The organism is Pseudoalteromonas sp. UBA6610, from assembly GCF_002433295.1.
Taxonomy (GTDB): domain Bacteria; phylum Pseudomonadota; class Gammaproteobacteria; order Enterobacterales; family Alteromonadaceae; genus Pseudoalteromonas; species Pseudoalteromonas atlantica.
In genome coordinates, this window is record NZ_DJHW01000115.1 from 1 (window position 1) to 57,671 (window position 57,671).

Here is a 57,671-nt window from a genome sequence, read left to right on the forward strand (position 1 = left end):
ATTTATGGGGAATAACCACACTACATAGGCTCTGCCTTGCCTAAAAACCAAACACGCTGCTGCAAATTCAAACATCAAAGATCAACACGCCCTACTAATACGCGATTTAGAAAGCTGACTATTAGGGATAATAATCATATTATTTGGCAGCATTTTAACCCACGTAGAGCGCCAACCAATTTTCTCTACAAAGCCTTGCTCCTTTGACTCAAGCTCAATAAAATCCCCCACTCGTATGGGTTTATCTATAACAAGTTGTACGCCCGAAAAAAAGTTTTCAAGGGTGGGTTGCAGAGCAAGCGCCACCGCTAATGATGTAATACCTAACGAGGCAATTATAGGCGTAATAGAAATACCCAAGGTGCCTAACAGCACTAAAGCCCCGACCGATAAAACGCTAACCCTAATAATGCCTTTAATAATACTTTGCGAATTAAAAATTACCGCCGACTCTTTGCTGTAGTAATTAATGGTGCCCACAAAAAAGCGGTCAAAAAATAAAATAATAGCCACTAAGCCCAAAATAATATTAATGGTCGAAAACGAAATATAGCTCGCAACCGGCTCGCCTTGTATTAACAACCCTTGCTCTATAATGGTGAGTAGCACAATAATTGTGCAAAGGGTGAGCGGTTTAGAGATAGAGGCGATAAGTAAGCTATCGAATATAAATTTAGTGTGAGAGGTCCACTTTTTAAGCCAGTACATTATAAAAAAGCGGATACAAAACAAAGCTATAGTTATAGAAACTAAACAAATAGCAATAACAACCCAAGGTTGCTCTGTTAGGTTGTAAAAAGTAGTAGCAGACATTACTTACCTCTCTTTTATAAACTTAAAAGAGTAAACAGCAAGTTATGTACCTATATGAGTAGAGGGGCTGTATTTATAAAGTAACTCAGGTTATTAAAAGGTAATATAACTGGCAGCCAGAGCGTGCCAGTTATATTTTTAGTATGGCTTAATTTAGCTTTAGGTTACATAGACTCAAGTGTTTTACCACGGGTTTCTGTAATGTATTTGGCCACAAAAAATATGCTAATAAGTGCAGATAAAGCATAAAAGCCGTACGCACCTGCAAGGCCAATGTTAGCCAGCATAATAGGGAAGGTCATGGTAATGGCAAAGTTAGCAATCCACTGCGCGCTTGCAGCAACAGCAAGCGCTGCACCGCGAATACGGTTATTAAACATTTCGCCTAATAACACCCACACAACGGGGCCCCAACTTAAACCAAAAAATACCACAAATAAGTTAGCCATAATAAGCGCAAACGTACCCATGTTATCGCTAAGGGCAAGTTTGCCTGCTTCATCAAGGCCTGCGCTGCCAAATATATAAGTAAGCGCGCTTAAGCTGATAAACATACCAATACTGCCTACTAATAGCAGTGGCTTACGGCCAATTTTGTCAACAAGGGCAATAGCAATAAAGGTCGATACAATATTAGTCGTCCCCGCTAATACATTTATAAATAACGATTGCGACTCGTCAAACCCTGCGGCTTGCCAAAGCTCAGAGCCGTAATAAAACACCACGTTAATACCTACAAATTGCTGAAACACACTCAGCGCAACACCTGCCCATACAATCGGGTGTACTTTTTTACTGCCATCAATAAATAAGTCGCGAATACTTGGCTTTTTATCGCTACGTAAGGAGCTTTTTACATCGCTTATTTGCGCAGCAACGTTGTCGTTCGAAATTTTACTAAATACTGTTTTTGCATCGTCTACTTTACCTTGTGCCACTAAATAACGAGGCGACTCAGGAATAAACAACACACCCACTAAAAACAGTATTGCAGGCACCAGCTCAGCCCAAAACATCCAGCGCCAAGCGGCTGTATCAAGCATTAAAATATTTTGCGCGCTGCCTGCTGCATCAGCAATTAAATAGTTACTTAAAAACGCAGCAAATAAACCCAATACAATAGCGAGTTGTTGAAGTGTAGCTAAACGACCACGAAGGGCTGCTGGCGCAACCTCCGCAATATAAGCCGGCGCCAATACCGATGCAGCACCAATACCTAAGCCACCAAATAAGCGGTAAAAAATAAACTCGGCCGAGCTTTCGCTAATGCCTGAGCCAAACGCACTAATGGCAAAAATAATCGCGGTGATGATCATAATTGCACGGCGACCAAACTTATCAGCCAGCGGGCCCGCAGCAAGTGCCCCCACGGCGCAGCCTAATAATACCGAGGCTACGTTAAACCCCGTAGCCACACTGCTTGAATTAAACGCATTACCGAGTGCAGACACCGTGCCGTTAATAACGCCCGAGTCAAAACCAAATAAAAAGCCACCAATAGCAGCCACGGCAGAGATAAAAATTACGTAAACAAGAGAGGTGTTTTCAGCTGTGTTGGCTGAGTGGGAAGGCGGTGTGTGCGTTGTCATTATATGCCCTGAAAGTTAATTTAAATTTAAAAGAGCATGATATCGTAAAGCGCTATGGCTGAATACGCTTGTGCGGGTGTAAATTGAGCCATTTTTAAAGGCTTTAAAATTAAGTAACCGCCTTTTTTGAATAACACCGATTGATTTTCAAAAAAATAATATGTTTTGTATGGGGAGTATTTGTTGGACCAATATTACTGTTCTCACCCATTTGGGTGTGTTTTTGCAATTGCGTAGCCTGTTCTGAAGTTAGGTAATTGTTTACAAGTGATTATTTGGTGGTTAAGGTAAATGCATTGAATATAGGAACATTGTCGGTTTACAAAACGACAAATGTCGTCGATTAAATTGTCATATTTATAGAGATACCATGTCTGTAATTCGTAGCTCAGTTTTTCAAATCATTTTTAAATCAATTTTTTTACTATCATTTAACTGTATCGGATTCTTTGCAATATATGCTGGCGCTATTTTATTTCTTAGCGAGAGCAATACTTCGTTATCGCCAAATGAACAACTTTTGGCGTTAATTCTCGCTTTGGTTACAACATCTATTTTTGCTTGGTGGATGGTACTCAGCTTTCGGCAATACGAAATCAAAATAGACAGTGAAGTAATCCTACTTAAAGGATTATCTGGCTGGAAAAAAATTGACAAAACTTTTCCACTCTCCGATCTTGATGGTGCAGAATTAGGAACGGATTTAGCTCTATTTAAGGGGGAAAAATTGGTGGCGAAACTTTCAATGGTTTCTATAGCATTTGACAATCATTCGCTAAATAAAAGTATTACAAAAACTTTACCCGCTCCTGAATTGGTTAAATAAATATAACAAGCCAATCCAGCAGCGGCTGATTGAGGCATTATACAACCGAGTGTTATGTACTTATGAAATTTTCATTAGTTGACGGATTTAAGCAAGCTCCTCTGCCTAAGATGAAAGGAGTTTGTATATATTGTGGTAGCCCAACCGTAGCAAAGTGTGGTTCAAAAATTAGATGGCATTGGGCGCACAAGGTAAAATGTAGTTGTGATCCTTGGTGGGATAATGAATCCCAATGGCATCGAGATTGGAAAAATCATTGGGAAGATCATAATCAAGAAATAGTATACTTTGATAAAAGTGGTGAAAAGCATATTGCAGATGTTGTTAATGAGCAGAATATTGTAATTGAATTTCAAAACTCCCCAATGTCTGAAGCTGAGTTGAAATCAAGAGAGGATTTCTACGGAGATATGATTTGGGTAATAAATGGTCGTAATCTAGCGAAAAACATAAAATTAAGTGCGATGCTTCCTGATCCTCTGCATGAATCAATGGAAGATATATCTATTCATTCAAGTAATCATAAAACTCATTTCGTTTATTCTTTTATTTCTGAGTATCGAGGTCCGAATGAGTTAGTAGAAATACATAGCTCAGATAAAATAGATGGAATAATTAAATCCACGCATGTAGGACACTTCCTCTTTGAGTGGAAAAGGCCTAGATATGTTTGGTTTAAAGCAACAAAACCAGTTTATTTGGACTTTGGACAAGGTGTCATCTGGCAATTAATGCGTTTTAACAATTATAGTAGTTTCTGTATTAAGGCATGTATTAAAAATGATTTCTTGGCAAAGTTTAAATGAGTTGCATAACAAGTGATCAATCTTATCAGTGCTAATTCATTACAGGCTATAAATAGAATTATTGGCACTATTTATAGTGCTAAATCCTCCCCAATTTCTGTCTTACACCTCAAAATTCTCAAAGTACTCTTTTTGCAATTCTATAGTGAGTGCTTTAGGGCGAATGCCTTGTACTAGGCTGTATACTTCTTCTTTTGTGTAACCTGCCGAATTTAAAATAAGCGCAGCGACCAACCCTGTGCGGCCAGTGCCGCCTTTACAATGTATGGCAATGGTTTGTTTGTGTTGTATGGCCTGTAATATGTCGGTTTTGTGGGTGTTCCAGCTTGATGTAAAAGGCTGTTTTGGTGCTTCGTCGTCATTTATAGGTAAATGAAACCAGGTTATATCGTGCTTATTGCACTCACTATTAATTGTTTGTACGTTGTTTTTTTCAAGCTCCTTTTGCGGCATAAGCGATAACAGCATGTGAGTGCCAGCGGCTTTTAATGTAGCGATTGAATCCGCTAGGTTTTGCGTTTTTGTACTGGGGCAAGGCGTAAAAATAATATTTGCGCCGTTATTGAGTGATAAAACATCGTATGGGTGCGCGCTCATGGTAAGTCCTTTATTTTTAATAAATTTACTTTTATACGCTCACTATAGCGTGTTTTAGTTACAAGTTTAAGATTGAATAATAAGCACAAATACTAGATACTGTTTTTATATACAGTTTTGGCGATGTTATGAAAAAAGAATTACCAGCAAAATACTATTTAGCGCATTTTAGAGAGCTTATTGAGTTTGTAACAAGTAAATGTATGCATTTACTTGAGCCTAAACATAGTGAATTTATTAGTAAAATTAACCAACTAGATGAGCAAAGCCAATGCATGTTGGCGCGTGTGTATTCGCGCAAACCTTATTTAGTGCAGGCGCAATCGCTTAATTATGAAGAAATAACTTCGCCGCATCAGGCTATTTATACGCTAAAAACAGCGGGTATTTTATATGAGCCAAACGCACAGCATTACAAGCAGCTTATAGCGCATTTAACTAAGCCCATGCTGGTGGAGTTACTCAGTAATTACAGTGAGCAAGTAAGCTTTAAGAAAAGCGCAGCTAAAGGGGAGTTGGTCACTATTGCGAGCCAATTTTTTAGTGAGCGCACAGATGATTTAGCCCCTTTATATAGCCAATATGTGATAAATAACCGTGAAGATTATTACGAGTATTTTGAGTTTTTATTTGCAGGGCGCTTAAGTAGTGGCGATGTAAACCATCAAAACCGCTTTGTTATGCGCGATTTAGGGTTAACCGCTACCCGCGAAGGGCACAGCGAGAGCTTGTCGCGCTTTAATACACTCGCTGAGGCGCAATCTAATTACGTTTTAAATCGTTACCGTTTAGCATTTAAAAACATTGGCAAAACAGCCGGTAATACAAAAGATGAAACCTTGGATGACAAAGCCCCTTACACCGAGCTTGCGCATTTAGTATTAGCGCAACCGGCGCATGGCGCACAAGCGCACGACATTAAAAACAAACTGCTGGTTAGGCTGTACAAACAACTTAAAAATACCGATAGCGAACTTGCCTTTAGCCTACTTGAAGGCTGCACCGATTACGCCGAAGCACAAGAAATTCAAATAAGAGAGCAATACCGCCTAGGTAATAAAGCGTGGGTAAAAGCGCAGCTAGAGCAAATTATAGAAAACCCGCTCACCGACGATTTACTGTACTTTGCTGATGACTTTTTAATGCGTAAGTATAATAAACAAACGCGTTCGCGCTTAAGCACTATGCTAGCCGATACCCAATGTGTGCTTGAAATTGACGAAATTTACCGAGGCGATGTAGAGCAAGGCGTAAATGAGCATTACAGTGCAAAAGGGTTAACGGTTTTTAATACCGAAAACACCTTATGGCAAAGCTTGTTTGGCTTAGTATTTTGGCACGAGTTATTTATAGAGTCGCCTTACCCGCCGTGTAATGAATTTGATATTTATCCGCAAGTTTTACAGCTTGGTAATTTTTATGAAGCACAAAGCACGCAAATTGACGCACGTTTAAAAAGCTGTAGCACTAATCATGCGCTGCTTAATTTGGTATGTAAGCATGCCGCGCAGTATTTTGAGCAGCCCAATGGTTTATTTAGATGGCGCAGCAATTTATTAGAGCCACTAGAGGCACTTATTTTAAACAGCCCGCTTGAAGCGTTAATTGCGCACTTAACGGCTATGAGCAAACACTATTTACAGTTAAAAGATGGTTACCCCGACTTAATGGTTATTAATAATGGCCAAGTACATTTTGAAGAGGTAAAAGCCCCAGGCGATAAACTTAGGCGCAACCAATTAACCACCATTGATAATTTAAAAAATGTAGGTTTTACAGTACATATTGCTGCAGTTAAGTGGTTTGTAGACCCTAACCGTATTTACAGCGTGGTTGATATAGAAACCACGGGTGGCTTAAAAGGCGGTAACCGTATTACCGAAATAGGCGTAGTTAAAGTGCAGCACGGTAAAGTGATTGATACCTGGACGACTCTTATTAATCCGCAGCGCCATATCCCAAGCTTTATTACTAAATTGACCGGCATAAGCGATGGTATGGTTTACAACGCGCCTGTATTTGCCGATATAGCACAGCCACTACTAGATAAACTTGCAGGCAGTATTTTTGTAGCCCATAACGTAAACTTTGATTACGGTTTTATAAAAAAAGAATGCGAGGTTGCAGGGCACTTTTTTAAAATGCCAAAAATGTGCACCGTGGTTGAATCGCGCAGAGCGTTTAAAGGGCTAAAGTCGTATTCGCTTGGTAACCTTAGCGCGCATTTTAATTTAAACTTAACCAGCCATCACCGCGCATTGGCCGATGCTACCGCCACTGCCGAGCTGTTATTGCTGATCCAAAACAGTGAAACGCTAACGCAGTAAACGAGTAATTTATATTTAAGGGTATGAAACTTAAGTAATTAAGTAACGTTATTATAATTTTTTATTTATTTTTGGAATAAAGTGTTTTTGTAAATCGTCTTCTTTATGTCAATCCGACAAACTAGAGGACAAAACAATGACTAAATTAAATAAAATTGTAAGCGTAATGATGTTAAGCGGTGTGTGTACTTTTACAGGTGCAGTGCATGCCGCTGATATTAAACTATCTCAGTCAACGTCGGCGCAGCAACAAACATCTACATCTATTACGCTTTCACAAAATGGTTTAACAGCCCGTGGTAGCAACGAGTCAAACGTATCTAACGATACACAAGTAACGGCTGATGACTCGCAAAACACAGATTCAACGGCAAATAATACACAAACTCCAGCGCAAGAAAGCAGTGAGGCCGCAGAGCCTGCAAATACATTAGTTGCATCTGCCAGATCATCTTTAAATAATGCATTAAATGCATCGGCCTCGTCTTTAAATAACTCAAGCAATACCACAGTCAATACAGCGCTTGATGCAACAACGCAGTTAACCTCATCGGCGGGTAATTTAACAACCGCTGTGAGCCAGTCGTCATTACTTTCTGTTACCTCTGAACAAGGCGCTCAGCCAGACACCACAGATACACCAGCCGATGCCTCTTTACTTTCAAATGTGGGCAGCGCTACCGATTTGGTTACACAAGCTGATGCAACAAATGCGCTTAATGTCGGTGAGCTTACAAACCAATTAGCAATTACTAATACGGCTGCAAACTCAGTGAGCTCTGCACTGCAAATGGGTGATGCAATTAATACCAGTAATGAAGTAGTAAGCAGTGTTCAGCAATCTTTAATTGCCAGTGTGCAAGACAGTACGGTTAGTAGTTTACAAAGCACGGTACAGCAAAGTGTTAGCGGGCAGGTGAGTGCAGCGGTTACTGATCAAATTAGTAACGATGTAGCACTTAGCACCGCAAGTGAAGTAGTAACCAACATTACTAACGATTTAGACCTAGGCCTTTAATACGCCAAGTGCTTGCACAAATGCCGAATGGGGAAACCTATTCGGCCTGTTGGAGAATAAATATGAAAGCAGTTATAACCGCCACATTGTGTGTTTTTAGTGCCCAAGCGGTGCTTGCACAAACCAACCACGTTAAAACAGCTGAGCAAAATAAGCCCTTTAAAAGTAGCTTTGAGCTAAATGCAGATGCTGAAGTTGGGATATTAAGTAACTCGGCGCTCTCTGTTCAAGAGCTCGACGATATTTCGTCGCAAAGCGACAGCGGCATAAAAACCGCAGCCGGTGTTAATGCAAAATGGCAAGTAACCAAAAGCGCTAAATTAACCTCAAGCTATAAGTTTGAACAACAAGACTACGATGAGTTTGATCAATACGATTTAGACCTGCATCAATATGGTTTAGATGGCAGCTACAGCTTTAATAGCCATGAGGTAGGGGTTCGTTACGATGGTGCAAAAGCAAATGTAGATGGCGATACATTTTTACATTTTAATCAAGCCAGCGCCTACTATGGCCATTTTTTAAACCCGCATACGTATTTGCGTATGAGTGTAAAAACCAAAGCTAAACGTTTTGCTACTGCAAAAGCACGTAATGCCGACGGCGTAGGTGGCGATGTAGCGCTTTATCATTTTATAAATAACGGCCAAACCATGCTAATGGCAGCGCTAAGTGCTGATAAAGAAAATGCCGACGACAACCAATACGACTTTAACGGCTACGGTTTTACTACTAAAGTTACGCACAAATTTACGTCCTTTAATTTAGCGAATAAAGTGGGCGCAGGCTGGCGTTATCAAAATAAAGATTACGATGAGCAAACAACGGATGATTTTTTTGAGCAAATACCGTCGCGAGATGAGCACCGAAATGTCGTTAATGCGTTTTATAATCTAGCTGTGTTTGAGCACGTAACATTTATAGCCGAGGCTGAATATGGCGATTATCAATCAATGCTTAGTAGCAATACCTATACGCAATCGGTTTTATCGGCGTCAGTTAAAGTGCACTTTTAGGTGGGTAAATGGCGCCATAACCAAAGGTGGTGTCTTTGCCTTGCTCGCCTAAGTCGATGGCAAGCGATGTAAGCTCGTTAAGTGCTTTGGTTTTATTATTACCATGCTTTAACAATAAACAACTTAATGCCGCGCTTACCTGCGGCGCCGCCATTGACGTACCCGACTCCCTCCCAAATTTTCCATTGCCTTGGCTTGTAACAACATTTACACCAAGGGCTGCAAAGTCTATGTAATCGCCTTTATTTGACCATCTATAAATTTGGTTATTTGCATCAATAGCACTTACCGCTATCACGCCTTTATACGCACCTGGGAATAACGGCTGCGACGCCGGCCCTTGGTTACCTGCAGCAGCTACAATTAACACGTTTTGTTTTATTGCGGCAGTAATACTTGCTTCTAAAACTGCGTTATTTGGCCCTGTTAGGCTCATATTAATTACGGGTATTTTATTACTAACTAGCCAGTTAAGTGCTTCTACTATGGCAAATAATGTAGCCCCTTGTGCATATTCAGATTGCCTATAAAACACCTCTGCACTGTAAAGCTTGGCACTGCCTAAAAGCGGGCTAAGTTTTACGCCTTTACCTGTAATTAGCCCTGCAATGGCGGTGCCGTGTAAATTTGGCGAGCTTAACCCTTGTGGTAAAAAGCTTTGCGTAGTGATATTTGCACCTTCAAAAGCACTGTGTTTGGTATTAATGGCGCTGTCGATCATGCCAATTTTTACGCTTTGTGTGCAGTAGGGGGCAATAGAGTTATTTGGTGTTACTTTTTCGGTAGGCTCGCCAATTTGCGCCTGGTATATGTGGTTTCGGTCAAGTATTGCAGACTCATCTAAGTTAAGTGCTTTTAATAACTCACTTTTAGAATTAACACCTTGGGGCACGTTAAAGCGCACTAAGCTCATGTTAAGTGCGTTGTAATTTTTTACCGATACAATGGTTACATTTTGCTGTTTTAGGGTATTAAGTTGTTGGCTATTTGCCATTAATAACCATTGGCGCTCTATTGCTCTAAAGCCGTTTTCTAGCTCTACTTCAACAAATGCGGTGTTTTGGCTATTTATATTAATGTTAAGCACATTGGGTAAGCTGCTAATTGGCTCACTCATTTGCGCTTTTAGTTCATCAATCGAAACTTGTGGTACAGGCACCGGAAGCGGCAGGCGTTGTGCGCGCTCTATAGTTTGCTCAATACGCTGCTCTATTGGGTTAAGCTGCCCAAGCACTTGATCGACTCTCACTATATTGGCTGAGCTCGTTGCGCTAAATATGCAAAGCGAAGTGGCTATTATGTGTTTAACGCGTGTGTTTTTAATATTCATAGTGGGTTACTTCTATTAAATTTATCATGCTTGTAGTTAACGTTTAACACATAGAAATATTTCATTATTCAAATTATTTTGATTATTTGGGAATAAATGTTTTTTTGAATCGTCTTCTTTATAAAAGGGGTAAAAATCAATGAACGAAACTCTAAAAACCTTATTGCCCATGCTTAGGCGTTTTGCCTATTCGCTAACGGGTAGTAAAGCAGATGCAGACGATGTAGTGCAAATAACAATTGAAAAACTATTAGTAAAAGGCATTCCGGATGACGTTGAGCCTGCTAAATGGGCGTTTAAAATTTGCCGCAATGTGTGGATAGACGAATACCGCTCACGCAAGGTAAGGCAAAATACGGCCCAGGCCGATGTTTTACCAGAGCCAATTACAAGTAATGAGCACCAAACACTCGAAAACAAACAAATGCTTAAAAATGTAAATACAGCACTTGGGCAATTACCCGAAGAGCAACGCGCCATTGTATCGCTGGTGGCAGTGCAGGGCATGGCCTATAAAGAAGTAGCACATACACTCGATATACCTATAGGCAGTGTAATGAGTAAATTATCGCGAGCACGCAGTACACTTTATAATTTAATAAAACCCGACTTTAAAAAGGAGCAAGTATGAACATTAACGACGAAACACTTAGCGCCTTTTTAGACTCAGAGCTAAGCGAGCACGAAATGGAGCAAGTGCGCAAAGCCCTTGAAACCGATGATGAACTAGTAATGCGACTTGCAGAGCTAAGCGAAGTAGACATGCGAGTAAAAGAGCACGCAACAAGTATTGATGACGCACCCCTTAGTGACTCATTAGCTAAAACGGTTGCAAAGCTTGATACAGCAACGGCAAAAAATACGTTAAATAGCAATGTAGTAACGTTAACGCCTTGGCAAAGGGTTAAGCAGTCGGCTAATAAAAGCTTAGCAATAGCTGCAAGCGTTGCCGTGGTATTTGGTATTGCAATGACTAGTTATTTACAACCCAATGAGTCGCAAAATTTAGTAGCCAGTAACATAGCAGCAGCACTTAATACACAGCTAAGTAGTGGTGAGTATAAGCAAAGTGATGGCTCAGTATTTAGCGCGCAGCTTAGTTTTAAAAATCAGCAAGGTGAGCTTTGTAGGCAGTATGCGCTAAGCTCAAACAATACCACGCAAACAAGCATTGCTTGTAAAGCGCAAAGCGGTTGGCAAATTAAAGCGCAAACAGCCGCGCAGCAAAGTGATAATGGCGCGCAATATCAAACGGCGTCTAGTAACAGTGAGTTAGATGCTGTTATAGATAGCATGATCAACGGCGCACCACTAGATAGAGCGCAAGAGCAGCAAGCAATTAGTGCAAAGTGGCAGTTAAACCAATAATAGTTTTTATAAAACGAGGTGAATGATGAAAACATCTATTTTAATTATCAGTATTTTACTTATGGCGGGTTGCGCATCTAAACCCGACTACCGCCCAGCTAATAATGGCTCACAAGGTTATAGCGAGCAAAAAATTAGCGACGATCAATACCGCGTCGAGTTTAAAAGCGTGTCAAACAACGTAGCCGATGCAGGTGACTATGCATTGTTACGCGCGGCTGAGCTTACCCAAGCGCAAGGCTACGACTGGTTTGTTGTAACAAATAAAGAAACCTTTGTTGAGTCTAAATCGCAAGCGCCCGCGTCATCTATTAGTGCATCACACAGCCAACAATATGAGCGAAACTGCGGTTTATTAACCTGCGAAACACGCGTACGCCCGAGCAATAGCGTAGGCGTACAAGTGAGCAACAATGATAAACGCAAAGAAGTACACACCCTGATTGACATTAAAATGGGCAAAGGCATTAAACCCAGCGACAACAGCTATAGCGCACAAGACTTAATTGAAAACTTAAGCAAAAAGACACAAAACTAATTATGAGAATAGTTATTAGCTGTTGCTATTTTACATGTAATTATATTTCAGCCATACGCTTTAACTTTTAGTGACAGTGGGCACTTAATTATTAGTCGGTTAGGTGCCTACTTTAAATGTGATTACCCCTCCTTGGACTTCGAAGTCTTTTAATCTGTATTTTCTCTACCATACTTCTTTCTTTGGTTGTTATTGTTAAATTAAACAGATCAAACCAGTGCTTTAAAGAATAAACTTGTAAAATAACTTTATAATTTTAAAGGGTTTATTTTTGTTTAAATACGCTGCTTCGTTTTTAGTGTTATGAACATGTAAAACTTTTACATAATCTTTATTGCATTCGAATGCAAAAAGCGATAGTTTTTATAAGTCGAAAAAATAGGCATTTAAATCGCGCTTTTAATCATTATAAATACTTAAAATTCGGTTGCGGGTTATTTAGCCCTTAAATGCTTAATAAAATAACTTATATCAACAGGTGGAGAATTAATCTCATGGCCGCACATATTTTACGTAAAACACTTATTTTTGCTGCAGTAAACACGGCGATATTGGGCTCAGCCTCGGTATACTCGCAAGAGGCAAAGTTAAACCCTAACAAAGAGTTGGAGGTTATTTCGGTTACCTCTACCAAGCGTGTTAAAAGTATTCAATCAGTGCCGTTGGCTGTGACCGCTGTATCTGCTAAAGATTTACTAGAAAATGGCGTTACTGATATCTTAAACCTTGATAGCTTAGCGCCAGGGTTAAAGTCGGGTGTGTCGGGCAGTGATGCTCGCCCTGCTATGCGCGGTGCTAGAACAGAGCAAGTAGAGGCTAACGATGTTGCCATCGCGTTTTATTCTAACGGTGTTTATCGTCCTCGTCACGGGCAGGCGCTTGCTGGGTTTGTTGATTTAGAGCGTGTTGAAGTATTACGCGGGCCACAAGGTACATTGTTTGGTCGTAACTCATTTGGTGGTGCGATTGATGTTATAGCTAAAAAACCAGAGCTAGATATTACCGAAGGCGGTATGGCCGTTACATTTGGTAATTATGGTCATTTACGTGGTGAGGGCTTTTTTAATGCAGCGCTTACTGATGACACTGCGGTGCGATTTACTGGCGTTCGAGAAATAAGAGATCCCTACGTTGAAAATACATTTAATGAAGATGCAGGCTTAAAAGATGCTGATATGTATTTTTTACGTGGCCAAGTTTTTACTGAAATTAACGACGATATAAATTTAAATGTAAAAATAGAAACGTGGCAGGATGAATCAAATGGCGGCGGTGCTTTTGGCTACCATATTTTAGGCGTTCCTATAAACCCTGCAACGGGTAAAACAAGTTTGTCGGCACCATTAACTGAGCGAATTGGTCGTGACGATGTGTGTGGCAGTAATTGTGGCCGCTTTGGTGCAGGTTTAGATAACGCTGCAACACCAGGGCTTGATACAGCACAGGCGGTATCGTCAGACCCATTTACTCAGCAGTTTGACTATAAACCATCGCGTGATGTAAGTGATGTAAGCATTAGTGCAGAGCTTAACTGGTCATTAGAGTCGGTAGATTTGAAAGTGATTGCAGCCTCAATGGATTACGAAGAAACGCGCCTTACTGATGGTGATTTTTCGACTTATGCAACCACGGTTGATGGCAATGCGATTGAATCAAAAACAAACTCGTTAGAAGTGCAGGTTAGCTCAACGTATGAAAGCGACTTTGAATGGGTAGCGGGTATTTATTTGCTCTCAGAAGATTTAGACAACGCATTTTTAAATGGCAGTTATGGCGCTGTGGTTGATAATGTGCCAGATACAACGCAACCCCAAGAATTTCAGTACGCGTCGTGGTTAAATCAAATTCAGTTAGAAACAAGATCAGCTGCGGCCTACTTTCAAGGTAATTACACATTTAATGATGATACACGCGGTATAGCCGGCATTAGGTATACAAATGACAGCCGTGAGTGGGATATTTACGGCCAAAACCCAGATAACTTAAGCACACTCGATTTTTCTGTACTTGAGGTTGATAACGCAGACGATGATTGGAGTAAAGTAACGTGGAAGCTAGGTCTTGAGCACGATTTAGCAAGTTCTCAACTGCTTTATGCTACCGTTTCTACGGGCTTTTTAGCGGGTAACGCACAGGGCGCTTTTAATGGCGAAGATAGCTACGATGAGCAAACAGTAACGGCTTACGAGCTTGGTTTTAAAAGCATGCTGCTTGATAATTCATTAAGATTTAACGCTTCTTTATATTACAACCAGTACGAGGACCTACTTTCTACTCGTTTTCAAAACGTGGGTGGTACGGCGGTGTCGTTTTTTGGTAATGCCGGGGAAATTGATGCTGCAGGTCTTGAGTTAGAAATTGATTGGCAGGCAAGTGATGCATTGCGCCTAGGGGCACGCGCCGCGTTTACAGATTCAACGTATGGCGACTTTGTTACGCCAAATGTATTTGAAGAGGGTGGAGAGACCATTAATGGCGTAGATAACTTACTGCAACTAGATGGTAATGACGTGCAGCTAAGCCCTAAATACAATATTACACTATTGGCCAGTTATGAGTTTGATTTAGGTGATAAAGGCCGCGTTGTGCCTGCTACCAGTATTCAATTATCGGATTCGTATACAACCAACGATTTGCCTTTTTCATTTGGTACTCAAGAAAGTTACCAAAAGTACGATGCTAGCCTTGCATGGTATTCGGCAGATAATGAGTGGTCTGTACGTGCGTATGTTCAAAACGCAGGAGATGAGCTTATACTACTTAGGACAGTCCGCTTTGGTGGTAATGTGGCTGCGGCCGATTATGCTAATCCTCGCACTTATGGTGTAAGGGTAGGCTATAACTTTTAGGCATTTTTCAATAATGTATTTTAAGGGTTAAGTAAAAGTGTAAGTTTGTGCATTTTGCTAAAATATAGCATTGAAATTTTAAATTAAACAATCGCTTACATAGAGCCAGTAATAAATTATTACTGGCTTTTTTGTGTTTCGAAATCACTTTATTTTCATTTTAATATATTGTTTTATTTAGGTTAATTTCGATAAGGTTATTATTCGAGCAAAAAGTTGTTGATCTTTTTGACTTCGAAGTCTATTTTAGATCCATGCATTTTCAATTGATACAACTTGTTTACTGTAATAATTGAAAATGTAGGTTTGGGGAGAACTAAATACGTTTTATACTGGGGAGAATAACTATAATGAAAGCTAAATTTACACGGACTCTCGTTCACTTTGCTGTAACCACCGCTATTGCAGCAACCACAATGAACGCACACGCTGCGCAAGAGCCAGAACAAGCACAAGCGCAAGAACAAACCGCAGAGCCCGCGATAGAGCGTATAGCGGTAACGGCAAACCGTCGCTCACAAGACCTACAGGAAGTATCATCATCAATAACAGCATTAGGGGAAGGGGACATTGCCCGTGCTGGTATTATTGATGTTACGGGTCTTGAACAAGTGGTACCAGGCTTACGTATGGGCTCTTCGGGTGGTGAAGTTAGACCCGCTATGCGCGGCGCTCGCACCAACGAAGTAGGTGTAGCAGGCACCGGTATTGCTGAGCAAATTGTAGGTATATTTCAAGATGGTATTTATGTGCCGACTACCTCATCGGGCTTAGGCGCGCTGGTGGATGTTCAACGCATTGAGGTATTACGCGGGCCGCAAGGTACGTTATATGGCCGAAACACGTTTGCGGGCAGTATTAATATTATTACTAATCAACCTGTTTTTGACGATTTACTGGGGAGTATAAAAGTTGAAACAGGCAGCTATAACCGCAGCGCTTATGAAGGAATTATAAATATTCCAGTAAGCGACACCGTGGCAACCCGTTTTGTAGTGGCCTCTGATCGTCACGATGGTTATATCAATAATTTAGTTGTTCCAGGCCCTTCAGATGACTTGCGCGAGAAAAACCAGTTTTATATGCGTAACGTTACTAAGTGGGAGCCAAACGAAAAGTTTAATGCCACAGTACGCTTTGATTACTCGCGTAAAGACTCAAACTCAGAAGCTATTTGGGGTTACCAACAAATAGCGGGCTACCAAATTGAAGAAACCTCGCCGGGGTCGGGTGTATTTAACACTACGCCTACAATAACCGAGGGGCATATTTATCAGCCAAGTGATGCGCAGCACGAAGACCTTGGCCCGTACGATGTTTACCGCAATGGTTTTTCACTTGATAAGCAAGAAAGCTTTTCGACCACATTAGCACTTGAATGGTATACCGACTTTGCTGATATTAAATGGACCACGAACTACTCAACGCTTAGTGGTAAGCAATATTACGATAACGACTACAGCGACGGCGGTATTGATTTTGTAGGTGGTTTTGGCCGTGAGGATGACCAAAAAACACTCTCATCTGAGCTGCAGTTTTCATCTAACGATGAGGGTGATTTTTCGTGGATTGGTGGCCTTTACTACTTTGACCAAGAAGCAGATTGGAGCTGGTTATCGCATGCAGATACCACAGGCGATGGTGTGTCAGATTCTGTTGTAGTGCCTTCATGGGGGAACCCGGATTACGACCCGCATACGGCAAAATCTATTGCGGCGTATGGGCAATTACGCTACCAAGTAACAGAAGATTTGCGCGTGGTAGGTGGGTTGCGTGTAAACCAAGACGACAAAACATTTACCGGCGATACAATTCCTGATTGGGATGACTCAGCGCTACTTTATAAAGCGGCTGCCGAATACGACATTAATAACGATATTATGGTGTATGCAAGTGTAGCGACAGGCTACAGAACCGGTGGCGCAAACGACTCGCGCGTTGTAGCCCGCGGTGCTGACCCACTTTACGATAACGAAGATGTTATCTCTTATGAAATGGGTATGAAAAGCTATTTGCTTGATGGCGCAATGCGTTTAAATCTTTCGGTATTTATGAACGAATACGAAGATGTAAAAGCACAGTTATTTGCAACCTCATGTAACGATACGACCACTGGCGATACTGTTTTAGAGTGTGTTGCAGCAGGCACTGCTACCACCTTTGAATACTACGAAAACGGCGGCGATGTAGAAACTGTGGGCCTAGAAGCTGATATTCAATGGGTGCCAATTGATAACCTAACACTAACCGGTACTTTATCTCTGCTTGATAGCGAATTTGCTGATGGTTATGCGGTAGGTAATGAGCAGCTTCGCCCATTATTAGCATTAGGTAACTTAGAAGGTCGCCAAGATATAAACGACAGCTCTAGTCAGTTTAGTTTTGAAGGCTGGAGCCCCGCTATGGCGCCTGAGTACAGTGTTGGTTTTTCAGCTCGTTATGAGTTTAGCTTAGGGGGGGATTCGTACTTAGTACCGTACATTCAACTAAATTACTTAGACGATTACTACGCGTTTGATACGAACATTCCAGAGGTGCAAGTAGATGCGCACTTAATGGCTGATGCACGTTTAACTTGGTACATTAACGACAGTGTGCAAGTAGAAGCGTACGTTAAAAACATTGGTGATAAAGCGATTTTAACTCGTGGTGTAGTGCACTCACAAATTGTTGATGGCTTACCTGCAAACTCAGTACAAGCTAACTGGAACAATCCGCGTACGTGGGGCGCAAGCTTAAAATATCAGTTTTAAAATTTCCTAAAATGGCCACTACGGTCATTACTTTCAGCCAGCTATTTATTAGCTGGCTTTTTTTATTTTGAGCTTGTTAATTAGCTCCAGTTAGCTGCTATTTAACCTTACTATTGTATTTAACCCACCTTTACAGGTATTTATTAAGTGCGCTTTTATTGGCTTTAGATTGTAAGCTTTACCCCTCTAACCAGCCCTTCATTTAAGTTTGCTAAATGCATACGTGTATTTAAGCCATAAGTGCGTAACTTACAAAGTGGGGTGCTTGGCTGTTGGTTGTATACTCGGGCTTTAGTAAGGCGAGGCTGATACTTTATTTATTGCCTTTAACTATTTTAAAGCGTTATTTTTTAAATAAGTAATACCCACTCGCTTAATTAAGTGAGCTATTTTGAGTTATAAAAGCGAGTCATTAACAAGGTAAAAATTGATTAAGTATGATTACAGGTTGCTACAAAGGCCATCTATAAAAAAAGCGCTCAGTGAGCGCTTGAAGGGAAGTGGAAAAGGTGACCTTATAATGCAAACTGCTGGTTAAGTGCCAGCGTGTCGAATTGCATTACTTCGTGGGTTATTTGATTATCGCTGATGCTAATAACGCTAATTATTTGCTGACGTACACGTACGTTTTTAGCATTAAAGCTGCCATCGAGAGTCCAGCATAGCGTGGCTTGGTTTTGCGTACTGTCATACTCAACGGTTTCTAGCTGGGCATAGCGTCTGCTTAGCGATTGCGTAAAATCTAAGTGGCAATCAAGCAGCGCGCTAATAGGTTGTGGCTGTGTGTTACCTGCAAGTACAGCCGTAGCGCTTGGAGTATAAAGGGTTTCAAACTGAGCCAGGTTGTTAGTTTGCCAAATTTGCCACCAGTTATCTAAAGTACGAGCAGTGTGAGAGGGCAGCTCGCAAATAGCGCTGGGGGTTGCATGAAAAGTAGTAGGGTGCAGCTGGTTATCTAAATCGCTAACAATAATCGGGTCACTTTTTGGTAGTTTAGGAATAACCGAGCTGTTATTTACCGTTGTATTTACATACTCGTTATTGGCTAACGACAACGTATCAACCACACATTTTACTGACTTAATAAAAGTCCCGTTGTGTTTTATTACAAACGTTAAACGCACTGGATTTTTAAGCTTTTTAGGCTGTAAAACCAGCTGTAGGGTTTCACGTTCTGCGCCTACACTATGAGTGTGCGATACACACTCAGACACACCATATTGAGCTAAAAAGCTAAGCCACAAAGGCTGCGCCTGCAAAGCACCCATGGCGGTAAAGTGGTGCTGCTGCCAACGGCTACTGCGAAGCAACTTGCTGCTTAGACTTTCAATGTCGGCTTTAGTGTATAAATCGATAATAGCGTTGATCATGCATTTTCCTCCCACTGTGATTTGTTGACTAATGCATGTGCTTTAAATAAGTTTGCATAAAGTGCTACTTCATCAAAAACGGTGATCTCTTCGATGATTTTTTTGTTTTTAATACGCAAATGCGATGCGCCTAAAATAAAGTAAGGCTGCTGTTTAAGCTCACTTAGCTCGCTATTTTGCGGATTAAAGTGGCCTGCTAGCGACCAACGTATCGCTACATCAGTCGTGGTTTCGTCAAATGGGGTAATAGCTATATGATCAATCGTTAATTTGGCGTCGGGGCAGGTTGCAAAAAATTGTATAAATACGCCATTAATTTGTGCAAGTCCGGTGGCCATTCTGCCGCTAGGCCATTGTTGTGTTGCCGTTAAACTGTAAAATTCGTGTACTTTAGCAAACTGTTTTTGATTAAATAGCGTGTCTAACCAAGTGTGGGCAAATGCCGCAAGCTCACCCTCTACAATGGGCGTACTTGCTACGCGGTGATCTATGGCAATTACACGGTTAAATTCATCGTTTAGCCACTGCGTGTGTTTTTCTTTACTCGGAATGTTTGCCATGTGTTTGGCTACATTAATAATGTTTAAGCCAAGCTGCTTAACTAAAAAGCCGTTGTCGCGCACTAGCCACTCTTTAACTATTTTGTTTTCAAAGCATACGCAGTCGGCAATGGTTGTAACACGGCCTGTTTTATGTGTTGCTGGGCCAAACTCAGAGTTACCCGTGTTGGTCATTACACTGCTAATTAAATGTGATGAGTAATAGTGCTCGTTGGCTTCTTCTGAAAACACCACGTTTTCGCCAATTAGGCTTCTGTCGGGGAAGGCGGCAATAGTTTTAAGGGTGCCTTGAATAACATCTTCTATGTTTTCGCCATAGGCGCCAAGGGTAAAAACAGGGCATACATCGGCGTAATAGCGATAGCATAAGCCAATGTTTTTTTGCTCCCAAATACGGTGCGTTATGCGCAAAATGTAATCAACAATATCTACAAATTCGTCATCAAAACCGATTAAAGGCTGTTGTTTGTTACCTTGCGGGTTTAACACGCTCGATAACGGCAGCCAGTAAGGTTGGGTCATATTATTGTGTTTGTTCATGCTCACCTCTTAATTAGCTGCGGCTATTTTGCGTTGCATTTGCTCAAAAATATCAATGCCCATTCCATTTAATAAATGAGGGATATCAATAGCGACCCAGTTTTCTTTTAATATGCCGTTTTCGCAGCGCCAAAAGTCCATGACACGTGGGAACAGCTTATTGCCAGAAGGCGGTAAACCTAACCAGTCTTCACCGGTATGGGTGCCATACATGTGAGGCCAGCCGCCGGTAGCAACAAAGTTATCGTGACTTACTAAACACAGTGTTTTATTAATACCGCGATCTGGAAAGCCTTTTAAAAACGGCCCTTGATGGTGCTCTCTAAAGCCGCTAATTCCGCGGGTTGTACCAATGCCTGCTGGGCCATACCAAATAAAATCTGGGTGCCAGTATTTTTCTAAATTAATGCTGTATAAGTCTTTACCGTCATAGCGGCCAAGCTCTGTGAGCATATCAACTACAAGTTGCTCGTTGGTTTTGCTAAGCGTTTCGTTTTTATCACCTGTTGGTACGCCATCAAGTGTGGTGGGGGGCATAACTAAACCTGGGTAACCTAAGCTTGGGCGTAATGGGTTTACGCCTACTTGGTTCATTACATCAATTAAATCTAAAAATGTGTAAACATTAACCACTTGGTTGTTTTCTATTTGCGCCATTTCGCTGTAGCGAATAAACACACTTTTGCCGCTGGCAGGAATACCCAATAAAGGCTGTGTAAATGTGCCGGTAAAATACCCTGTTGCACACACCCATTGCTCACCTTTGTATTCGCCCTGGATAGAGATAAACGGTTTGCGCTCTATGTCAGGTAAAGAATGTTTAAGTACGCCAAAGTAGTCATTAATCACATTTTGCTTTGTGCTAATAGGCTCAAAAGGGTGGCTTACCTGCCATTGAACGGAGTCTGCAAGCAATGCTTGATTTGGCAATTCTGCAGCGCTGAAGTTTTCGAAAAGTTGTTCTAAAATATTCATTTATTTCACCTTACACAAAATATTCAAATAACATGAGAGAGGCAAAGCTCAGTACAAAAAAGCCAAGTAACCAGTAATTGATTGAGTCAAACTTACCCGGAATTAAGTACCAGCCGTTTTCTTTTTCTGGACGTTTTTCATTTTTAAATGCTTTTAACTGACCTTTAATGGTGTATTCGTTGTAATCCTCTTGATAGCCATCAAATGCAATACTTAACGCAATGCTAAATACAAGGCAGGTTATTGCCCCTATGGCGCAGTACCATGGCCATGCAATGTCGGTAAAAAGTGCGCACACAGCAACGGTAATAAACGACACTAAGGTGCCTATTAATAAGCCTTTTTCGGTGGTGTGCTTAGAGAAAAACCCAAGGGCAAACATGCCAAGCTGAGCACCTACAAAGTACGAGCCTACTTTAGTGAGTATTTCTAAAATTGAGCCTTCGCTGTATAGGTGATACATAATGGCCGGAATAATAATGATCACCGCCCAACCTAGCGTAAATAAGCGAGTAACATTTAAATAGTGAGCGTCGTTTTTTTCAGGCGCAAAGTACTTTTTATAAAAATCGATAGTACTTATGGTTGAAAGTGAGTTAAGTGCTGAGTCGAGGCTCGACATAGATGCTGCCATTACCGCCGCGGCAATAATGCCCATTAACCCCGGTAAGCCATAATCAGCTGCAAACTGTAAAATAATTAAGTTGTCGTTTTCAAAAGTGCGCCCGCCGTAGTAGCTATAAAACAGCACGCCCATAAATATAAAAAACAAGTAAATAAAGAACGCGATAAAGCCCATTAGTAAGTAGGATTTTTTAGCATCGCCAATATTTTTAGCGGCAAGGGTGCGTTGCACCATCATTTGGTTAGTGCCATACACCGTAATGTGATATAGCGACATAGCCAGCACGCCAGACCACACGGTAGTTACTTGGGTAAAGTCGAGCGAGAAATTAAGTGGGTCTAATTTACCTTGGCTTTTTAGCTCGCTCAGTGTTGAGCTAAATGAACCATCCATAGAGGTGATAAGGGCATACATAATAATACCAGCCCCTATAAATAAGATGGCTGACTGAATTACATCGGTCCATATAACGGCGGTTATGCCACCTAGCATGGTATAAATAAGGGCGATTATGGTAACTAAAAATATCGCAGTTATAACATTTATATCGATAATAAAGGCCAACACTAAGGAGGTTGCATACAGCACTGCGGCTGAACCCATAGTTTGCGATATTAACCAAATAGTAGAGATAAGTAAGCGGGCCTTTTTACCAAAGCGGCGCTCTTGGTATTCGTAAATAGAGGCCACACCCGCATTGTAAAAAAACGGAAAAAACAAACACACCACCGCCACAATAACCAGTGGGTAGTTAAGGTGTATGGCAATAACCGAGAGTCCCTCTTTGTAAGACCACGCTGGCGCACCTAAAAAGGTGAGCGCACTTACATAAGTAGCAACAACCGATATACCAATAGCCCACCAAGGTGTTGTTTTTCGACCTATGTAAAAGTCGTTAGCACTACTGATCTTTTTACTAATTACAAACCCAAGTATTAGGTTGGCAATTATGTACCCGATGAGAATGCTCCAATTCAACAATCCAAAATCATTCATAATTAATCCTGTTAGATTAGGTTTTACGGGCTTGAGAGCCTATTTGTATTTTTTATTTTGAATCATCATGAATCACTTTGACTTCGAAGTCAATTCTCATTAGTATTATTTTAAAGCAATTTATAACTTACTATTCACAGGCTTTTAATTACTCTTTAAATGCAATACATTTTGTTAAAGTGTGTTTAACGGCGGTTTGAAGACATTAATTTGACTGCGCAAACAATGAGGAATAATCATGGCAGATATATTTAAAGATAAACAACTAGTTCGTCAATTTCATACTGCATTAGAAAAAGCACAAGGCAATGATTTACAAGCCGTATTTAATGAGTTTATGGCCAACGAATACAGCTTTAAAGGGGTGCATCCGTTTAATGAGCTTGAGTGTGCTAATGATGTAATTGCCCAAGTTTGGCAGCCATTATTTAGCTCGTTTAGTGCGCTGCAGCGCCGTGAGGATATTTTTATTGCAGGGCAAAGCGAAGCCGACGGTGGCCAGTGGGTGATGAGCATGGGCCATTTTATGGGCTTATTTGATAAAGATTGGCTAGGTATTGCGCCAACCCATAAGCTTGCCACTTTGCGCTATGCCGAATTTAACTGTGTTAAAGACGGAAAAATAATTCAGACCGGCTTTTTTGTCGATATTATTGGCCTTATGATGCAAGTAGGTTTAAACCCGCTGCCGCTCTCTACTGGGCAATATTTTACGTACCCTGGGCCGCGTACGCACGATGGTATTCGTTTGGGTAAAAGTAGCGATGAGCAAAGCGAAAAAACAATGGCGCTGGTAAATCAAATGATTGATAACCTAACCGCGCTTAATAAAAGTGGCGTTGATACGTGCCCGCCCGAAGTGCTTGGTAAAACCTGGGATGAAAACATGGTGTGGTATGGCCCAGCAGGCATTGGCGCAACTTACACAATTAAGCGTTATCAGCAGCAGCACATGTATCCGTTTAGAGAAGGGTTAACGGGTAAAGTATTTAACGGCCATATTTGCCGTTTTGCTGAAGATGAGTTTGCCTGCTTTTTTGGCTGGCCTAACTTAACTAACACGGCCATTGGGGGCTTTTTAGGCCTACCAGGTGCTAATACCCCAGCAGATATGCGCGTGGTGGATGTGTATCACCGCGAGGGTGATAAACTGGTAGAAAACTGGGTCATTATTGATATTCCTTATTGGTTAAAACAACAAGGTCTAGATATTTTAAAGCGCACGCAAAGTATTGCGAACCCTGGCGCATAGTCTATTTAAGTAATAAAAAAGCTCTGTTTAACAGAGCTTTTTTTGTTTATACGCCCTAGGGCGCAAAGTTTAAATAGCGCGCTTTGGTAAGCTCTTTCATGCGTGCGAATACATCTACCCCAATTTGATGGTAGACATCAAGAATATCTATTAATACCCAGTTTTCGCGAATTAAGTTATTCTCGGCGCGCCAAAAGTCGAGACTACGCATGGTTATTTGCTGATTTGCGGGCGCAATACCTAACCAACCATCATTACTAATAGTCATGCTCATACCCGGCCATGCGGTAAAGCCAACATAGTTTTCATCGGCAAATAAATAGCCTTTACTTGCATCACCTACTCGGTTTGGGAGGGCATTTAAAAACGGAATTTGATGCCAGTTTCTAAACCCTTTTATACCTCGTGCAGTGCCTATGGTACTTGGCCCATACCAGCTACAGTGCGGGTGCCAAAATTGCTCAAGCTTCATGGCCTCTATACCGCCTTTGGCATAAAAACCAAGGTGCTCACACATGTCGCCCACAAGTTTTAAGCTTTGTGCTGCGTACTCTTCATTGTAATCGTTTGTGATTAATCCATCTTGCGTTGCAGGGCCTGGTACATGCCACTCTTTACCTAAGCTTACCGAAAGCGGCCATACTTTAGCTTGCATCATTACTTCGGGAATATCCCAAATAGCTTGTACTTCTACCACTTTGTTATTTTTAATACGGTAAAATTCATGAAAACGCATGCTAACTTGGTGCCCAGTAGGGGGGATATCTAACCATGGCTTTTCAAACGAACCGGTATAATAACCGCAACAACCTACCCAGTCTGAGTCGTTAATTGAGCTACCTGCCATAACGATTGTATCGCGGCGCTCTAAGCCTACAAATGCCTCGCTAAGCGGTAAATAAACTTGCTCAATAAGTGCATTAGGGCTGGCAAGTGTTTCAAACGGGTAACACAGCTGAATGAGCGCGTCATCGCTAAACACGGTATTAATTTGTGTATGCAAGGCGTTTATATCAAAGTTATACAGAGCCTGTCTAAAGTCGTGTATTAACGCTTTATTTTTATTATGAATGTTCATTGTTTTGGGCTCCTGTTGCTGTTTCAAATTGCTCTCGCAATTGCTTAGCGCCACTTAATAAAAAGCTGTGATCTGAGCCTAATAAATAAAAGCTCACGCCTAATGATTGCCAATGGCTCAGCTCGCTCAAATTACCTACAAACATGCCACAGCATTTATTATATTTAGCCGCTGCCTTGGCTATTTTAGTAACTGCCTCAAGTACAGTAGGGGCACTTGGGTTTGTTTCGCCAAGGGAAATAGTTAAATCCATACGGCCTATAAAAATGCAGTCTATTTCATCTATTTGGCACAGTTGCTCTATGTTATCCAGTGCATCGGCATCTTCTATTTGCGCAATAATACAGGTTGATGACTTATTGCTTGCTAGATTATCGGTTAGGGCATGGGTTGTGTAACCAGCAAAGCGGCTTGAACCGGCATAGCCTCGGCCGTTATTGCCATAAAAGCAGTTTTTAATAATTGCTTTTGCTTGTTCGGGGGTTTTTATATGCGGCAGCACAAGGCCATCTGCGCCTATATCTAAGCTACTTAATAAAGTGGCGTGGTCTGTATTACTAACACGTATAAGCGTGGGCATATTTTTAGTACGTGCTGCCATTATGCAGCTATCTAAATCGCCTCTATCAAAGGGCGCATGCTCTGCATCAAGGCACAGAACATCAAGGTTAGTGTGAGCCAATACTTCTGTATTATGATAATGCGTGCTTTTAATAAAGGTACCTAGCAGTAGCTGTTTTGCATTTAACTTTTGCTTTAAATTCATGATAAAGACTCCAACCAGTCTAATAAAATTGTGTTTACCGTATTACTTCGCTCAAGCGGGGCAAAGTGAGCGCAATGGCCAAGCAGTACAAGGTCACTATTAGGCGCTGCTTCATGCATACTTTGCTGAACACTTGCCGGGCATAATGGGTCATGCTCGCCCCCAATAATGAGTAGCTTTTTTGTACTTTGCTTTATTACGCTTAACGTATCTTCGCGGGTGGCAAGTGCACTCAGCTGGGCGCTAAAGGCGTTAATACCCAGATCGTTTGCCATGCTAAGTACGGTCTCTTCATGGGCTTTATTTGGTTGGTAAAAGTAGTGCGGCAAAAAGTCACGTTTAAGCAGGGCTTCTAAACTGGTGCTTTTGGCGTGTTCAATTTGTTTGAGCCTAATTGCAGGGCGCTCAGGTTTATCGGCTAAATAATTGCTCGACATTAAACACAAGGAGGTAACTAGCTCAGGGTTTGATTTTAACAAAGCAAGCGCAACAATTCCGCCCATGGAAAAACCTATAAATGGGCCCGGCTCTTGTGCAATTTTTTTGCAAAGTTCTACCATTTGCAAAATGCTAGATTGCTCGGTTAAGGGTATTACACACGGTGTATAACTTGCATTTTGCAGTGCGTTAATTTGCGCTGCAAACATGCGGTCATTACATAGCGTACCAGGTAAAATATAAACAGGATTTTTGGCCACAAAAATTCCTTAATTTAACGTTTTTTAATAGAGTTCCCTTCAATTAATGAACCAGTAAATACCCGAACTTCTGCAGCCGCTTGAGGGTTTTCAATGCGCTCCATTAAAATATCAACAGCGGCTTTAGTAAGCTGTTTCATTGGCTGTTGTACTGTGGTTATCTGATAGTTGTACCACGAAGAGGCATTAATACCATCAAATCCTACAACCGACATGTCGTCGGGCACTTTAATGCAAAAGTTTTCTTTTAGTTCATCAATTACGCCAATTGCCATAGCGTCATTACTGCATATTATGGCATCGGGCTTGGGGTGTTTTTTTAACCATTTTTTAAGTGCGTCGCGTGCCGATTTATACCCATAATCACCATAAATAACCGGCGTGTCTTTAACGCCTAGGGTTTGTAAATAATTTTCGGCTATTTCTCTGCGCTCGTTTGCAACATCTGAGTCGGTAGGGCCGGAGATAATTAAATACGATTTATGGTTAGCTTCGTGTAATAAATCAATTAACTGTTTAATGCCTTTGTCGTGATTACAGCAAACGGTGTTTGCATTCGACTCAGGCACATGACGGTTATAAAGCACAATAGGCGTACTGTGTTTAGCAAATAAGTTTAAGCTTTTACTATCAAAGTGAGCAGCTAGGGCAATTACACCATCAACCTGAAAGGTCCATATGTTTTCGAGTAATTCATCTAGCTCTTCTGCGTTATCAAGTGTAAAGAGCAGCACACGTTTATTGTGCAGTGCCAGCTCTCTGTTTAGCTCAGAAAGCACCTCTGGGTAATTCAGGTTTGCTTGCGATGACAATATAACCGCAACCATACCCGATTGTTTGGTGATCAACATACGGGCAATAGCATTCGGGCGATAGCCCATTTCATTGGCCGTTGCGATTACTTTTTCACGGGTTTTTTTAGACACACTAAAACCGGGTCTAAAAACACGTGATACCGCCGATTGCGATACGCCCGCTACACGGGCAACATCGTATGAGGTGACTCTTTTTTGCTTCAAGATTTACTTCCTATATCGTCTTACACGAATGTCTGCTTGTTCTTTGTGGCCTGCGAACCCTTCTGCAGCACATAATCGTGAACAATACTCACCAACAACCACCGAGGCTTGCTCTGTTACTTGCTGAAAAGTACATGTTTTTATGAATTTTCCTACCCATAGTCCGCCAGTATAGCGCGCAGCTTTACCTGTGGGTAGTGTATGATTTGTACCAATGCATTTATCACCATACGAAACATTAGTTTGCGGACCTAAAAATAAAGCGCCAAAGTTTTGCATGTTCTCTTTAAAGTAATCGGTATTGCTGGTCATCACTTGCACGTGTTCAAACGCTAAGTCGTTGGCAACTTGCAGCATTTCTTCGTAGGTGTCACATACAATTACTTCACCGTGATCTTCCCATGCTACGCCTGCAATATCGGCGGTAGGTAAAATAGTAAGCTGCCTTTGCACCTCAGCGATTGTATCTTTAGCTAGTTGCTCTGAGTTGGTAAGTAAAATAGCCGGTGAAGTCGGGCCGTGCTCTGCTTGGCCGAGTAAATCTGCCGCACATAGCTCGCCATCTACACTGTCATCGGCAATAACGAGGGTTTCGGTAGGCCCTGCAAATAAATCAATACCAACACGGCCAAATAGCTGACGTTTTGCTTCGGCCACAAACGCGTTACCTGGGCCAACTATCATATCTACTGGCGCAATAGTTTGTGTACCAATTGCCATTGCAGCTACCGCTTGCACGCCGCCTAAACAATAAATTTCATCAGCTCCGGCCATATCCATCGCGACTACAATTTCAGGTGATGGCTTGCCATTAAACGGTGGAGCCATGGCTATTACGCGTTTAACACCCGCTACTTTAGCGGTTAATACGCTCATGTGCGCAGAGGCTAATAGCGGGTATTTACCACCAGGCACATAACAGCCTACGCTATCCATAGCGATATGTTTATGACCAAGGGTTACGCCCGGAAGAGTTTCTACCTCTACGTCTTTCATTGAGTCACGTTGTATTTGTGCAAAATTACGTACTTGGCTTTGCGCCCACTTAATATCGTTAATTAATTGCTCATCAAGTTGTGTATAGCAGGCTTTAATTTCGTCTTCTGAAAGTTTGAAAGACTCCGGAGTCCAGTTGTCGAACTTTTCAGAGTACTCACGAATGGCTGCGTCACCTTCGGTTTCAACATGCGCTAAAATATTCTCTACAATATCTCTTACTGATTGATTTTGTTTTTGTTTTGAGTCAATTGGTTGACCCTTTTTTAAATGCTTTATCATTGCTAGTGTCCTTAGTGAGTCGTTGTTATATACACATTTGATGAGACGTATTGGTTAAATAATGTCTTGCATCTAACTGCACTCTAATTAATAATGACTTCGAATGCAATATAGAATTTAGGTGAACAAATGGGATTTGATAAAACGCTTTTAGTGGGTAAAACCATTTTAGTGACAGGTGCAGGCAAAGGTATTGGTAAAGCATGCGTAGAAAAATGCGTAGATGCAGGGGCTCAAGTTATTGCAGTAGCACGTACCCTCAATGATTTACAAACACTGCAGCAATACGCGCCTGAGCAAATAGAAATTTGGCCGCTAGATATAAATAGCGATGCTTTTTTTGAGCGTTTAAAGGCGCTAAAAACACTCGATGGGCTGTTAAATAACGCCGGTATAAATCGGGTTGCGCCAATGCTTGAGCAAACAGATGAAAATATTGATGACGTAATTGCGATGAATATTCGCAGCGTTTACAAAATTAGCCAAGCGGCACTGCCAGCGCTAATAAATTCTGGCGCTGGGGCGGTGGTTAATATGTCGTCGCAAATGGGGTTTGTTGGTTCACCTAAACGTACTTTGTATTGCATGAGCAAACATGCGGTAGAGGGGTTGAGCAAAGCAATGGCGGTTGAACTTGCCGATAAAAATGTGCGTGTGAACACCGTAGCCCCCACCTTTGTAGAAACCCCAATGACCAAACCCATGCTAGAAGATGCGACGTTTAAGCAGTTTGTTTACGACATGATCCCACTGAAAAAAATTGCCCAAACCGATGATATTGCCAATGCTTGTGTGTTTTTACTAAGCGGTCTTTCGGCAATGATCACCGGTACAAGTATTAAAATTGATGGCGGTTGGACCGCACAGTAACCAATTTAGGAGAGAGTAATGAGTGTATTTGCAGATAGGTTAGTACGATACGACGATTTAATTGCGTGTAAAAATGCCTTTATTGATACACGCTCGCCGGGGAGCGATCAAAAAGAAAACTTTACAATTATTGGCCCAGGCGTTGCCGAAAACCCAAATCAACATGTGCATATTTCTATTCCTCATGGGTTTAATATTGGTGGTGCGCGCCAACCTGCAGGGTGTTTAAATTCGCAGCATAGCCATTTAACTGAAGAAATTTTTGTAGTACACAGTGGTACGTGGGCTTTTTACACTGGTGTTGACGGTAAAGATGCCAAAGTAATTTTAAATGAAGGCGATATTATTTCGATCCCGATGGATATATTCAGAGGGTTTGAAAATGTTGGCGACGGCGTAGGCTATTTATATGCGGTACTTGGAAGTGATAACCCCGGTAGAGTACTTTGGGCTCCGCAAGTATTCGACATGGCAAAAGAATACGGACTAATTTTGCTAGAAAATGGCAGCTTAGTAGATACCACGTTAAATGAAACCATTCCCGATGGTGTAAAGCCAATGGCCGTGACCAGCCAAGAGCAAATAGCGCAGCACAGAGTAATAACCGATGAAGAGCTGTCACAAACAGTGGTTAAAGCCAGCAACTTTAACTGGAATAAACGCTCGTACCTTAGCCAGTTTGATGGCGTATATGAAGCGCCATTAGTCGGTAATTTAAACGCCAAAACATGTATTCAAACACAGCTAAATTGGCCTCATGGCTTTAATATTTCTGCGTTAAAGTTACAACCTGATGCACAGGTTGCACCTCATATTCGCTTTGAAGAAGAGGTTATATTTGTTCATCAAGGAAGCGTAACAATAGACTTAGGTGATGAAGTATTAACGCTTAACCAAGGTGATACTTTTTCAGTGCCTATTGAGCACGTAAGAGCCTATAGCAATAATAGCCAAACCGACTGTGTGCTTTATATAACGCGCCGCCACGACGCGCCAAAAGACCCACAATTTATTTAAACTATAATGCTATATAAAATTTAAGGCACTTTGCTTGTTTTAGCTAAGTGCTTTTTTCGTGGTAAAAAACCAGTAACCAGCATAGTACCCACAATAACAAATAATGCGCCGAGTAACGTATTTGGTCCTATTTGTTCATCTAAAATTAAATGCCCCCAAAAAATGCCAAATAGCGGAATTAAGAACGTGACCGTTAAAGCTGAGGTTGGGCCTATATCGTCAATAAGTTTAAAAAATAAAATATAAGCAAGTGCGGTACACACCACGCCAAGTGCTAATACGCCAAGCATAACGTTGGTACTAGGTACTTCGCGCATTGGCATAAAAAGTATAAGGGGCAGTACTATGAAACTGGCTGCCCACATAGAGCCGTGTGCGTTATCGAACGGGGCAAGCTTAGGGGCATTTTTTGTATAATGGGATGCAATGGCATAACACAGGGAGGCGCTTAGCGCTGCTGCAATCGCAATAAGTGACTGACTATTTAATACAAAATGATTTTGCCCAACTAAAATTGCCACGCCTATTAAACCCAACAGCAAACCTAACACCATGCTTTTAGTCGGTTTGGTTTTGCTCCAAATTATACCCACCACCGCGCCCCATATGGGCGTTGTAGAATTTAAAATAGATAAAGTAGAGGCGCTAATCGTTTGCGCGGCATAAGCAAACAGTAAAAAGGGGAGGGCGGAGTTAAGTGCGCCAATTATAAAAAAGTGCTTTGTGTGCTTAGTAAACGCCAAGCGGCGTTTTAAGTACAGCGCCACAATAAAGAGGGTGAGTGCGGCAAAGCCAACTCTAAACTCTATTAACACCGCTGGGCCTAAGCTGTTTGCTGCCATTCGCATAAATAAAAATGACGCGCCCCAAATTGCAGCCAGAAAAAATAACCGAAGTAAACTTGCTAAGCTCATGATAGTATTTTAATTATACAAATTAATTTACAGAGTAACAGGCTTTGCATTAACTGTAAGCCAGATTCGGTACTCGCATATAAAAATAATAAAAAAAGGAATAGTCATGAGTCGATATTTACTGATCACAGCAATTATGGGAGTGGGTTTATTAAGTGGCTGTGGGTCTACGCCTATTAATTTATACGATGACATAACCATGAAAAAACATGAGTACAATGGCATAAAAGCGTATAAAAAAGGTGATTATAAACAAGCTTTTATGTACCTAAAAGACCCTGCAGCACTTGGCTATAAAAGCGCGCAATACACATTGTCGTTTATGTTTCTAAAAGGGCAGTACTTAACACAATCTACTAACATGGGTATGGGATGGCTAGGCGTTGCAAAAGAGGCTGGAGTTGAAAGTTGGCAGGCGCAATACAATACCTTTTATAACGCGGCCACTTCGGCGCAACAGCTTAAAATAGACGAAACCGTTGCGTTGTACATAAGCCAATATGGTAGTAAAGCACAAAAAATGACGTGCCGTCGCTCAACAACCCCAAGACGCACGTTTGGCGAGATTAAAATTGATTGTAACAAACACGATGGCACTGTGACTAAATACGAAGTGCAAACAAAAGAGTAATGCTAAGCGGTGGCTTGTTTTTGTTCAAAGTCACTTTTTACAATTTCGAGCGCTTTTAATACATCCTCTGGAGCAACCTCGTGCTGCTCCAAAAGCATAATTAAATCTACTGCCAGTTTTACATGTGTAGGGGCGTTATCAAGTGGGCTGGTCATCTAAATCTTTCTTTTTTGAAATTTGGCTAATAGCAACATCAATAGCGGTTTGTACGCGCTCTTCCATGTGAATACGTTCACTTTGTGGTAAATAAAAGGCCATATCTACATCGTATCTAATATAACGTGGCGGCAATTGATTAAGTACCGTGCAACAAAAATCGGCCATTACATCTTCACTGTAAACTTTATCTAGTTTACGTTTAATGATTTCTTCAACCACAATTTTTTCGTAAAAGTTATGTATGTCGTCGTGCAGTCGCATCGTGCTAGCGCCTTTTATAGAGTCCGTTTATTTGAGTGTATACTAAGCACTAAAATAAATCGATAGCAGCTTTAAATAGTTGTTTATGAACATTAATTAACGCATTTAAATTACGCTGATAACCGCCACCTAAAGCGCACATAAGTGGGATGTTATGGGCTTTGCAGTAGTTAACAATAAAATGATCGCGCGCATAAACCCCTTCAAGCGATACGTTAAATAACCCTAGCTCGTCTTTTTCGTAAATATCAGCCCCTGCGTTATATAAAATAATATCGGGGTTATGAATACGCACGCAAAATTCGAGGGCTTGTTTTAACGTTATTAAGTACTCGGTATCTGATGTGTTGGCAGGTAGGGCGAAGTCGTAATCGGAGTGTTGCTTTAAGCGCGGAAAATTTTGCTCGCAGTGAATAGAGCAAGTAACTATAGCGTTATTATGTTGCGTAATTTGTGCTGTGCCATCGCCTTGGTGTACATCACAATCAAATATTAATACGGTATCGGCTTGGTTTGTATTGATTAAATGCGCGCCAGCCACAGCCAAGTCGTTAAAAATACAAAAGCCACTGCCGTAATCGCTATATGCATGATGATAGCCACCACTTAAATTAGCGCAAAAACCATATTTTAGTGCGTATTCGCTACCTTGAATACTTGCCCCAACTGAAAGTAGCGTACGCTCTACTAATTCGCGTGAATACGGGAAACCCATTTTTTTAATTGCTTTATTACTGAGCGTGGCGTTTAAAAAATCATTTATGTAATCTTGGCTATGGCACAGTGCAAGCTGCTCGGGCGTTGCTTTGGTTGGTGTATTAAACTGTGTAGCCCCAAAGCCCAAGCCTTCTATTTCTGCTTTTAGCATTTGGTATTTTTGAATAGGAAAACGGTGGCGCTCAGGAAGCGTTAAAGCACTGTAAAGCGGGTGGTAAAAAAGCTGCATTAGCGTAATTGTTGTTTTTCGACTTGTTGAATTTTATCTTCGGTGGCCGAAATAGCTTTACGGCAGCGGCCTAAACGCGCATGCGTGGTTAAAATTTCCATATTAAGTTTTTGTGCTTGCGCTGGGCTGGCTTTTTCCATTTGTAGTTTACGCTCTTCAATCATTAACACTAAGCGTCGTTCAAACTCGTGGTTTTGTTTAAGCTCGTCGTATAGCTCGTGCGACGATTGCATTATTTTTTTTACGGCTTGCTTATAAACCGTATTTTTTGGCCTAGGTTTGTACTGGCTTTTGTTTTCTTTTGCCCAGATGGGGGTCGATTTAATAACACTAAATACAGCTTGTACTTGATTACCTATGCGCTCGAGTGCATAAGCATAAGCATGGCGATGCTCACTGGGTGGTAAGCTGGTAATTTCGTCTTCAATTTCTGTTACGTAGTCAGTTAGGTTCATGCTTTTCGTACTAAATACGCCGCGGTCAAATAAACTAGGCTGCGCCTGCATATAGCGGTTTTTAGAAAACAATTTAGCTTTATCAAATTGCTCAGCTTGTTGTTTAAGCGTAGCAACTTGTTGGCGTAATTTATCTAACGCGTGGGTTTGCATTTACAAATAAGCCTCGTAAATCAGTTTTAATGCTAGCAGTATAACCATAGTGTTAAAAACAGGGCGAATAAACTTACCGCCAAAGCGAATGGCTGAGTGAGCACCAATCCAAGCACCTAACATAATAAAAAAGCCCATGATAAGGCCTAATAAAAAGTTTACATGACCAAGTGCCACAAAGGTAATAAGCGATATAAAGTTAGATACAAAGTTCATTGAACGGGCTAAACCACAGTTAAGCAGTAAGCTCATTTTATAAAATAAACTATTAGATGCGGTCCAAAAAGTACCGGCGCCTGGGCCTGCTACGCCATCAAAAAAACCTAATGCTAAGCCCTGCAACCACTGCTTTAGTTTAAGTACTGGTGTTACTTTTGGTAAATCATCGCCCTGTGTGGTGCTTAAACTACCAAACAAGCTATAACAGGCCACCATAATAATAATGATAGGCAAAAGCTTATTTAAAAATTCAATACTTAAGTGATCGACTATTAACGTACCAATCACAGCGCCTATGGCTGTAGCAAAAATGGAGTTTGCCCAAAATTTAGGACTAAATAGATTTTTTTTATAATACGTGTAGCTGGCCGTTAATGAGCCAAAGCTTGCCGCAAGCTTGTTGGTGCCAAGCGTTACATGCGGTGGCAAGCCTGCGGTGAGTAGTGCAGGGACTGTTAATAAGCCACCGCCGCCGGCAATTGCATCAATAAAGCCAGCAGCAAGGGCCGCGGCACATAAAACTGCCAATGTTGTGGGATCTAAAGCAAGTTCAAACATTAATAATCTATTTGTCTTTTAAAAGGTGGTAAGGTGTCGAGCATGGCTTTGCCGTAGCGCTTGGTAATTAAGCGTCTATCGAGAATAGTTATACGGCCTTCATCGCTCTCTTTTCGCAGCAGTCTACCACAGCTTTGTACCAATTTCTTTGCTGCATCGGGCACCGTAATAGACAAAAATGGATTACCGCCTTTACTTTGTACAAATTCGGCTTGGGCTTCTTCTATTGGTGATGTAGGTACTGCAAACGGTATTTTTGTAATTATTAAGTTTTCTAAATATTTACCAGGTAAATCAAGCCCTTCTGAGAGGCTTTGCGTACCAAATAAAATACTACCTTTACCGCTATCAATATTTTGGGTGTGTTTTTTTAATAATGCCTCGCGCGACATTTCGCCTTGCACTAATAAGTTAAAACCTTTTGTTCTAAGAAACTTAGCCACATGGTCCATTTGCCAGTACGAGGCAAACAATACCAAATTAGCTTTTTTTGTATTTAAGTACTCAGGCAAGGTTTGCGCTATATGGTCACTAAATGCTTTGTCGGTTGGCTCAATTTTACTTACCGGAATACGCAAGGTTGCTTGTTTAGGGTAATCAAAAGGTGAGGGCACTTTAATAAACTTAACGCCTTCTTCTTTTGCTAATCCGCTTTCATAGGCAAAGTGGTCAAACGAACCGAGAGCACTTAAAGTTGCCGAGCACAATACCGCCCCTGCGCATTCATTCCATAGCTTGTCTTTTAAGTAGTAGCCAACTTCGATAGGGCAATCACTTAATAGGTGATCGTGATGGTTTTTATATTCTAAACGTTTGATCCACCTTGCGTGAGGTGTGCCTTCGCCTTTATTTGCATAGCTATACCACAGCTTATTTAATTGCTCTAAGCGGTTTATATAGTGCCCGCTTTCGGCTAAGACAGGGTCTGCAACGTAGGGTTTTATATCCCCATCGCTTACATCTTGAGTGAGGGTATCGTGCATTTTGTTTAAGCAGCGTAGTGCATCTAGTGTGGCGTCACTTATATCTTTAGCTTTGTTGTGCAATGATTTTGGTATTTCGCCATGCTCAAAACGGTATGTATCGTCTTTTGAGTATTCAAAGTCGGCGTTATCAAGAATATCACGCACCACTTTTAAGTCTTTATTCGCATCGTTAATGCTATCGCACAATTTGAAATTTTGACCAATGGCCTTTTGACCCACTAATAGCTTAGACATTTTGCCACTAAATTTGGTGAGCTTATCTAGCCAATCAATGGTGCCTTTAATAGTGGCCGCTGCCGATGAAAAGTCGCGGGTAATATGCGCAAGGTGGTGCGCTTCATCTATGACATAAATGGTGTTATCGGGTTCGGGTAAAATTTTACCGCCCCCTAAATCCAAATCTGCCAGTAGCAGTGAATGGTTAATAACAAGCACATCCATTTGCATAAGCTGATTACGCGCAAGCTGAAACGGGCAGGTTTGATGGGCTTTCATTTGGCGTTGGCAAGCGTGTTTATCGCATGCGATTAAGTTCCACACTCTATCGGGTATGGTGTCGGCCCAACTATCCCTGTCGCCTTGCCATTTTTTATTTACATAGGCATCGTAAAGACCTTTTAAGCATTTAGTTTCCATATCACTTAGCGGCGAGGTAAGTGTGGGCATAAACTCCATTTGCGTTTGGCTATCGCCATTAACAGCGTTATGTAATTTATGGGCACATATATAGCGTTGCCTACCTTTTACTAGGTCAAACTTAAAGTCGAGCCCTGAGTGTTTTTTAAAAAAAGGCAGCTCTTTTGCTATTAATTGTTCTTGTAGGGCCACGGTAGCAGTAGATATAACCAGCTTCTTTTTTTGAGCAAGGGCAAGCGGTAACGCGCCCAAACAATAAGCAAGTGATTTACCCGTCCCTGTGCCAGCCTCAATAACACATATTCGCTGCTTTTTATGGTATTCGCCAGCCAGTGTTTTTGCTATTTCGGCAACAAGGTAGTTTTGGCTACTGCGTGGGCGGTAATCAGTAAGGTTACTAGCCACATGCTGGTGTACTTGCCTAATTGTTTTTTTTAGTTGGTCAGAAAGCATGGGGAGATAAACCTAAAATATGTATATAATTACAGTGTATGGATTTTAGAGTTATAACCGTGTAACTACAAGCAAGGATGAAATTAATTTAGTAATTTCATCAGCGGCTCTAGATAAGGCCTGTAATTTTCCCACTCCTTTAATGCGGAGGTATAAATAGGCTGCCTTACTTGTTCTGAGCTCGGAGTTAAGACAGGGCGTTTAGTAGCATGAAAAGAATAACAACTTTGTTCTATTTCTATAGCGCAAAATTCAGTGATTTTTTTAAGTGCAGAATCAAAACCTTCGACAACCTGTTCATATTCAAGCGTTAAAATATGGTTTGGATATAACTGCTTCCAATGATCCATAAGTTGGTAATATTTCTTTATATACGTCGCTAAATTTTCAAAACTATATGTATATGCATGCCCTTCTGAAAATATATGTTTATAAAGACTCCAAGCTGTTGCTCTATTATCGCGTCTAACGTCGATTATTTTAGCGTTAGGAAATAAAGACATAATTAACCCAATATGCTGATAGTTAGCAGGTAGCTTATCAACAAAAATCGGCTTATTAGTTCTCAAAGGCTCAATAAATTTTAGGTAACGGGCTGATAGTTTGGAAAGCTTGTGCTGTGAAAGGCTATCTAGGCCATATGGAACTTGTGACTTGTTTTGTTGCTCTAAAAAGCTCGCTATAGATATTATTTCTGTTAATTCATAGCTGGTATCAACTTTAGAGTGGCTAGCAAGAATTTGCTCTACTAAAGTTGAGCCACTTCTGGGCATGCCCACTACAAAGACTAATTGTATAGAAGAAGGTTTAACTCTGGGCAAACTGTGTATTAAGTCTTTAGTCAAAAACTTAATACAGCGATAGTCAAATTCACTTTGAGTATATTTGATGTGGTTATTTTTTATTTTATTGCCTGCAGCATAGTGCTTATAAGCAGTGTAAAAGTTGTTTTGCTGCTCGTGGGCTTTTCCCAAAGCAAATTGACCCAGTGCTTTTTTATTTTGGTTTGTTAAGTTACAAATCGAGGCTTGTAAATTTTTTATTTCGCTTTCACTGAATTTATAGGTTTTAAGATTTGCTAGATTCCAGTATGCCTCAGTATTCGTTTTATCTTTTTCGAGAGCCTTTTTATATAACTGCACCGCAGTGGTTGGCTCGCCAATAATTTTTTTTATATTGCCCATTCTTAATAGGCAAGTAGAGGGGTGAAAACTCTTCCTTTCTAAATCAGCGTATAAATTAAATGCTAAATCAAAATTCATTTGTTTTACATGGCATGCAGCTAATAAACTGATAATATGGTTGGGGAGTGTTTTGTTGTCTTTTTTATTAGCTAATTCTATGAATTCATTAAAATGTTTAGTGTGAAAAAGTGCTTCAAAATAACAGTTAACAACAGCAGGTGAGCTCGGGTTACAATGGTAATTGTATTGAGAAACGTTAAGGAAAGTATGCATGTCAGCTGCTTTAAACGCTGCTTTACTAAGCAACAAAAGGCATCGTTTTTCGTTTGGTACTAATTTTAACAATTTCTGGATTTTTAGCTGAGTATTATGAAAGTCTCCGAGTAACAAATCCTTCTTAGCGCAAGATAATTGCTCGTTAAACCATGCTATCATTTCAAATTGGTCATAGGCTGCGGTTTGTTTTTTTAATTCACCAATTTCTTTATAGCATTTTGATAAGTGGAACCAAGCTTGCTCTATCTCTGGATATTGAGATGTTATTTTAACTAACTCAGAGATGGCTAGTTTATATTTTTTTGTACTGATCAAAGCTAATGCTTCTTTTAGAATCGGCTCGTTTATCATTTTTACTCATTTTTTATTGATTAAACTTACATTTTAAAAGCTTACTGTAAAAGCTCATAAAGGTTCCATTTTGTATTTAACATCAGGTTTTTTACTATCAGCTAAGGCTAATGATACCGCACAAGGTGTGCAATATGAAATTTGGTTAAGTACTAAACATGGTCCGGTTAAAAGCGTTTCGTCAACGCAACCTGTTCTTTTTTTTATAAAAAATACGGATGCAAATACAGTAAGTGCTATTTTAGCTGCTGAGTCTATTCTTCATGAAATAAAACCGCTTAAATTAAAAAACTTTCAGCAGCAAGATATGTGTGGCTGTTACTTTTACTCACTCAAACACTTTTATAGCGCGAGCAAAGCGTTAAAAAGTCGCGGTATTACACTTTATGAAGATGATATAAGGCCCATTGAGCGCTATTTAATGGAGCGCTTTATTAAAGGCGGAGCGTGGATCACGGGTAAACGAGTGGATCATGCACATTACACTGAAATTTTAGATGCTAAATTAAAAACCAATGCCGAATATACGCCTGTGCTTTCTAAGTTGTCACTTGATATAGAGTGCAATGAAAGTGGGGTGTTGTTTTCTATTGGCTTGGTAGGCTGTGGTTTAGATTGCGTAATCATGATTGGAGAGCCTGAGCATCACGACCCAGTGATTGGTTATACTATTATATGGTGCGCAGACGAGGTTGCACTATTACAGCAACTTGTAACACTTATTAAGCATTGCGACCCAGATATTATTATTGGGTGGAATGTTATTGAGTTTGATTTTGCAGTTATATATGAGCGTTCTGTGGCACTTGGAGTAAAACTATTACTAGGAAGAGGAAACCTTCCTTTATATGTTCGAAAAGGCCATTTTACACGGGTTTCTATTCCCGGGCGCTGTGTAATTGATGGCATTGATACTCTAAAAAATGCCACTTATAGTTTTGAAACTTTTTCACTTGCTAATGTAGCTAAAGAAATTTTAGGCGAGTCTAAATTAATTGAAACTAGTAACAGCTTACAAGAAATTATTCGTCAATTTAATGAAGATAAAATCGCGCTTGCTAACTACAATCGCCAAGACTGCATACTCGTTAATAAAATCTTCGATAAGCTAAAACTTCTCGATTTTGCTGTTATTCGCACACAATTAACAGGCCTTGAGCTGGAAAAACGCGGCGGCTCAGTGGCGGCTTTTGTAAACATGTATTTGCCTTTATTACATCGCAGCGGTTATGTAGCACCTAATATGGGCGACCATGGGCTGACGTTTGAAAGCCCAGGTGGTTATGTTATGGAGTCGGTACCGGGGCTGTATAAAAATGTCATCGTGCTTGATTTTAAAAGCCTGTACCCCAGTATTATGCAAACCTTTTATATAGACCCGCTTGGACTAATAGAAGGGATTGAAAACCCTGAAAACAGTATTGAAGGTTTTAATAACGCATTGTTTTCAAGAGAGCAGCACCATTTACCAGCGCTTATAAAAAGCCTAGCGCTACAGCGCCAGCGGGCAAAAGATAATCACGATTTAATGCTATCTCAAGCGATTAAAATAATAATGAACAGTTTATATGGTGTATTAGGCTCACAAGGCTGTCGTTTTTATGACCCACGACTCTCAAGCTCTATTACTTTGCGTGGTCATGAGATAATGCTGCAAACTAAAAAGTGGATTGAAGAGCAAGGTTATAGTGTTATTTACGGAGATACCGATTCGACCTTTGTAAAACTAACGGATGATTTAAGTGTTGAGGCGTGTAATAAAATAGGTAAACAGTTAGCTAAACACATAAACACATTGTGGCAGCAAAACATACACGCTAAACATAATTTAACTAGCCATTTAGAAATAGAGTTTGAATCGCTTTATAGCCCCTTCTTTTTACCCACCATAAGAGGTAAAAGCGTGGGGTCTAAAAAACGCTATGTGGGGCAGTTAATAAAGCCGGATGAATCAAAATTGGTTTTTAAAGGCTTAGAAACCGTAAGAAGTGACTGGACTAAACTGGCTCAACAGTTTCAATTTGATTTATTTACCCTCCTTTTTGATCAACCAGAGCAAATAAATGACCTTGTAAACGATTACATTAGTAAACTTTTACGCGGCGAATTTGATCATTTGCTGGTTTTTAAAAAACGTTTAGGTCAAAACTTAACCGACTATCAAAAAAATATCCCTCCTCATGTACAAGCAGTAAAAAAATTTCAGAAACAAAATAGTGAATTTACGCTAAAAAGAGGTGAATTTGTTACATTTGTTTACACAACCCACGGTGTTGAGCTGTATCAAGGGCTGCATAGCTACGACTATCAAATGTATTTAGATAAACAGATTATACCGCTTATCGGGATGGTTTCGTTTATTTGTAATATTGAAGTATCAAGATTGTTTCCTAGTCAGTTGCCTCTAATTTAATTGTACCAAATTCCTGTCCAGAAAGCCTGAATATCTATTTGATGTTATAACATTTACTTTAAAAGCCTGTTTTGTACCTACTTTATTTACATTTGGAATTTAATTTTAAAAAATCATTAACATTAGTTGGCTTTTAAATGGTTTTTGTTTAGTATTTGTATCAGTTATGGTTAACATGCTGTAACAATAATAAATAATTAAATAATAAGTCGCTTCTAACAAGTGGTGACCCAGGGAGAATCAAATGTTAAATAATCAAGTTACAAAAGCAGTGCGCCTAGCCCTTGCTTTTGGTGCAGCGTCTACTGCTGCTTTCTCTGCAAGTTCATTTGCCGCAGAAGAAGAGTCAGCTGAAAAAGTTGAACGAATCGAAGTTACTGGTTCACGTATCAAGCGTACTGATATGGAAACAGCTAGCCCAGTACAAATTACAACAGCAGAAGAAATTGCAGTTTCAGGCTTTACACGTGTTGAAGACATGTTAAACAGCTTACCTCAACTAGAGGCTTCTTCTACTGCTTTCCAATCTAATGGCGCTACAGGTACAGCAACATTAGACTTACGTGGTATGGGTTCGCAACGTACTCTAGTTTTAATCAATGGCCGTCGCGCACAAGCAGGTGGTATTTACACTCAATCGGCTGATGTTAACCAAATTCCAGCCTCTCTAATACAGCGCGTAGAAGTATTAACTGGTGGTGGTTCATCTACTTACGGTGCAGATGCAGTTGCCGGTGTTGTTAACTTCGTAATGGACGACAAATTTGAAGGTTTTGCTGTTGATGTAGGTGCTACGGCTTACCAACATGATAACGACAACGACTACATCCAAGGCCTAATGGATGACAAAGATTTTGATTACCCAACGGGTAGCTCTGGCCTTGATGGTTCATCTTTTGATTTTAGTGCTACTTTAGGTGGTTCTTTCGACGGTGGTAAAGGTCACGCTGTAGGCTACATTACTTATAATAAGCAAAACGAACTTCGCCAAGGCGCTCGTGATTACTCATCATGTGCTCTAAATGCGGCTGGTACGTCATGTGGTGGTTCAGGTAATGCTGTTGTTCCAAATTTCTACGTGTCTTCGCCAACTGCTGATGGGGCTTTTGATTGGTCTGATTACGACTACTGGACGCTTGACGGTACTGGTGGTTTTGAAGATTCAGTAGGTAACTTATATAACTATGCTCCAATAAACCACTTTATGCGTCCTGATGAACGCCATACGTTTGGTTTATTTGCTGATTATGAAATTAATGATAACTTTCACCCATACGTAGAAGCTATGTTCATGCGTGACCGTACTACAGCACAAATCGCTGAATCAGGTACGTTCTTTAATGAAAACTATAATATTGACTTCGACAGCCCACTTTTAACTGACCAACAGCGTCAAGACTTAACTGACCGCTTTGGTTTAACGTCGGGTGATCAATTTGCTACATACATCGGTAAACGTAACGTTGAAGGTGGTGCTCGTGCAGACCAATTAGAACATAACTCGTTCCGCTTAGTACTTGGTACAGAAGGCGAGATCAACGATATGTGGTCATATGATGCATTTGTTCAATATGGTTCAACGTCTTCTTCTTCAGCTTACATTAATGACTTCTTTGGTCCGCGTATAGCCACAGCTCTATCTGCAAATGGTGAAGATTGTGCAACTAGCGATGGTTGTATACCTTATGAAGTATTTGAGTTTGAAGGTATTACATCAGAAGCGGCCGGTTCTTTAACAGGTACAGCTATTCTTAACGGTGTAACAGAGCAATTTATTGTTGGTGGTTATGTAACTGGTGAATTTGACTTTGGCCTTCCTAGTTCAGATTACCCAATTGCAGCAGTATTTGGTACAGAGTACCGTGAAGAAACATTTAGCCGTACAGCTGATGAAGTATACGCACAAGGTTTATTACTAGGCCAAGGTGGTACTACTAAAAGCTTAAATGGTGAATACGACCTAACTGAGTTCTACACAGAAGTTAGCTTACCTATTCTTGAAGATGCACCTTTTGCTAAGAGCATTGCTGTTGATTTAGGTTACCGCTGGTCTGATTACAGTACTTCTGGTGCTGAGCCTACTTATAAACTAGCGCTTGATTGGAATGTAACGGACGATTGGAAAATCCGTACAAGCTATAACCGCGCAGTTCGTGCCGCAAATAATGGTGAATTATTTGCTAACCAAAGCACAGGCTTATGGGGCGGTACAGATCCTTGTGCTACTGATACTCCTTCATTATCTGCTGCACAGTGTGCTAATACAGGTGTTTCTGCATCTCAGTACGGTAATGTTTCTGCGAGCCCAGCATCTCAGTACAATGGTTTCTTCGGTGGTAACCCTGACTTAGACCCTGAAATTGCAGATACAATAACGTTTGGTATTGTTGCTAACCCATTTGAAGGGTTCAACTTCTCAATTGATTACTGGGATATTGAACTTGAAGATGCGATTGGTGCTATCAATCCTGAAGAGATTGTAACTAACTGTGCACTTACTGGTGATGCTGTTTTCTGTGATAACGTACAAAGGACATCTGGTAGCGGTAGCTTATGGATTGGTGATGGCCAAGTTGTAGCAACTAACGTTAACCTTGGTAAATTACATTGGGAAGGTGTCGATTTAAGTGCAAACTATGACTTTGAAGTAGCCGGTGGCATGTTAAAAGCTAACCTAATTGGTACTTACATGCTTAGTAAAGAGTACGATAATATTCCAGGTGTAAGTGAAGCATATGACTGTGTAGGTACTCTTGATAACAGTTGTTTTGCTCAACCTGAATGGCGACATGTTTTAACTCTTAGCTACGACATGGATACTTACTGGCGTGCAACTGCTAAATGGCGCTACTTCGGTGAAGTAAGCGATTACAGCGGTGATGATACGCTTGCTCAAGGCGGTATAAGCTCACAAAGCTACCTTGACCTTAAAGCTAGCTTCACTATTAATGAATACACTTCATTATTAGTAGGTGTTAATAACGTTTTAGATAAAGAGCCACCTCTTTTAGGCGGTAGTTTATCAACAAATGCTAACGCTATTGCTGGTTACTACGACACGCTGGGTCGTTATTTCCATACAACTGTATCATTTAAATTCTAATTATTTGTGATATAAATAAAGCGAGCTTAGGCTCGCTTTTTTTTATGGAGAAATTTAAGAATGACGCAAGTTAGCTTATCGCAAGCTTTAAAGGAGCTAAACAGTGGTCAAATCAATAAAGGAAAAGCAACACTTAATATATTAGCTGCTAATCAAAATACTGCAGAGCAGGCCCTTATTCTATTATTCAAGGTTTCAATGAGTGAAAAAAACCTTAATGAGGCTAAGCTAATTAGTGAAAGGTTAGTTTCGATTGTTCCAAACAAATTTGATTACATCAATACATTAGTTCAATTGTATTTGTCGAGCGGTGATTCCGATACTGCAATCAGCAAATTAAAAGCATTTATAAGCCAAAACTCTAATCACGCGCATGCTCATTTCTTGCTTGGCAGCTTAGCTCGAAAGTTAGGTAATGGATTTTTAGCTAAGCAGCACCTTTTGAGTGCGCAAGAAAATCAATTTCCCGATATTTATTTGGTAAAATTAGAGATAGCGTTAGTTTATTCTGATTTGTTAAATGATCATAAAAGCGCAATATATTGCTTAGAAGAAGCAATAGAAATTCAAAAAAACAATGTAAATGCTTATTTTAATTTAGCTAATATCTATGAGCAAATGGGCAATAAAAGCAAAAGCTTAGAGCTATTCCAGCAAGTGCTAGTTATAAACCCTAAGCATGGCTTAGCGCATGCTAGGCTTGCTGACATAGTTACATTTAACCCTGCTTTGGCGCTAGAATATGAGCAAGTGAGCCTAAAAATTATTAAGCAAGAAAAAGATAATTCGATAGTGGCTGATTTGTATTATGCCCTTGGTAAAGTATTTAATGATATTGCTGATTATAAAAAAGCTTGGGAGTATTATTTTAGTGCAAATAGAGTTAATCGTTCATATATACCGAAATACAATAAATATGAGATTGAAAAACTAACCAAATTAACTTTAGAACGAAAGGAGAAGCCAGTCACTAGCAATGAAAATAGTGAGTTAACACCAATCATAATTTGTGGCATGTTCCGCTCTGGTTCTACTTTAATTGAGCAAATACTTGCTGCATCTGATTATATTAGTGCTGGTGGCGAAATTGACTATATTCACAAAAATTTATTTAACTTAATTGCTAATCCAATTAAGCTCGAAAATACAGCCAGTACAATAGAGTTTAAAGAGGGCTATAACCGTGAGTTAGCGCTTAGAGCTAATAAGAGGGCATTCGTTACAGATAAAAGGCCTGAAAACTACCTCTATATTGACCAAATCAAACGTATTTATCCTAACGCTAAGATTATATGGACGGAGCGTGATATTCGAGATAATAGTTTGTCGGCATATTTTCAACATTTAGGGCCTAGCTTAAATTATGCTACTAACCTTAGCGATACACTACATTACTATACAGCGCAGCAAAAAGTTAAAAGCCATTGGTTAAAAAAATATACCAATGATATTTTTACGGTAAACTATGATGAATTAGTTTCAAATCCTGAAAAAGTTCTTATACCCTTGTTTGATTTTTTAGGTATTGAATATAAAGATGAAAGCAGCACATTCCATGAGAAAAGAAATATTGTAAGTACAGCGAGTGTGTGGCAAGTTAGAAAGCCCCTCTATACTTCTTCATCTGGTAGATATAAAAACTTTAGTGAGTACATTAAGCAAAATATATCTGAAAAGGAGTTTGAAGCGTTTTATAACTTGTCGCTTTAATACTTATTTACAATTTACAGCTCTCAGTAGAGAGCTGATATAATCTAATTCTGCGTTGGCAAATCTTTCATCTCCACCGAGGCTCTGCTTTTTCTCTATTAACTTCGAGGCTTATAAAGCTTGCTTAAAACAGTCGAACAAAATTGCGTTTGAGACTCTATTTTCTCTGAAAAAAACTTGCTAAATAGCTCCCATTAACAGCACCAGCACATTGCACAGCACTATGGGAAGTCCACTGAATTAGCTTTTCAATCATGGCAATATTATATAAGTTTAACCAATAGGCGCGCTGTTCATCTAGGCTGAGATCGTTCAGAGAGCCTTGAACTGGGACATTTTCTAGACTTAAACGAATTTTTTAAACCCACTTTTAAGACCTGTTTCTATAACCTCTTCAAAATAAAAGCGAGTGGCTTATAATGCTTTACGCTTATTTCTAGTTGATCTTATTCTTGTACCTATAGACTCCATTGACTTTAAAGCCGTTCTGTCCGACATCCATCTACAACTGTTAAGTCGAGGTGCTGGTTAAATCAGTATAATAAACCTTTATATCCCTATTTAAGCTCAAGTCAGAAAACTCTTCTGGAAGTAAAAAGCCATCAGCTAATACTGGATTTTAATCTAAAGTATAGGCATAACATCGCATGGAACAGTTAAACGTGGTTGTGTACTTTTTAAAGGATATGTACCGTGCCATATATAGCTAGGAAATATAACCATTTGACCTGTTTTAGGGCAAATACTTCGCGCTATCTCTTCTCTTTCTTTAAGGTTTAAACACGTTTCCCCTAGTTTTAACCAGCCACTTTTATTAGTGTCATTTTCATTTAATTCCTTGGGGAGAGAAATATAACTTGGTGCCGATAACCAGCCAGCAGGGTGTATATGGTTTGCATGAAACCCTTTGTTACCTAACTTGACTGACCAACTTCCATTCACTTTAAATGCATTATTATTTCTTGAACACAGAGGGTGTTTTTGGTCTTTTGGCAGATTAGCTAAATAGCTTGTTATGCAATTATTCATAGAATGCTTAAAGTCGTTTATTAGCTTGTTACTTCTAAATAAGAGATGCCCCTCTGTTTGGGTACCACTTCTTACACTTTGATCAATCAATTGTGTACTGTGTGCGTGTAAATTGAGTAATAGGTCAGTTAAATTTTCTAAAAATTGTCCGCTAGTGCTATACCCTTTTGGTTTTTGAAGCTCAAAAACTTTTACGTATTGATCGTAATTCGTCAGCCAATAATATTTATCGTTAGCTGATAAGCGCCACGCGGTGCTTAAGTAAGCCCAAACTTCTTGATTAAAGTAATCGTATTTTAAAGCACTTTCTAATTGTCTAATTGCTTCTATGTAGTCTCCATTTAATATAAGGTAGTGTGCTAAATCTATTCGGTACCTGCTTTCATGAGGTACTTTTTTAACTAATTGATTCAATAAATTAAAAGCTTTTTCATGGTCATTAAGTTTTCCTAATACCACGCTATGCGCATGAACTATTGCATGATCATTCGGAAATAGTTTTAATGCATTAGTTGAAACATCTAAGGCAGACTCATAGCTATCAGATTTAATAAGCTGTGATATAAAAGAATGTTCAATTACAGGGTGAGGTTCGTACTTCTGCTTTACTAATTTATAGCTACTTAAAAACAATTTTTTGTTTTTCGTTGAGTAGTAAAGTTTATTAAGGCTTTCATGTGCAGGAACATAATAAGGCGCAATTGCTAAGCATTTATTTAAATAGCGTTCACACTGTTGGATATTATTTAAATCTTTATAAATACAGCCTATTAAAAATAATATTTCTGGTGTGGTACTTTCCTTTTTTTCTATATTTAGTAGTAAACCTAAAGCCTCATTAAAGCGTCCCATACTCCTTAAATTACAGGCTCTTTTATAGCTTATATAAAAGTTATTCTGCTGTGCTTCAGGAAGCGTATTAATAATATTCTCAATTATATTTAACTCACCTAACGCCTCATGTAGCTCTATTTTCAACCATAGAAACCTAAACCCTAAATTAGTTGGTGTACTTATTAATTTCACTAATCTTTTAGCTTCAAGTAAGTGATTTAATTTTATTAATGCTTCTAGTTTATTTAAGGAGAGCTTAACTGAAACGGTTGTTGCTATTGTGTTTAATAGATTTAAACAACTCATAAAATCGCCCAGCTTACAAAGTAGTCCGGTATAGTTTTCTAGTAATGAAGTACTTGTAGGGTTATTTTTTAGTGCGCATTGATATATTTCAATGGCTTTATCATTTTTATTCAAAGCAGTTAAGCTAGCTGCTTTTAGTAAATGGGCGTCTAGATTTGAAAGTTTAAATTCATCAATTATATCAAGAGATTTTTGGAAGTTTTTTGTATTGTACGCAGTAAGAGCAGCTTTAAAGTTCTGCATATAAATTACATCCTGTTTATTTTTATATTAACAGGATGTAAAATACATTTGAATTTTAATTTTCGCTTTTATCAGTCGATAAGTCTTTAATGTTGACTGTACCCGAATTCTGCTCATTTTTTAGTTTTAATGCTTTTAATTTTTCAATTTGATCAGCAGAAAACCGACCAAAATCCATTGTTTTATTGGTGATTGAGTCAGAAATAAAGTTGAGGTTTACAGCTCCAACACCAGAGCCACTTCCATCGGCGCCCTTTGGATAAGTAGAGTTACTTACTACCGCATTAAGCATAGCTGCGTTATTAGTTGCTGAAGAGCCGCCGATAACTCTCTCAGTTCCAAATATATCTGTAATGCTCCAATCTTCAATTTTAAACCTAATCGACTTAGCATTTTTTACGTCGTATCGCATACTTGTATCTACATATTTTTCTAGGTGGTAATGCAGATCACTCTCGAAATTTTCAAATAAAGGTTTTGTTTGCTCGAAATATTTTGAGACGTAAAGTTTATTTTTTTTCCCAATGTATAAACCTCTGTTGGAATTAACAAATTCGTCACCATTATCTTCAAGCTGATGAAATACCTTTTTGCCGGAGTATGCTTCGGCTCTTAAATTAGGACTGCCAATATTACCCTGGTAAAAGCCATACATAACAATAGGCTTATTAGTGAATTTTTTAAAAACTATTTTTTGAATATCATTTAGAGACAATGCATGTCCTGAGACAGATAAAAACTTTTCTTCTAAAATGCTATTTTTACCAAAGAGTAACTTTTCAGTGTCTCTAACAGGGTAGTGTTTGAGTAGTTGTTCAACTACTGCGGTGTTGTAAAGGTTTAGCCAATAAGCCAACTGTTCATTTAGTGATAAGTTATTTAAAGCTATCTCATTGGGTAAGCTTTCTAGGCTTGTACGTATTTTATTAAATCCTTCACTTATTTCAGACTTACTAACTTCTTCAAAGAAAAACCTGTTAGCTTCGTTTTTTGTATTTTTCTTTCTTGACGAACGCATTTTTGTGCCAATCAATGCTTGCGATTTAGACGCTTTTTTTCTATCCGAACGGCCAGTATCTAAAACGGTCAATTTTAGAAGTTGGTCCAAATCGTCGTAAGAGACGGTAATATCATTATTGATACTAAAATCAGCAAACTCCTTAGGTAAGCCTTCAACACCTGCAAAAGCAAAACTGCTAGTGGTAAGGCAAAGTAGTAATAGCCATTTATACATTTTTATTTTCCTTTCTAATTAGATTAATTATTCAAAGTACAAATTTCACTCTAAATACATTTTATACACTTAATGCAAACAAGGTGAAACTAATTGTTAACCAAGGTTGGTTTTTATCGTTGGTTTTTGTTGGTTTGCCGTAGTGTTTTTTAAGTCTATGCGAGAAGCCTTAATTCAACAATAATGTATATTTCACAATAGTGATAAAAACGGTACATGTAAACGGAATGAAAACGCAAGCTTTTGTAAATAAAAGGTATTTTTGGTTATAGCTTTGTTGACCTTGTGCTTGAAATGATATTAATATTTGCGAGCTGGTTAATTTTAAGTATTAGCTAGCTGTATAAAAATAAACTATTAGAAGTATTCAGGGAGAATCACATGTTAAATAATCAAGTTTCAAAAGCAGTGCGCTTAGCAATTGCTTTTGGTGCAGCATCTGCAGCTGCGTTTTCAGCAAGTTCATCTGCTGCAGAAGAGGGTGTTGCTAAAGTAGAACGTATTCAAGTAACTGGTTCACGTATTAAGCGTACAGACGTAGAGACACCAGTACCTGTGACTATCATCGGTAGAACTGATATAGAGCAAATGGGTGCATTGAACGTAGCTGACGTTTTAAACCAATCACCTGTTGCTATTGCTGGTGCAGATCAATCTAACTCTTCATTCAGTACTTCTGGCGTAGGTTTAAACACAACTTCACTGAGAAACTTAGGTGAAGCGCGCACTTTAGTATTGGTTAACGGCCGACGTTTTGTATCTGGCCGTTCGCCTTCAAGTGGTTATGCCGTTGATTTAAATGCCATTCCTGCCTCAATGATTGAGCGTATCGAAATCTTAAAAAGTGCTTCTTCGGCTATATATGGTACAGATGCTGTAGCCGGTGTAGTAAATATTATCACTCGTGACAACGTAGAGGGTGTGGAAGTTAATGCTCAAACTGGTATATCAGGCGAAGGCGATCGCGAAAAGTACTCGCTAAACTTGACCGCCGGTAACAGTTGGGATTCTGGTAACGTAACCGTCGCTATTGGTTATGATGATGACAAAGGTCTAAAACCTTCTGACCGTGCATTTTCTGAGTTTGATGAAGCGATACTACTTGATGAAAATGGTAACGAGTATGTAGGGAAGGTATTCTCTTCGTATACTCCTCAAGGTAGAGTAGGCTCATATAATGCTGATGGCACCCCTTATACAGGGCTTGAAGGTGGTGATGCGTTTAACAGAGCGGATTATCGACAGCTTGTCACGCCTCTTGAAAGAAAGTACGCTGCCCTTAACATCAAGCAAGAAATTAATGATGAAGTTGAATTTTTTGCTGAAATGAACTGGAATTCATCAAAAACTTATAACTCGACTATTGAGCCAACACCATTTTCTACTAATGATGTATTCTTACCAGAGCGTGGCGGAGAAGGTGGGATAAAGCTAAGTAATCCTATGGTTCCGGAGTTACTTCGTGAAAATCTCCTTAATGACGGTTATGGACTAGATGATAACATTCCTGAGCTAGTTCGCCGTATGGTTGAGTTCGGTGCTCGTTCTACTGATTTAGAGCGTGATACTGTTCGAATTGCAACTGGTATAGATTGGATGATCAATGATGACTGGTCATTAAATACTTATGTATCTTGGGGTAAAACGGATCAACGTCAAGACAGTGGTGGCCAAGTTAACATTGAAAGAGCAGCACAAGCTTTTGATGTAGTGCAAAACGACGATGGTTCACTTCAATGTGCAAATGATTTAGCTGTTTTACAAGGTTGTGTACCTTTAAATTTATTTGGTGAGGGTTCTGTTTCAGCAGAGGCTGTTGATTACGTTAAAGTACCTGCCAAAATTGCTGGCCAAACTGAGCAATTTATAGTTTCAGCTTCTTTAGTTGGTGAGTTACCTGTTGAACTTGCAGGCGGTCGAATTGGGGTAGCTATGGGGGCTGAACATCGCCTAGAAAGTGGTTTCTTTAACCCTGGTGATTTAGCCCAAACTGGTGCGTCAAGTACTAACCGCTCACTACCAACTGATGGGAGTTACTACTCTAACGATTACTATGTAGAAACAATATTACCTATTTTAGATAATCTTGAGCTTGACTTAGCTGCTCGCTATTCAGATCACGAAATTGTTGGTGGTCAAACAACATGGAATGCGGGTATTCAATATTCACCAATTGATACATTGAAATTTAGAGCTTCAGCAGCAACAGCTATACGTACACCAAACATTGCTGATTTATTTGGTGGAAGAGGCGAAACTTTTGCTAATGTTACTGATCCATGTAGCGGTGTAACGGCTTCTTCGACAGGTAATGTAGCTCAGAACTGTTTATCAATTCCTGAGATTGCTGCTCGCGTTGCTGCAAATGGCTCGTTTGAATTAACACAAACAGAAGCACAAAGCACTGGTGGTTTCATTGGTGGTAATGAAGAAGTTCAAGAAGAAACTGCAGACACATATAGCTTAGGTGTTGTGTGGCAAGCAACAGAAGAGTTTGCTTTAACAGTTGATTACTATGATATCTCTGTGGAAGATGCTATTTCAACGACAAGCCGTACTACAGTACTAAATCGTTGTTTTGATGTAAGTGCTGCTGACTTTGATTCAACTTGTGGTGGAAATTCTTTACGTGACCAAAATGGTGCTTTAGTTGAAGTTAACTCAGGAACAAGTAACGAAAATAATATTGAAACTGCTGGTGTAGATATTGAATTAGCGTACAAGATTGATACTGAGCATGGTGAATTTGGTGCAAATCTGATTTGGAATCACCTGATAAAATATGATGAAACAGGAATCATAAGTGGTGAAACAGTTGAAAAAGCCGGTCAAGTATTCACACCAGATAACAGAGCTAATCTTAACTTAAGCTACGGCCTAGAAGATTTAAACCTTTCGTGGCGTATGCGTTACTGGGATCGTTCAAAGGATAGTGTTGATGGAGGTAACTTCAACTACACAGACTTTACTCCTCTAGAGAAGTATAACGAATTCCCATCAGTTGTTTATCACGATATTTCAGCGGGCTATAGCTTCTCTGATAGTACAAATGTGACATTAACTGTTCGTAACTTATTTGATAAGCAACCACCAGTTGCTAACCAAAGCTCTTCTAGCGGCGGTACAGGTATTAATACAGTTTCAGAAGCATATGATGTAACTGGTAGATACTTACAATTAAGTCTAACTACTAAGTTTTAATTAGTTATTAAATGTCAAAGCCGTGATTTTAATCACGGCTTTTTTTTAAACTCTAAAAAATAGCTAATACTTTCTTCTCGTAGCCTATTTACTATTTTAGGCTTATACTAAAAAGGAATTAAAATCTAACCCTATAATTGAGCGAGATATAAATGAAAGAAGTTCGATCTTTTATTAAAACAGCATCATTAACTGAGCTAGAAAAAGCACAACAATTAATCACTGATGCGATTGCAAAATATACTGAGCAGCTACAAGCTAAACAGGAAGTGTTGGATCTTTTAAAAGAAAAAGGACTTACGTTAGAAGATTTACAAGACGGTACTGCAGATAAACGTACTAAAGTAAAAGCTAAGTATCGTATCGAAGTAGATGGCGAAGTGATTGAATGGACCGGTCGTGGTCGTCGCCCTAAAGCGTTTGAAGGTGTTGATTTACAAAAGCACCTAGCTTAATAAAGTAATAGGGAAGCCACGGCTTCTCTTTTTAATGGCGTATAATTTAATAACTAAACTTAGGCTTACGCTTTGTACGCGAGATTTAATTGGCCAAAACTTACCTTAAACTCCCCGCAGTCGCTTAGTATTTGTTAAACTGCATTTCTGGTTATTCTATTTACTATTTTCATGAGCTATAAATTAAGGCCGTATCAGCAAGAGGCCGTAGAGCGCACTGTTTTACATTTTCGAAAAACAAATGATCCTGCCGTGATTGTACTGCCTACCGGTGCGGGTAAAAGCCTTGTTATTGCAGAGCTTGCGCGAATTGCTAAGCAAAAAATTTTGGTGCTTGCACATGTTAAAGAGTTGGTAGAACAAAACGCACAAAAATATAAAAGTTTTGGTTTAGAAGCGAGTATATTTTCAGCAGGGTTAAAAGAAAAATCACTCAGCCACCAAGTTACCTTTGCCAGTGTTCAGTCTTTATCGCGTAATTTAAATAAATTAAATGAGCATTATTCTTTGCTTATTATTGATGAGTGCCACAGAGTAAATGGTGATAAAAAAAGCCAATATGGAAAGGTTATAAATACGCTCAAAGAATATAATCCTCAGTTAAAAGTATTGGGTTTAACAGCCACACCTTATAGATTAGGAATGGGGTGGATATACCATCATCATTACCATGGTTTTGTAAAAGGTAATAAAGAAAGTCCATTTAAAAACTGTATATTTGAATTACCGCTCAGGTATATGATCAAACATAATTACTTAACGCCGCCAAATGAAGTGGACGCGGCAATTAGTCATTATGATTTTTCGTCCTTGGCTACTAATGCGTTTGGTCAATATACGACTGATGACATGAATGCGCTTTTAAAAAATAGCGAGCGCGCAACGCAAGCTATACTGAAGCAGGTAATACAATACAGTGAAACCCGCCAAGGCGTGATGATATTTGCGGCAACGGTGATGCACGCGCAAGAAATTTTAACTTATTTACCCGCAGAGCAAAGTGCCCTTATAACTGGCGATACCCCAAATGTAGAGCGCGATAAATTAATAAATCAATTTAAACAAAAAAACATAAAATACCTCGTTAATATTTCTGTTTTAACCACCGGATTTGATGCGCCGCATGTCGATTTTATCGCTATTTTACGTCCCACCGAATCGGTTAGCTTATACCAGCAAATTGTTGGCCGTGGGCTTAGGCTAAATGAAGGAAAAACAGACTGCTTAGTTATAGATTACGCAGGCAACGGCTTTGATTTATTTCACCCTGAGGTGGGCGATAAAAAAGGTGATAGCGATAATGAGCCCGTTCAAGTGCTTTGCCCTGGGTGTGGGTTTGCAAATATTTTTTGGGGAAAAACCGATGCTGATGGCAAAGTAGTTGAGCATTTTGGCAGGCGCTGCCAAGGTTTATTAGAAGATGACGAAGGCCATAAAGAGCAATGCGATTATCGGTTTAGGTTTAAAGAGTGCGAACAATGCGGCGCTCAAAACGATATAGCAGCTCGTAAATGCCATGATTGCGGCGCAGTAATGGCCGACCCCGACGACAAGCTACGTAACGCCCTTAATTTAAAAGATGCGTTAGTACTGCGCTGTAGTGGGTTATCAGTGGTAAAACTTAAAGATGATTTAATTAAAGTAACCTACTTTGATGAAGATGGTGCAAGTTGCGATGAGGTATATAACCTTGCCAGTAAAGGCGGGCAGTATATTTTTAATAAACAGTTTGGTAAACGCCTAGGGCAGGGGCAAGCGCCTGTCGAATTTAAAAGTGCTGAGCAGGTTATAAAGGCACAGTTTGATTTAGTGCCCCCTGATTTTGTTATCGCGCGTAAAAGTAAAAAGTATGGCTGGAAGGTATCTGATAAATTATTTGATTACTCTGGCAACTTTAGAAAAGCTAATCAGTTAAGCGGCTAAGCTTAACTGATTTTTGTTAAGCGGCGTCTTCGTCCATTAAACCCCAGCCATCGCCATAGCCATTGTAACTATTAGCAATACTTTCAAGGTATTGCTCTGCTTGGCCAAGCAATGTGTGCTCTGGCACCATTTGTACATGAGTAATCACTTCCCACACGCCAGTGTCTTTACATTTTTCAACGTTTGCGCTTTGTACTAATGCATCAGAGATTATTTCTTTGGCAAATTTTTCAGCATCAGCTTGTTGTTCAAATAAAATGAAAAAATCGATTTGGTGCATTTTGCTTAAATCAACGCCAGCAGCGGCTATTTCGGCTAAAAGTTGGCCGTTATCATCATCAGGGAATTGCATTAAAAACTCATTTAAAATTAATTTTGTATTCGTAGCCACTATTGTAACCAAAATATTGCTTTAAAGCGTATTAATTTTGACTTTATAGGCTTTAAAGGGGAGTGAAATTTGGTGCAAGATTACCATTAAGTTAATGTGTTGCTCATTATGGCTATGGTAGTATGCAACTCATTGGTGGTTAAATTTTAAAGAATAAAAAGTAAGGATATTTACTTGTTCAAACAGTTATTACGTTTTGTGCTTTTTTTAGCTTTTTTTATAAGCACTCAAGCCAGTGCTGAGCAAAGGGTAATTGAAGATTACGAAATTAAAGGGATTAGTGGCGAGTTAGAAAGTAACGTTGAGCTCTATTTAAAACAACTGGTTGGCGAAAAACCCACCAGAACCTTGCGCCGCTATGCTAAAAAGCAAGTGCAAAGCAGTATTAAAGCGCTGGGGTATTACAACCCAACGGTAGACATTGAGTTTGATAAAGACGACAAAGAGCTTATCGTTAAAGTAGAGCGCGGCCCTGCAACGCGCATAGAAGCTATCAATATAACGCTTAATGGTGAGGGTAAAAACGACTCGCAATTACAAAACGTTATTAAAAACTTAAATTTAACCCAGGGCGATGTTCTTAATCATGGCAGGTACGACTCAGCTCATAAAAAAATAGAGTCAATGCTATTAGAGCTAGGCTATTTTGATGCTAAATGGCCAGCCCGAAAACTTGCTGTATCAGTGCAAAAAAACAGTGCCGTTATTACATTTAATATAGATACCGGCGTGCGCTACACGTATGGCAATATAATCATTGCCAGCGAAACCCCCGCAGAAAAATACATTCGTTCACTTGCACCTTTTACCCAAGGGCAAGCTTATAAAGCCACACAAATTGCCGATTATAACCTTGAGCTCTCAAGCACACCGTATTTTGCAAGCGTGCGTATTTATGCCGATATACCAGCAAGAGCCAACGGCCAAGTGCCTATAAATATTGATGTGCTACACAAACCTGCTAATAGCTACGAAGTAGGCGGTGGCTTTAATACCGAGCTGGGCCCGAAAGTGCGTTTTAAATGGAGTAAACCCTGGATCACAGAAGATGGGCATTACCTCGAAAGCAATTTAAATGTAGCTGAGAAACAGCAAGATATTTCTATGGCGTACACCATTCCGGTAGATGACCCTAACGACGATTTATGGCGTTTATCAGTGGGTTACAAGTTAGAAGATGAACTTGCCGATGACATATACAGTGAAATACTGACCGGCCAACTGCAGCGCCAATGGTTAACTGAAGATAAATGGGTACGCACGGCCTTTTTACGTCGAGACCAAGAAACATACCGCATTGGTGATGAACCAGAAGAAAGCACCGAAATGCTTATGCCCGGTATTAGCTATGCCCGTAAAAAGTCAAAAGGAGGCACAACGCCTTATTGGGGTGAGCAGTGGCTAATTTCGGCTGAGTTTGGTTTAGATGATGTACTTTCAACCACAAACTTAGTGCGGGTGCAGCTGCAGCATGCGTGGCTGCGAACCTATTTAGATAAACACTTAGTTTTTTTAAAAGCAAACGTGGGCGCTATGCTGGTCGATAATATTGAAAACGTCCCTTACTCACTGCGCTTTTATGCCGGTGGTGACCAAAGTGTACGTGGTTTTGCTTATCAGTCTATTTCTCCACAAGATGAAGACGGTGATTTAATTGGTGGTAAATACTTACTAACCAGTACTATTGAATACAATTACCAATTTGCACAAAATTGGCGCGCCGCTTTATTTGTTGATGGCGGTACTGCCACAAATGATTTTTCGGACGACTTT

44 protein-coding genes and 1 pseudogene (1 of these 45 running past the window's edge) are annotated in these 57,671 nt (G+C 39.9%); 21 read left to right on the forward strand and 24 right to left on the reverse strand.

Annotated elements, in window-relative coordinates; all coding sequences use genetic code 11:
• Positions 1 to 96: 96 nt before the first annotated feature.
• Both B4F91_RS15205 and B4F91_RS15210 read right to left on the reverse strand, forming a co-directional pair.
• Positions 97 to 813: pseudogene (locus B4F91_RS15205) on the reverse strand (mechanosensitive ion channel family protein); the annotation flags it as partial.
• Between the two features lie 164 nt (positions 814 to 977).
• Positions 978 to 2,402 (reverse strand): sugar porter family MFS transporter, encoded by a 1,425-nt coding sequence (locus B4F91_RS15210; protein ID WP_286937453.1) that lies wholly within the window; start codon positions 2,400 to 2,402, stop codon positions 978 to 980.
• A 370-nt stretch (positions 2,403 to 2,772) separates the two neighbouring features.
• Here B4F91_RS15210 and B4F91_RS15215 point away from each other — a divergent pair, with 370 nt between their 5' ends.
• The gene (locus B4F91_RS15215) at positions 2,773 to 3,228 is read left to right on the forward strand and encodes a hypothetical protein (RefSeq protein WP_182696031.1); all 456 of its coding nucleotides are present in this window, start codon (positions 2,773 to 2,775) and stop codon (positions 3,226 to 3,228) included.
• A gap of 62 nt (positions 3,229 to 3,290) precedes the next feature.
• On the forward strand, positions 3,291 to 4,034 hold the full coding sequence (locus B4F91_RS15220; RefSeq protein ID WP_076924434.1) for a competence protein CoiA: 744 nt from the start codon (positions 3,291 to 3,293) through the stop codon (positions 4,032 to 4,034).
• A gap of 102 nt (positions 4,035 to 4,136) precedes the next feature.
• Here B4F91_RS15220 and B4F91_RS15225 read toward each other — a convergent pair whose 3' ends face one another.
• Positions 4,137 to 4,631: a dual specificity protein phosphatase family protein gene (locus B4F91_RS15225; protein WP_286937450.1), complete on the reverse strand. Its 495-nt coding sequence runs from the start codon at positions 4,629 to 4,631 to the stop codon at positions 4,137 to 4,139.
• A 128-nt stretch (positions 4,632 to 4,759) separates the two neighbouring features.
• On the opposite strand from B4F91_RS15225, the gene B4F91_RS15230 reads away from it, so the two are divergent.
• The 3 genes from B4F91_RS15230 (at position 4,760) to B4F91_RS15240 (ending at position 8,992) form a co-directional block, all read left to right on the forward strand.
• A complete protein-coding gene (locus tag B4F91_RS15230; RefSeq protein WP_288635958.1) occupies positions 4,760 to 6,958 on the forward strand; it encodes an exonuclease domain-containing protein in 2,199 nt (732 codons plus the stop codon).
• A 136-nt stretch (positions 6,959 to 7,094) separates the two neighbouring features.
• Entirely contained in the window at positions 7,095 to 7,976 is an 882-nt protein-coding gene (locus tag B4F91_RS15235; RefSeq protein ID WP_286937447.1) for a hypothetical protein, read from the forward strand.
• A 62-nt stretch (positions 7,977 to 8,038) separates the two neighbouring features.
• Positions 8,039 to 8,992, forward strand: a complete 954-nt coding sequence (locus B4F91_RS15240) for a hypothetical protein (RefSeq protein WP_286937446.1) — start codon at positions 8,039 to 8,041, stop codon at positions 8,990 to 8,992.
• Here the strand turns inward: B4F91_RS15240 and B4F91_RS15245 are convergent.
• Positions 8,976 to 10,322 carry a S8 family serine peptidase gene (locus B4F91_RS15245; RefSeq protein ID WP_286937445.1) on the reverse strand — a complete coding sequence of 449 codons (1,347 nt, stop codon included), beginning with the start codon at positions 10,320 to 10,322 and terminating at the stop codon, positions 8,976 to 8,978. The genes B4F91_RS15240 and B4F91_RS15245 overlap by 17 nt on opposite strands.
• 139 nt (positions 10,323 to 10,461) lie before the next feature.
• On the opposite strand from B4F91_RS15245, the gene B4F91_RS15250 reads away from it, so the two are divergent.
• The 5 genes from B4F91_RS15250 to B4F91_RS15270 all read left to right on the forward strand — a co-directional run bounded on the left by B4F91_RS15250 (position 10,462) and on the right by B4F91_RS15270 (position 17,830).
• The gene (locus B4F91_RS15250; RefSeq protein ID WP_054982238.1) at positions 10,462 to 10,953 is read left to right on the forward strand and encodes an RNA polymerase sigma factor; all 492 of its coding nucleotides are present in this window, start codon (positions 10,462 to 10,464) and stop codon (positions 10,951 to 10,953) included.
• A complete protein-coding gene (locus tag B4F91_RS15255; protein WP_286937443.1) occupies positions 10,950 to 11,690 on the forward strand; it encodes an anti-sigma factor family protein in 741 nt (246 codons plus the stop codon). The genes B4F91_RS15250 and B4F91_RS15255 overlap by 4 nt, the downstream gene beginning before the upstream one ends.
• A 25-nt stretch (positions 11,691 to 11,715) precedes the next feature.
• Positions 11,716 to 12,228 (forward strand): CC0125/CC1285 family lipoprotein, encoded by a 513-nt coding sequence (locus B4F91_RS15260; protein ID WP_054982240.1) that lies wholly within the window; start codon positions 11,716 to 11,718, stop codon positions 12,226 to 12,228.
• Positions 12,229 to 12,722: 494 nt separating this feature from the next.
• The gene (locus tag B4F91_RS15265) at positions 12,723 to 15,077 is read left to right on the forward strand and encodes a TonB-dependent receptor (RefSeq protein WP_286937441.1); all 2,355 of its coding nucleotides are present in this window, start codon (positions 12,723 to 12,725) and stop codon (positions 15,075 to 15,077) included.
• 350 nt (positions 15,078 to 15,427) lie between these two features.
• Positions 15,428 to 17,830 carry a TonB-dependent receptor gene (locus B4F91_RS15270; RefSeq protein ID WP_096041992.1) on the forward strand — a complete coding sequence of 801 codons (2,403 nt, stop codon included), beginning with the start codon at positions 15,428 to 15,430 and terminating at the stop codon, positions 17,828 to 17,830.
• Between the two features lie 515 nt (positions 17,831 to 18,345).
• On the opposite strand, the gene B4F91_RS15275 is transcribed toward B4F91_RS15270, so the two are convergent.
• The 4 genes from B4F91_RS15275 to B4F91_RS15290 are packed head-to-tail and all read right to left on the reverse strand — an operon-like array spanning position 18,346 to position 22,896.
• Positions 18,346 to 19,200: a nuclear transport factor 2 family protein gene (locus tag B4F91_RS15275; RefSeq protein WP_286937436.1), complete on the reverse strand. Its 855-nt coding sequence runs from the start codon at positions 19,198 to 19,200 to the stop codon at positions 18,346 to 18,348.
• Positions 19,197 to 20,300 (reverse strand): ester cyclase, encoded by a 1,104-nt coding sequence (locus tag B4F91_RS15280; RefSeq protein ID WP_064386752.1) that lies wholly within the window; start codon positions 20,298 to 20,300, stop codon positions 19,197 to 19,199. The genes B4F91_RS15275 and B4F91_RS15280 overlap by 4 nt, the downstream gene beginning before the upstream one ends.
• 9 nt (positions 20,301 to 20,309) lie before the next feature.
• Positions 20,310 to 21,275 (reverse strand): ester cyclase, encoded by a 966-nt coding sequence (locus B4F91_RS15285; RefSeq protein ID WP_286937434.1) that lies wholly within the window; start codon positions 21,273 to 21,275, stop codon positions 20,310 to 20,312.
• Positions 21,276 to 21,285: 10 nt separating this feature from the next.
• Positions 21,286 to 22,896 (reverse strand): sodium:solute symporter family transporter, encoded by a 1,611-nt coding sequence (locus tag B4F91_RS15290; RefSeq protein WP_096739882.1) that lies wholly within the window; start codon positions 22,894 to 22,896, stop codon positions 21,286 to 21,288.
• Between the two features lie 238 nt (positions 22,897 to 23,134).
• On the opposite strand from B4F91_RS15290, the gene B4F91_RS15295 reads away from it, so the two are divergent.
• A complete protein-coding gene (locus B4F91_RS15295; protein WP_286937431.1) occupies positions 23,135 to 24,148 on the forward strand; it encodes an ester cyclase in 1,014 nt (337 codons plus the stop codon).
• Between the two features lie 55 nt (positions 24,149 to 24,203).
• Here the strand turns inward: B4F91_RS15295 and B4F91_RS15300 are convergent, their stop codons facing one another.
• From B4F91_RS15300 to hisD, 5 genes are read right to left on the reverse strand one after another with little or no spacing between them, the layout of a single operon-like run.
• Entirely contained in the window at positions 24,204 to 25,226 is a 1,023-nt protein-coding gene (locus B4F91_RS15300; protein ID WP_286937430.1) for an ester cyclase, read from the reverse strand.
• Positions 25,213 to 25,992 carry an HpcH/HpaI aldolase family protein gene (locus tag B4F91_RS15305; protein ID WP_273586128.1) on the reverse strand — a complete coding sequence of 260 codons (780 nt, stop codon included), beginning with the start codon at positions 25,990 to 25,992 and terminating at the stop codon, positions 25,213 to 25,215. Before B4F91_RS15305 ends, B4F91_RS15300 begins: the two co-directional genes overlap by 14 nt.
• Positions 25,989 to 26,690: an alpha/beta fold hydrolase gene (locus B4F91_RS15310; RefSeq protein WP_286937426.1), complete on the reverse strand. Its 702-nt coding sequence runs from the start codon at positions 26,688 to 26,690 to the stop codon at positions 25,989 to 25,991. Before B4F91_RS15310 ends, B4F91_RS15305 begins: the two co-directional genes overlap by 4 nt.
• Before the next feature lie 14 nt (positions 26,691 to 26,704).
• Complete coding sequence (locus B4F91_RS15315) at positions 26,705 to 27,712, reverse strand: LacI family DNA-binding transcriptional regulator (RefSeq protein WP_029772146.1); 1,008 nt, start codon at positions 27,710 to 27,712, stop codon at positions 26,705 to 26,707.
• Positions 27,713 to 28,987, reverse strand: coding sequence for a histidinol dehydrogenase (hisD, locus tag B4F91_RS15320; RefSeq protein WP_024033719.1), 1,275 nt, complete (start codon positions 28,985 to 28,987; stop codon positions 27,713 to 27,715). It lies immediately after the preceding gene.
• A gap of 129 nt (positions 28,988 to 29,116) precedes the next feature.
• Between hisD and B4F91_RS15325 the strand changes: the two genes are divergently transcribed.
• Together B4F91_RS15325 and B4F91_RS15330 are read left to right on the forward strand one after the other, a co-directional pair.
• On the forward strand, positions 29,117 to 29,857 hold the full coding sequence (locus B4F91_RS15325; RefSeq protein ID WP_286937424.1) for an SDR family NAD(P)-dependent oxidoreductase: 741 nt from the start codon (positions 29,117 to 29,119) through the stop codon (positions 29,855 to 29,857).
• Between the two features lie 18 nt (positions 29,858 to 29,875).
• A complete protein-coding gene (locus tag B4F91_RS15330; RefSeq protein ID WP_126006481.1) occupies positions 29,876 to 30,874 on the forward strand; it encodes a cupin domain-containing protein in 999 nt (332 codons plus the stop codon).
• A gap of 20 nt (positions 30,875 to 30,894) precedes the next feature.
• Here B4F91_RS15330 and B4F91_RS15335 read toward each other — a convergent pair whose 3' ends face one another.
• On the reverse strand, positions 30,895 to 31,788 hold the full coding sequence (locus B4F91_RS15335) for a DMT family transporter (protein ID WP_138579835.1): 894 nt from the start codon (positions 31,786 to 31,788) through the stop codon (positions 30,895 to 30,897).
• A 106-nt stretch (positions 31,789 to 31,894) separates the two neighbouring features.
• Here B4F91_RS15335 and B4F91_RS15340 point away from each other — a divergent pair, with 106 nt between their 5' ends.
• A complete protein-coding gene (locus B4F91_RS15340; protein ID WP_024033714.1) occupies positions 31,895 to 32,419 on the forward strand; it encodes a hypothetical protein in 525 nt (174 codons plus the stop codon).
• 2 nt (positions 32,420 to 32,421) lie between these two features.
• Here the strand turns inward: B4F91_RS15340 and rsmS are convergent, their stop codons facing one another.
• The 7 genes from rsmS to B4F91_RS15375 form a co-directional block, all read right to left on the reverse strand.
• Positions 32,422 to 32,574, reverse strand: a complete 153-nt coding sequence (gene rsmS, locus B4F91_RS15345) for a pleiotropic regulatory protein RsmS (RefSeq protein ID WP_024033713.1) — start codon at positions 32,572 to 32,574, stop codon at positions 32,422 to 32,424.
• Positions 32,558 to 32,839, reverse strand: a complete 282-nt coding sequence (locus B4F91_RS15350) for a late competence development ComFB family protein (RefSeq protein WP_004585951.1) — start codon at positions 32,837 to 32,839, stop codon at positions 32,558 to 32,560. Before B4F91_RS15350 ends, rsmS begins: the two co-directional genes overlap by 17 nt.
• 49 nt (positions 32,840 to 32,888) lie before the next feature.
• Positions 32,889 to 33,785: a histone deacetylase family protein gene (locus tag B4F91_RS15355; protein WP_286937419.1), complete on the reverse strand. Its 897-nt coding sequence runs from the start codon at positions 33,783 to 33,785 to the stop codon at positions 32,889 to 32,891.
• The gene (locus B4F91_RS15360; RefSeq protein ID WP_286937418.1) at positions 33,785 to 34,393 is read right to left on the reverse strand and encodes a primosomal replication protein; all 609 of its coding nucleotides are present in this window, start codon (positions 34,391 to 34,393) and stop codon (positions 33,785 to 33,787) included. The genes B4F91_RS15355 and B4F91_RS15360 overlap by 1 nt, the downstream gene beginning before the upstream one ends.
• On the reverse strand, positions 34,394 to 35,170 hold the full coding sequence (locus B4F91_RS15365; protein WP_096739873.1) for a TSUP family transporter: 777 nt from the start codon (positions 35,168 to 35,170) through the stop codon (positions 34,394 to 34,396). It lies immediately after the preceding gene.
• The gene (gene dinG / locus B4F91_RS15370; RefSeq protein ID WP_288635962.1) at positions 35,170 to 37,245 is read right to left on the reverse strand and encodes an ATP-dependent DNA helicase DinG; all 2,076 of its coding nucleotides are present in this window, start codon (positions 37,243 to 37,245) and stop codon (positions 35,170 to 35,172) included. Before dinG ends, B4F91_RS15365 begins: the two co-directional genes overlap by 1 nt.
• Positions 37,246 to 37,328: 83 nt before the next feature.
• Positions 37,329 to 39,056, reverse strand: coding sequence for a sulfotransferase (locus B4F91_RS15375; protein ID WP_286936242.1), 1,728 nt, complete (start codon positions 39,054 to 39,056; stop codon positions 37,329 to 37,331).
• A gap of 70 nt (positions 39,057 to 39,126) precedes the next feature.
• On the opposite strand from B4F91_RS15375, the gene B4F91_RS15380 reads away from it, so the two are divergent.
• The 3 genes from B4F91_RS15380 (at position 39,127) to B4F91_RS15390 (ending at position 46,282) form a co-directional block, all read left to right on the forward strand.
• Positions 39,127 to 41,469, forward strand: a complete 2,343-nt coding sequence (locus tag B4F91_RS15380; protein ID WP_286936244.1) for a DNA polymerase II — start codon at positions 39,127 to 39,129, stop codon at positions 41,467 to 41,469.
• 244 nt (positions 41,470 to 41,713) lie between these two features.
• The gene (locus B4F91_RS15385) at positions 41,714 to 44,572 is read left to right on the forward strand and encodes a TonB-dependent receptor domain-containing protein (protein ID WP_248462442.1); all 2,859 of its coding nucleotides are present in this window, start codon (positions 41,714 to 41,716) and stop codon (positions 44,570 to 44,572) included.
• A gap of 60 nt (positions 44,573 to 44,632) precedes the next feature.
• A complete protein-coding gene (locus B4F91_RS15390) occupies positions 44,633 to 46,282 on the forward strand; it encodes a tetratricopeptide repeat-containing sulfotransferase family protein (RefSeq protein WP_286936246.1) in 1,650 nt (549 codons plus the stop codon).
• A gap of 624 nt (positions 46,283 to 46,906) precedes the next feature.
• Here the strand turns inward: B4F91_RS15390 and B4F91_RS15395 are convergent.
• Positions 46,907 to 48,694: a 2OG-Fe(II) oxygenase family protein gene (locus tag B4F91_RS15395; protein WP_286936247.1), complete on the reverse strand. Its 1,788-nt coding sequence runs from the start codon at positions 48,692 to 48,694 to the stop codon at positions 46,907 to 46,909.
• A gap of 55 nt (positions 48,695 to 48,749) precedes the next feature.
• Complete coding sequence (locus tag B4F91_RS15400) at positions 48,750 to 49,928, reverse strand: DUF547 domain-containing protein (RefSeq protein ID WP_286936248.1); 1,179 nt, start codon at positions 49,926 to 49,928, stop codon at positions 48,750 to 48,752.
• A 381-nt stretch (positions 49,929 to 50,309) separates the two neighbouring features.
• Here B4F91_RS15400 and B4F91_RS15405 point away from each other — a divergent pair, with 381 nt between their 5' ends.
• From B4F91_RS15405 to B4F91_RS15415, 3 genes are all read left to right on the forward strand, one after another.
• Positions 50,310 to 53,129: a TonB-dependent receptor domain-containing protein gene (locus B4F91_RS15405; protein ID WP_138579826.1), complete on the forward strand. Its 2,820-nt coding sequence runs from the start codon at positions 50,310 to 50,312 to the stop codon at positions 53,127 to 53,129.
• Positions 53,130 to 53,281: 152 nt separating this feature from the next.
• Positions 53,282 to 53,584, forward strand: a complete 303-nt coding sequence (locus B4F91_RS15410) for an H-NS histone family protein (RefSeq protein WP_004585960.1) — start codon at positions 53,282 to 53,284, stop codon at positions 53,582 to 53,584.
• Positions 53,585 to 53,755: 171 nt separating this feature from the next.
• A complete protein-coding gene (locus B4F91_RS15415; RefSeq protein ID WP_286936653.1) occupies positions 53,756 to 55,507 on the forward strand; it encodes a DEAD/DEAH box helicase in 1,752 nt (583 codons plus the stop codon).
• 16 nt (positions 55,508 to 55,523) lie between these two features.
• Here the strand turns inward: B4F91_RS15415 and B4F91_RS15420 are convergent, their stop codons facing one another.
• A complete protein-coding gene (locus B4F91_RS15420) occupies positions 55,524 to 55,859 on the reverse strand; it encodes a ribonuclease E inhibitor RraB (protein ID WP_024033700.1) in 336 nt (111 codons plus the stop codon).
• Between the two features lie 237 nt (positions 55,860 to 56,096).
• Between B4F91_RS15420 and B4F91_RS15425 the strand changes: the two genes are divergently transcribed.
• Positions 56,097 to 57,671, forward strand: partial view of an autotransporter assembly complex protein TamA gene (locus B4F91_RS15425; RefSeq protein ID WP_414704618.1) — the 5' portion only. It continues 129 nt past the right edge of the window; 1,575 of the gene's 1,704 nt are visible here — the first part of the coding sequence; its start codon is at positions 56,097 to 56,099; its stop codon lies off the right edge, out of view.

Coding starts and splice junctions, on each gene's coding strand:
- B4F91_RS15375 (WP_286936242.1), bottom strand. CDS start 39,056: ATGATAAACGAGCCGATTCTAAAAGAAGCATTAGCTTTGATCAGTACA.
- dinG (WP_288635962.1), bottom strand. CDS start 37,245: ATGCTTTCTGACCAACTAAAAAAAACAATTAGGCAAGTACACCAGCAT.
- B4F91_RS15270 (WP_096041992.1), top strand. CDS start 15,428: ATGAAAGCTAAATTTACACGGACTCTCGTTCACTTTGCTGTAACCACC.
- B4F91_RS15340 (WP_024033714.1), top strand. CDS start 31,895: ATGAGTCGATATTTACTGATCACAGCAATTATGGGAGTGGGTTTATTA.
- B4F91_RS15215 (WP_182696031.1), top strand. CDS start 2,773: ATGTCTGTAATTCGTAGCTCAGTTTTTCAAATCATTTTTAAATCAATT.
- B4F91_RS15265 (WP_286937441.1), top strand. CDS start 12,723: ATGGCCGCACATATTTTACGTAAAACACTTATTTTTGCTGCAGTAAAC.
- B4F91_RS15420 (WP_024033700.1), bottom strand. CDS start 55,859: ATGCAATTCCCTGATGATGATAACGGCCAACTTTTAGCCGAAATAGCC.
- B4F91_RS15260 (WP_054982240.1), top strand. CDS start 11,716: ATGAAAACATCTATTTTAATTATCAGTATTTTACTTATGGCGGGTTGC.
- B4F91_RS15225 (WP_286937450.1), bottom strand. CDS start 4,631: ATGAGCGCGCACCCATACGATGTTTTATCACTCAATAACGGCGCAAAT.
- B4F91_RS15245 (WP_286937445.1), bottom strand. CDS start 10,322: ATGAATATTAAAAACACACGCGTTAAACACATAATAGCCACTTCGCTT.
- B4F91_RS15395 (WP_286936247.1), bottom strand. CDS start 48,694: ATGCAGAACTTTAAAGCTGCTCTTACTGCGTACAATACAAAAAACTTC.
- hisD (WP_024033719.1), bottom strand. CDS start 28,987: ATGATAAAGCATTTAAAAAAGGGTCAACCAATTGACTCAAAACAAAAA.
- B4F91_RS15230 (WP_288635958.1), top strand. CDS start 4,760: ATGAAAAAAGAATTACCAGCAAAATACTATTTAGCGCATTTTAGAGAG.
- B4F91_RS15240 (WP_286937446.1), top strand. CDS start 8,039: ATGAAAGCAGTTATAACCGCCACATTGTGTGTTTTTAGTGCCCAAGCG.
- B4F91_RS15285 (WP_286937434.1), bottom strand. CDS start 21,275: ATGAATATTTTAGAACAACTTTTCGAAAACTTCAGCGCTGCAGAATTG.
- B4F91_RS15295 (WP_286937431.1), top strand. CDS start 23,135: ATGGCAGATATATTTAAAGATAAACAACTAGTTCGTCAATTTCATACT.
- B4F91_RS15355 (WP_286937419.1), bottom strand. CDS start 33,785: ATGCAGCTTTTTTACCACCCGCTTTACAGTGCTTTAACGCTTCCTGAG.
- rsmS (WP_024033713.1), bottom strand. CDS start 32,574: ATGACCAGCCCACTTGATAACGCCCCTACACATGTAAAACTGGCAGTA.
- B4F91_RS15250 (WP_054982238.1), top strand. CDS start 10,462: ATGAACGAAACTCTAAAAACCTTATTGCCCATGCTTAGGCGTTTTGCC.
- B4F91_RS15385 (WP_248462442.1), top strand. CDS start 41,714: ATGTTAAATAATCAAGTTACAAAAGCAGTGCGCCTAGCCCTTGCTTTT.
- B4F91_RS15275 (WP_286937436.1), bottom strand. CDS start 19,200: ATGATCAACGCTATTATCGATTTATACACTAAAGCCGACATTGAAAGT.
- B4F91_RS15400 (WP_286936248.1), bottom strand. CDS start 49,928: ATGTATAAATGGCTATTACTACTTTGCCTTACCACTAGCAGTTTTGCT.
- B4F91_RS15235 (WP_286937447.1), top strand. CDS start 7,095: ATGACTAAATTAAATAAAATTGTAAGCGTAATGATGTTAAGCGGTGTG.
- B4F91_RS15280 (WP_064386752.1), bottom strand. CDS start 20,300: ATGAACAAACACAATAATATGACCCAACCTTACTGGCTGCCGTTATCG.
- B4F91_RS15325 (WP_286937424.1), top strand. CDS start 29,117: ATGGGATTTGATAAAACGCTTTTAGTGGGTAAAACCATTTTAGTGACA.
- B4F91_RS15415 (WP_286936653.1), top strand. CDS start 53,756: ATGAGCTATAAATTAAGGCCGTATCAGCAAGAGGCCGTAGAGCGCACT.
- B4F91_RS15335 (WP_138579835.1), bottom strand. CDS start 31,788: ATGAGCTTAGCAAGTTTACTTCGGTTATTTTTTCTGGCTGCAATTTGG.
- B4F91_RS15220 (WP_076924434.1), top strand. CDS start 3,291: ATGAAATTTTCATTAGTTGACGGATTTAAGCAAGCTCCTCTGCCTAAG.
- B4F91_RS15360 (WP_286937418.1), bottom strand. CDS start 34,393: ATGCAAACCCACGCGTTAGATAAATTACGCCAACAAGTTGCTACGCTT.
- B4F91_RS15290 (WP_096739882.1), bottom strand. CDS start 22,896: ATGAATGATTTTGGATTGTTGAATTGGAGCATTCTCATCGGGTACATA.
- B4F91_RS15255 (WP_286937443.1), top strand. CDS start 10,950: ATGAACATTAACGACGAAACACTTAGCGCCTTTTTAGACTCAGAGCTA.
- B4F91_RS15305 (WP_273586128.1), bottom strand. CDS start 25,992: ATGAATTTAAAGCAAAAGTTAAATGCAAAACAGCTACTGCTAGGTACC.
- B4F91_RS15330 (WP_126006481.1), top strand. CDS start 29,876: ATGAGTGTATTTGCAGATAGGTTAGTACGATACGACGATTTAATTGCG.
- B4F91_RS15365 (WP_096739873.1), bottom strand. CDS start 35,170: ATGTTTGAACTTGCTTTAGATCCCACAACATTGGCAGTTTTATGTGCC.
- B4F91_RS15210 (WP_286937453.1), bottom strand. CDS start 2,402: ATGACAACGCACACACCGCCTTCCCACTCAGCCAACACAGCTGAAAAC.
- B4F91_RS15300 (WP_286937430.1), bottom strand. CDS start 25,226: ATGAACATTCATAATAAAAATAAAGCGTTAATACACGACTTTAGACAG.
- B4F91_RS15390 (WP_286936246.1), top strand. CDS start 44,633: ATGACGCAAGTTAGCTTATCGCAAGCTTTAAAGGAGCTAAACAGTGGT.
- B4F91_RS15405 (WP_138579826.1), top strand. CDS start 50,310: ATGTTAAATAATCAAGTTTCAAAAGCAGTGCGCTTAGCAATTGCTTTT.
- B4F91_RS15410 (WP_004585960.1), top strand. CDS start 53,282: ATGAAAGAAGTTCGATCTTTTATTAAAACAGCATCATTAACTGAGCTA.
- B4F91_RS15350 (WP_004585951.1), bottom strand. CDS start 32,839: ATGCGACTGCACGACGACATACATAACTTTTACGAAAAAATTGTGGTT.